Genomic DNA, 41,752 nt, shown 5'->3' on the forward strand with positions numbered 1-41,752 from the left:
TCGAGAGCAAGAAAGTCCCCTTCACCACCTGGGACGGCTGGTACCGCCTCGACGCCCACGAACGCAGCCTCGGCGAAACCGAAGGCCGCGAACGCGTCAAGGTCGTCGAACGTGACCAGATGGTGGCAGCGTCGCAAGTTTAACGACAGCGTGACGTTCAACTATGAAAGACCTTCGAATAGCATTGTCTTTCTTGGATATTCAATGCACCCAAGCTCAGCGACACCCTTCTTACCGAATCAGCCGGCAGTGCCGTCATTGGAGAGTCAATAGTGCGTGAGTTCTCAGTTCCTCAGTCGTTCTCGATTCCGGCCGACGTGTCGATGGCCGACTCCGTGTTCCGCCATGCTGAGGAAGACCCCACATTCACGCCGTTCAAGCGGCGGTCGAACAGTGGATGGATCGACGTCACCGCAGCTCAATTCGCGAAGCAAGTGTCCGCAACCGCAAAGGGTCTGATTGCGTCGGGGCTGAAGCTCGGCGACCGCGTCGCCATCCTCTCTTCGACCCGCTACGAGTGGGTCGTTTTGGACTATGCCATCTGGACTGCCGGCGGATGCACTGTCTCGATTTACGAGACATCTTCGCCCGATCAGGCGCAGTGGATCCTCGAGGATTCCGCGACGACGCTTCTCGTGGTCGAAACGACCAAGCATGCGGAGATCCACCAGGAAGTCACCGACGGCGCCGACGCCCTCCGCGAGGTTCTGGTCATCGAATCGGGTGCGATCGACGAGCTCGCCAACCGCGGCTCCACAATCACCGACGAAGAACTGCACTCTCGTCGTCACCAGGTCACTGCAGCCTCACCCGCGACCCTGATCTATACCTCCGGCACAACAGGACGCCCCAAGGGTGTCCAGCTGACGCATGCCAACTTCTATGCGCAAGCGGCCGTTTGCCAGCTGGCGCTTCCGGATTCGATGATCCCGGGCAAGAAGACCCTGATGTTCCTGCCGCTCGCCCATGCGTTCGCGCGAGCGATCTCATTCGGCGCGTTCGAGTCGAAAGTAACCGTTGCCCACACCTCGGATTTGACGACGCTCCTCGACCAGTTCGCCGATTTCAAGCCCACCTTCATCCTCTCGGTGCCCCGCGTATTCGAGAAGGTCTACAACTCGGCGCGCCAAAAGGCCGTGGACAACGGCAAGGCCGGTGTCTTCGACAGAGCAACAGCAACGGCAATCGAATACAGCGAATCCCTCGAAAAGGGCGGCCCAGGAATAGCACTCAGGCTCAAGCACGCCATATTCGACAAGCTCGTCTATTCGAAACTGCGCTCAGCTCTCGGTGGCGAGTGCAAGCAAGCATTCTCCGGTGGCGCCGCGCTCGGCGCACGCCTAGGTCACTACTTCCGCGGCGTCGGCATCCCGATCTATGAGGGATACGGACTCACCGAATCGAGCGCCGCCTTCAGCATCAACACTTCCAATGCGCAGCGCATCGGCACGGTAGGCAAACCGGTCGACGGCCACACCGCGCGTATCGCCGACGATGGCGAACTTCTCCTTCGCGGTCCGGTCGTATTTGCCGGCTACTGGAAGAACGAGAAGGCAACTGCCGAATCGATCATCGACGGTTGGTTCCACACCGGTGACCTCGGCTCGATCGACCATGAGGGATTCGTCTCGATCACCGGTCGTAAGAAGGAAATCATCGTCACCGCGGGTGGCAAGAACGTCGCACCGGCGGGCCTGGAAGATTCGATGCGCGCACACCCACTGATCAGCCAGTGCATCGTGGTCGGTGACGCCCAGCCGTTCATCGGCGCACTGATCACACTCGACCCGGAAACCTTGCCCGCTTGGGTCGAGCGGAACGGCCTTCCTCCCACCACGACAACCTCCGAGCTGGTGACCAATGCCGATTTGATCGCTGAAATCGACTCAGCCGTGGCGGAGGCGAACAAGAAAGTGTCCAACCCCGAAAAGATCAAGAAGTACACGATCCTCGAACGCGACTTCACCCAGGAGAGCGGCGAACTGACTCCGACACTCAAGCTCAAGCGCAACATAATCCACGAAGTTCACCGAGCCGACATCAGCGACCTGTATTCCTGACCCGTCGAGTCTGCCCAGTCGAATCCGAATCGCACCTGCGGCCTTCTGTCAGGTCGCCATCCTTGCGTGCCTCACTGCTTCCTAGCTGCTGCCTATTCAGTGACGGTTGTGCACCCGGCGTCGTAGGCGCATAACACCACTACCGAGGACTGCGATCAGAAAGCCTACGATCGCGGCTAGAAGTAGTGAAACGCCCTGGGCGACATCGAGGTTCAACCCGAGAAATTCGACGTGCGCCTTTTCTGTGTTTTGCAACACGAATATCACCAACGCGATCGCCAAAAATACAGCGGCAACTCCGGTGAGGATTCGCGTTGCGCTATGAGAGGAACGCGCCGCAGGTTGCGTAGAAGTTGTTGTGGTGGTCTCGGGCTGCTGAGGCCGTTCGTTCATCGTGGCTCCTTGTCGAGGTGTCGATAGGTAGCTACCCGGCGGATGTAGAGGCGAAACCGACGCCTTTCACTTGAATGCGTTTCGGTGGACCGCTTCGATTCGGCGTCGAGCGTTATCGACTCAACACGCTCAACGACATCGACATGTAGATGACCATGGAGACCAACAAGGCCCACCCGGCTCCCTGCCAAATCGGCCAAGTGCCACCTTTGCGCCACACCCGATACGTCTGTACGAACGCGAACAACCCGCCGACCAGCAACAGAGCGGACGGAACAACGAGAAGAATCGTTCGCTCGGGCTCGGCGCACACCGCAAACGCCGCGTCGCGACACTGACCCGAGTGCGGTCCCCAGACCGCCCACATGATGCATCCGACCATCACCACCAGCGCACTGACGATGACCGAGACGGTGAACAGGGCGGCACGGCGGACACCGCCAGACCCCCCGGGGTCATTCCATCGCTTTTCCACATCATCGGTCATACTTCCCAACCTAATCTCCCTGCTCGGTGGCGAGGTCGGGTTCGTGGATCAGATCTTCGTCAACGCGCTGCCCTTGTGCATCGCAACGTGGTCGGTCTTGTCGCTCTTGATTTCGTACTGGGGTTCGTCCGGCTGCAGCGGCGGGTATGTCCCTTGTAATCGACGTCTTCGGTGTGGACCCGCGTGATCGTGCCTTGCACGTACCCGGCTTCGGAGTTCCAACGCACGTGGTCGCCTACCGAGAACGTGGTTGCCATAAACTCTCCCCCTCTTCAATGGGCGGGCGAGCACGCAACGGATCTCGGCTCGTCGCGCGCGGATATTCGTCGTCGTCGAGTGGTTCGTCTCGATGTTGTTCGATCACATCGGTTGTCAAGCACTCCGGTGCCCCCGAGCCGAGGACCGAAAGCCACCACTCGTCACGATCCGGATTGCCCGGCCACAGCGCTGTTTCCATCACAGATCACCTCGTTTCCGTAAACGGCGCGGTGCCGAATGTCCCTCAGGTGGAGTGAGTTTCGATCGATCGCTGCGATTCACCGCAGGCGATGTCGATCTTACGGGGCTTTGCGCGTTCGGCGAGAGGAATCATCACCGACAGGACGCCGTTATCGTAGGTTGCCGAGATATTTTCAACATCGATTCCCTCACCCAGGGAAACCTGACGGCGGAACGTACCGGCAAACCTGTCGGAGGAAATCCATTGCACACCATCGGATTCCGGCACAGTGCGATGCGCGGTGAGAGTAAGCGTGCCGCGGTCCACATCGACGTCGATCGAGCCAGGATCGACACCGGGTAGGTCAGCGCTCAGAATGTAGCGATCGTCGACCTTGTACAGGTCCATGGGCATGAACCGTGGAACACGGCCCGAGCCGCTCGATGCTCCGAGCAACATGCTGTACGACAGCGCAGCCGAGAGTTCAGCGCGAGTAGTCCACCGAAGACAACGAACCCGAGAATCTACGACCGCATGACTCCCGTCGAGCAGGATTGCAGTGCAGCCAGCAGTTCTTCGCGGTCGTCGAACGGCAGGACAGTGTCGCCGAATACTTGTTCGGTATCGCATCCACGCCCGGCCACGACAATCACGTCACCGGGCTGCGCGTTGGCTACGGCCAGATCGAAAGCGCGTCGACGGTCGGGTTCGACGACGACCATGGCGGACTGCGCTGCGACGGCGCCGGCGGCGACCTCGTTACGAATGCCTGCTGCGTCTTCGGAGTAGGAGCTTTCGTCACTGACGATCACCAGGTCGGCCAGCTCAGCGGCAGTTGCGCCGAGTGGGAACCGTTTGCTTGGGTCTCGGTCATCGGTGGCGCCGACGACCACGATCACGCGTCCGGTGGTCAGGGTTCGCAAATACGGTAGTAGCTGGCGTTGACCTGCCGTGTTGTGCATGTAGTCGACAAGAGCGAGGAACGGTTGCCCGGCATCGATGCGTTCGAGCCGGCCCGGCACCGACGACACCCGTTCGAAACCGAGGACTGCCGACCCGAGATCTTTACCGTTCGCCGCGAGCAAAGACATGGCTGCCAGCGCGTTGTGAACCTGATGCGGACCGAGCAGGGGAAGACGAATGTCGAAGCTACCGTGAGGCGTTCGTGCGGTGAACGAAGTCCCCGATACCGTGCACTCGATGGCGTCGCCGAAGATCTCGGCTCGAGTATCGGTGGCGGACCAAGTCCAGCAGGGTATTTCGATGGTGGCTGCGAGTCGACGGCCGTAGTCGTCATCGATCCCGATCGCCGCCGCCGCCGCTCGCTGCGGTGTGAACAGTTCCGATTTCACCGCAAAGTACTTCTCCATGGAGCCGTGGAAATCAAGGTGGTCGGAAGACAGATTGGTAAAGCCCACAGCAGCGAATCGGGTGCCGTCGATCCGCCGATGCGCAACAGCGTGCGAGGACACTTCCATCACTGCGGCAGTTGCGCCTTCGTCACGAAAACGTGCGAGTGTTTTCTGCAGCAGAGCCGCCTCCGGCGTGGTCCGGGTCGCCGGGAAAACACCACCCGGACCGGAGATCGAGATACCCGTAAGAGTCCCGACCTTCTCGCCTGCAGCGATGAGGGCCGCGTTCAGCAGGTAGGTCGTGCTCGTTTTGCCGTTGGTGCCGGTGACTCCGTAGACGTCCATTGCCTGCGACGGATAGGAGTGGATACGTGCGCTGACCGGTCCTGCGCATCGTCGCGGATCATGGACGACGACCGTAGGCAAGATCGCGCCGGCACGATCGGAGACCGCCGCGACGGCGCCGCGGGCACATGCTTGGGCTTCGAAATCGAGCCCATGTGCATGTGCGCCGGGTAGCGCCAAATACAGATCTCCCGGTTCCGCGGCACGTGAATCGGTGCAGACTCCGGTAAAAGTGACAGCCGCACTAGAGGGGACCGAGGCGTCGAGCCACTCGGCCAATTCGACGAGAGTGAAGGCCGGTTGGGCCGACATCAGGTCGGGAAGGGGCCGCGGGGTACCGCTGCACGACATCGTCACTCTTTACCCCCTCTATAACATGCGCAAACAATCCGGAAGCACCCCGTCAGGAACGAATCTCCAGCACGGTGAAGTTCCAGATGCGGTGGTGTCCTACGCGCCATGGGCGTAGGTTGGACACATATCGCTTAAGCCGTCAGGCGTATTGACCGTGCAGATACCGCAGTCAATCAGTAACTCGAATTCGCTGCGGCACTTCTCGATTAACTGATGCAGCGGAGGGTCGTTGATGGAACCGATCGTGTGGCCGAGAACAGATTCGATGGACGACTGGTGGAAGGGCGTGATGGCCCACGAGGACGTCGGGCATGCGCCCACTCGCAGCTACCCGCCGGACTCGGCCATGGACGCCACTCACCCTCAGGCACACCCGATGGCAAGTACCCACCCCAAACCCCGTCGAGCAAGTTGACCGCGTAACGGACGAATATAGCCACCCGCGCTACTGTCGGGACGATGACGGACGCATCGTGGGACGGGTACGTGCGCGTTCGCGGCGCTACCGAGCACAACCTGGCAGCAGTAGATGTCGATATCCCCCGCAACGCGTTCGTCGCGTTCACTGGCGTGTCGGGATCAGGCAAGTCCTCGTTGGCGTTCAGCACCTTGTATGCCGAAGCTCAACGACGCTACTTCGAGTCGGTGGCCCGTACCGCCCGTCGGCTCCTGCAGCAGGTGGGCGCACAGCACGTTGCTTCGATCACCGGACTACCCCTGCCGTAACGCTGCAGCAACGCCGAGGCGCGCCCAGTTCACGCTCCAGCGTCGGCACGATCACCACTTTGTCGAACCTGCTGCGGATGCTTTACTCCCGAGCCGGTACCTACCCGGATGGGGCGTCACGTCTCGAGGCGGAATCGTTCTCCCCCAACACCGTCGCCGGAGTATGCCCGCGATGCGGCGGGCTCGGCGTCTTCCGCGACGTGACAACGGAGCTGCTGGTTCCCGACCCTTCGCTGAGCATCCGTGGACGAACTGTCCGCCGGCCTGCATCCGGCCGACGCCGAACCGCTGCTCGACGTGTTGGATCGGCTGAAGAAATCCGGCAACTCACTGTTCGTCGTCGAGCACGATATGGATGTGGTCCGACGGGCCGACTGGGTGGTCGATATCGGACCTGCTGCAGGTGAAGGCGGTGGCCGGTTGCTGTACAGCGGCCCGGTGGCCGGGCTCGAGCAGATCGAGGAGTCGGTTACCGGGCACCATCTGTTCGGGCGTGCAGAGTCCCCTCGTCGTCAGGCGCGACCGACCCGAGGCTGGCTCACTCTGGCCGGCGTCACCCGCCATAACCTGCGCGGGTTGTCCTTGCAATTCCCCTCGGCGGTGCTGACCGCGGTGACCGGCGTGTCGGGGTCTGGGAAGTCGACACTCGTCATCCAAGTCTTGTTCGAGGTGGCGCGTCATCGACTCGATACCGCTACGGATGAGGACGACGCGCGGATCGAGATCGACGTGGCCGACGTCGACGGGTTCGAGGAGTTCAACCGGTGGTCCGCGTGGATCAGCGCCCCATCGGCCGTACACCCCGCTCGACACTGGCCACCTACGTCGGAATGTTCGACATCGTCCGCAAACTGTTCGCCGACACCGACGAGGCAAAGGCCCGCGGCTGGGCGCCCGGCCGGTTCTCCTTCAACGTCCCCGAAGGACGCTGCCCGACCTCATGCGCCAGCTCCACCGCCTGGTCGACGCAGGCAATACCGTCGCGATGGTGGAACACGACCTGGACGCCATTGCCTCTGCCGACTGGGTCATCGACCTCGGACCCGGCGGTGGGGACAAGGGCGGCACCGTGGTCGCAACGGGGACACCGACCGAGGTGGCCGCGTCTACGGACAGCATCACGGGCCCTTACTTGGCTCGACGGCTGCACTCCTGATCCGGAGAAAACGCGGCCTGACATGATCGGCTACATGATCGAATCCCCGTCCGTCGAGCAATTCCGCCGGTTGGCTCAGTCGTCGCCGTGGCGCTGGACGACAGTCGAGTTCGAATTCGTCCCTCCCCGTCAAACTTCCGCCGTGCACGCCTGGATTCGACGCCCCGGATCTCTGCGGGTGGAGACCGCCGACGGCGAGATCGACGAACTCTGCTGTGCAACAGATCCTTTCGCAGGAACGACGACAGTGTACTCGGACGGGATATCGCGGCAGCCCGAGACGAAGTGGGCCGCGGACGTGACTCCGGTGTTCGACGTCGACGGACTGGTATCGGCGCTGCCATCCGTGACAGATTCGTGGCTGGTGGACTGGGATGACCCGTTCTACCAGAACTATCGGTGGATCGCGATGCTCAACCCGATCGAGCTCACCCGATCGGCCCACGACCATGAGTCCACGACGACGGTCACGGAACTGTCCGACGCGCAGATCGTGGACCACCACGGCCGACCGGCTTGGCAGGTGATCGCCCGCACCACGGACGAATACGACGCCCGATGCGAATGCTGCCCCCTACTGAACGGGCACTTCGACTACGAGACCGATCATTGGGTTTCGGGACCTCCGGTGACCGTGCGCCTCGACGCCCAAACCGGCATCTGCGTCTACGTCGGCCCAGCGCCGGAAAATCCTACATACGAGTGCGATCTCGATCTGAAGATCATCGCCGTCGACGCTCGAATGGACGACGACCTGTTCGTCCGAGCAGGCCGCTAGTGGATCAGTTCGAGTGATGTACCCGTGCCCCAGCTTCAGCAGCGGTGAATGTGCGTACCCGCGTCGACGATTGCTGCGTGATGCTCGGACGGGTCGGTTGCTCGAACCTGCTCGAGGAATGCGTCGAGATCGATCGGCTTGCCACCCACCCAGGTCCCCTCCACCGCGACGTCGGTAGTCAGCCGGGAGGCCTCTACTTCGTAGGGGTCGCGCGAAAGCACGGTGAAGTCCGCGAGCTTTCCGACCTCGATCGAGCCGATCTCGTGGTCTCGATGCAGGACGTGCGCCGCGTTGATCGTCTGCGCTTTGATGGCGTCATCCAGACTGATGACCTGCTCCGGGCCATGTAGCTGTCCAGACGGAGTCCTCCGCGTGATCACGGTCTGAATGTTCAGCAGCACATCGGGCGGGCTGACCATTCCGTCATTGTGAAATGCCACGACAGCACCTGCACGGAACGCGTCTCCGATCCGTTGCCACTGCGCCCCGATCGAGCTGTCGAAGATCTCGCCGTCCAGCAAGTCTCCCCAGTAGATCAGCTGGTAAGGCCCCATCGACAACACGATGCCAAGATTCGCAGCGCGCACGAACTGATCTCCCCTGCAGGCACCGAGGTGTTCCACCCGCCACCGGTGATCTGTACCGGTCAGATTGTTGAGCGCCAGCGCGCGCTCGTAGGCATCGAGAACAATGTCGAGTCCGACGTCGCCGTTGACATGGAACGCGAACTGAAATCCTTTGTCGGCGTGGGAAGCAAGAGCCGCGTCCAGTTCGGCTCGCGAGTAGTTCATCTTTGTCTCGTAGGTCGCGCCGGGAGCGATCTGCGCATTACGAGTGGTTGGGGTATCCAGGTATGGGAAGGAAATCGCAATTGTTCCGACCCACGGGGCACCGTCCGCCCACAGTTTGATGCCTTGTTTGCGCAGCATGCTGTCCGGGACCGGCGAGCTGAACGGCTCGCCACAGGTCGACTCGGTCGATACGTGATAAAGCGAGACCCGAATCGGGCAATCCGACGTCGAGGCCAACGCCTCGAAGATCGGCTTGCTGTCATCGGAGTACGAGTGATCCGAAGTCGCGGTCACTCCGTGGCGAGCCATGAGCGCGTACCACTGCGCGCACGAGTGCAGCGGATGACCGACGATCTTCGGCAACATCGGCATCAGGACCTGTGCGATTGCCGTACTTTCGTAAGCGAGTCCGTTCGAGGTGCCGTCCTCGTTGCGACCGAACGACGCGCCGGCAGGATCCGCTGGGGGTGTGCCGTTCGGCCATCCCAGCGCGGCGATCACGCCCGAGTTGAAGTACACCTCGTGGCCCGAGTTGTCGAAGACGATCACCGCTCGATCAGGGAAATAGGCGTCGAGCTTCACCCGGTCGAGCTCCGGAGCTCCTTGAAGCATTCGATCGAGACCGTTGAACAACAGTGGCTGACCGGCAAGCTCCTCTGCGTTGGCCTTGTGGAAGAGCGCCTCGACGTCGGCAAACGATGGGTAGCCGACGTAGGGAGCAATCCAATAGGCCGGTGCCTGCGTGACAAGCCCGGAGAGTCCTGGGTGATTGTGCGAGTCGATGAAACCAGGCAGCAGAACGCTGGACCCCAGGTCGGTGACCGTCGCATCGGGAGAGGCACCTTGACAGTCAGCCAAGGTGCCTACCGCAATGATCACACCGGTCTCGGTGTCCACCGCAACTGCTTCCGCGCGCGGACGCTCGGCGTCGACGGTGATCACTGTCGATGCCTTGACGATGACGTGAGACATCGGTTGCTCCTCAGATCGTGCGAAAGATCACCCTATAGCCGAGCAGACCGGACAGCTGGGACCTATCACTCCTACGGAAGCTCTGGTTCGTCCCTTGCCGGGACCGTCAGCTCTTGCTCTTCGCCTCGACGCGGCCGACGAAATGATCCATTGTGTTGTTGACGCCGAGCTGATTCATGAGTTTGTCGAACCAGCGAACCGGGAGCACGCGAGCCGGTGACAACAGGTTCACGAATCGGGGCATGATCAACTCGTGCCGGCCCTTCTCGATCGCTGTCAAAGTCTTCTCCGCCACGAACTCGGGCGTGAGGATCGGCAGGAGGAGTGGGTATTTCGTCTGCACACCCTTGAACATCCCGGTGCTGACGAAGTACGGACACACAACCAACGAGTTGACACCTGCGTTGGCTTTCGAGAGTTCCACACGGAGTGATTCAGCGAAACCGAAGGCTGCGAACTTGCTCGCGGAGTAGTCGGTTTGCTTGGCGACCCCCACAAGTCCAGCAGCGCTGGAGACGGTGACAACGGTACCGCGACGGTTCTCGATCATGTTGCCGAGGAAGGCCCGGGTGACCCAGAAGAGGGAAAGCGTGTTCACGCGGATCGTTCGCTCGATGGCGTCGTCGGAGGCGTCGAGGAGGTTCTTGCCGGTGACGATCCCCGCGTTGTTGATCAGGACGTCGACAGGCCCAGTTAGCTTCGCGGCGGCCTGGACAGAATCGCGATCGGATACATCGACGGTGTAGGCCTCGGCGGAGTGACCCGCGGCAACGATCTCCCGGCTGACGTTCCTGCCGGCTTCGTCGGAAAGATCCCACACGATGACCCGGGCTCCGCGTTCAGCAGCGCCCAAGGCGAGAAGTCGGCCGATACCACTGCCGCCGCCGGTGACCAAGACGCTTTGGTTCCTCAGGGAATGAGACACAGTTCTTCTCCTAGCAGTCGAAATCGATGAAGCAACATCCATACCGCAAGTATTGACCAACTGGTCAATGACTGCAATGTGAGCCTCGACAACGTCATATCTGCTGGTCGTATCGCTGGACAGGTCTAGGCTCTCGAAAGTGGCCGGAGCAAAGAAGTCAGAACTCGAGCGGCGGAGCGACATACTCGCCGCCGCAAAACTGGTGGCCCTCGATGGCGGACTGGAAACAGTCACCGCCAGGACTGTCGCTGCTGAAGCTGATCTCTCCAGCGGCCTCGTCTACTTCTACTACCAAACCAAAAACGGACTGCTTCACGCTCTGCTCGCGCGATTGCTCGAGACAACCCTGGACGGGCCTAAAGACGGCTTCGGCAAGGACCTTCCCGCAGATGTCGCCCTCCGCGAGATGATCACCACAGAACTGGAAGGCCTCCACACTCAGCGTGATGAAGTCGACCTACTTTTCCAGTTCTACTTCTTTCGAAGAAGCATCGACTTTCGTGACCAGATCAACACGGGCCTCCGGTTGTATACCGACGCGATTCACCCAGTCACCGACCGATTCGCTCGGGAACACGATCTCGATCCCGACGCGTTCCGATCCACACTTGTCGCTCTCATCCAAGGAGCTGCGATAGACGTCGTACGTCGGCCCGAAAGCTTCAGTGCGGCAAATCTTCTCCAGGTGGTTGCTGCCCTCGCAACGTCGACGCATCGCCACCCCGAGAGCGCAACCTAGGGGGCTTCTCATCCAATGTGGCAGCACTATCCTTGCAGCTGCTGATCAGCGGCTTCGTGATGGTGGAACGGCGTGCATCGGAGCGGGAGCCTGCAGGCTGGGTAGCGCCCGTAGTAGCTGAGCGGCCGACTGGCCGGTCAGAGTCTCCAACCCCGCCAGTACGGGTGGGTTCAAGATGATGTCGTGGCGCTCGAGCGCCTGGTGGACAGCAACATTCCGTGGCTCCAGGATCGAGGCTTGGTGGCACCGTGCACCGCAGTCGACGAGGTTCTAGGTCGTTCCGGACCGCCGCCCCGTCAGCGCACGCTCGCGTCCTGTTCGCCACCGATTGCATCTGCGTACAGGTGGAACAGCGACGGTAGTTTGTCGGCGTCGCCCACCTGTACCAGCAGCGTCCAGCACTGTGCCGTGACGGAGCGCGCCCGCTTGCCGATCCAGTTGGTAGGCAGTAATTCCGGCGGCAAGAGCGGATCCGGTTCCATGGCTCGCGTGAATTCCGCCGCGAGCTCGATGGTCATCGTGACGGCATCGGCGTCCGGGGAGTTCTGCAGTGTGTGCAGGCGAGCGGTCGCTACGTCGAGCAGCCGTTCGTATCTGTCTGCGATCTCGTCCAGTGCCCACAACTGCGCGGCAATCGTCGAGGGGTCTTCGAGGGTGCCCACTTTCAGATCACGAGTGGTGAGCAGGGACAGATGCTGTTCGACGTCGAGTTCGGCGGCCGCATCGAGAACGTACGGTTCCCAGGCGTGCGGCGAGGCGTACAGGCCGCTCTGGACGAGCGCGCCGCCGAGGTAGACCACCCTGGTGCGCAGTGCATCTCGCGCTTTCCGTGACGACTCCGGAATTGCGAATCCAACCAGATGCCAGCACTCGTCCCATGGCGTAGTGGTGCCGCGATCTTGTCGATAGGCCAGCCGGACGAATTCGACGTCGGGCTCCATCTCCCGTATGGCTTTCGGCGTGGCTCGTAGCGTGGCCTGCCGCCCGCGCCCCTCCTGAGTGAATTTTCCCTCGGCGACCAAACGCTTGATGCACAGTCGAACCTGTTGATCTGTTTTGTCGAGTGCGTCGGCGGTGGCATAGAGGGTGTGCCCGTCGACAGTTCCGTCTGTGCGCATCAGTCCCTCGATCAAAATCCTCGTGGGTACATCGATGTCTCTGTCGGTCATCGCCCTGCCCTTTCCTCGCGTCTCGACATCTTCGCCTATAACTGTACTATCGAAATCAATACGATCGTTTCTAATTCGTACGTGAAGGTGGGAAGATGGCAGTGCAATCGGTGAGTGGATGGAAGGGCAATCCTCGTTTACTCAGGTGGGTGGTTACTTCCCTGACGGTGGTCGTTGTGCTGATCGTTGGACTTGTGGGATGGACGCTGTACCAGAACACCTATGACATCCGTGAGGAAAAGGTGAGGATCACCGGGGGATCGGTGCCACTTCAGGGAGTCCTTGCACTGCCCGAACACGGTGACGGCCCCTTCGGGCTCGTGGTTTTCGTCCACGGAGACGGACCGGTCGATGCAACACACGAGACGTTTTACAGGCCGGTCTGGGAGGCGTTTGCAAAGGCTGGATACGCCTCACTCTCCTGGGACAAGCCGGGGGTCAACGGGGCGCCGGGCAATTGGCTCGATCAGAGCATGGACGATCGGGCTACGGAGACAGAAGCGGCAATCGACTGGGCACGGGGCCGCTCGGATATCGATTCGTCTCGTATCGGCCTGTGGGGTGCAAGCCAGGCAGGATGGGTGATACCCAAGGTGGTAAACCTCGACCCGGACGTCGCGTTCGCCATTGCCGTGGGTCCAGCCGTCAACTGGCTTCAACAAGGTGAATTCAATACCCTTGCAGAACTTTCCGAGAGAAATGCGCCAGCCGGCGAATTCGAGAAAGCGCGTGTCGACCGCGCGAAGAACTTGGAACTGTTGGCCCGTGATGCATCGTTCGATGATCTCGTTGCCTCCGGCGAGGCGGACGGTCTCACCGAAGATCGATGGAACTTCATTCGAAAGAACTACCGATCGGACGCGCGAGCCGATCTCGAAACCGTGAAGGCTCCGGTGCTCTTGATTATCGGCGGACAAGACGTCAACGTGGACGTGGTCAATACGGAAAGGATATATCGCGACTTGCTCGACTCGCCAGGGCAATTGGTGGTCAAGAAGTATCCCGATGCAACACACTCGATTGTGGAGAAGGACCTCGAAGACTCGGAGGTGATGTCGGCTCTGGTGGCTGTCCTTGCGCCCCGTTGCATCTTCGCCCCCGGGTATCTAGCAGATCAGACTGCATTTTTGGAGGGAATTCATGGCTGACGGAATCAAAGTCGTTGCTCTGGGCGGTGCCGGCGCCGTGGGATCGGCCGCCGTTCGTCTGGCTGCGACATTGCCGGGTATCGGTAAGGTGGTAATCGCTGATCGTGATATCGATGCTGCGAAGCGACTTTCAGTTGATCTGGCCCGAGCATCTGCGGAAGTAGAGGCTCGCAGTATCGACGTCACGGACAGTCGCCCGCTACGTGAATTGCTCGACGACGCAGACGTCATTGTCAACACCGTTGGCCCGTTCTTTCAATTCGGCGTCGGCATTCTCCACGCAGCGATCGAGACCGGAACGCACTATCTCGACATCTGCGACGACTGGGAACCGGCAATCGACATGCTGGAATGGGATTGCGCTGCGCGAGAAGCCGGAATCTTGGCAGTGGTCGGCATGGGCGCAAGTCCGGGGATGAGTAACCTCCTGGCCGCGATGGCAGTCTCGCGATTGGACATTGTCGACGACCTGTACACGGCCTGGCCGGTTGATGTCGACGGCGAGGACAAGTCGGTGGAGACGGTCAGTGCCGCCGCCGTTCACTGGATGCAGCAGATCAGCGGCAAGGTGCCTGTAGTTCGTGAGGGACGGATCGTCACAGAAGCACCGCTGCGTTCCATCGCACTGGAACTGCCCGGCGGACGCCGCGGAAATGCTTACGTGGTCGGGCATCCGGGGCCGGTGATGTTTCATCGGACCTTCAGTCTCTCAGGCCATTCGGCTAATCTCATGGTGATCACACCGGAAACTGTGGCGTTTCTCGACGTACTCCGTGCAGATATCGACAAGAGGACAATCGATCTCGACGCGGCCGCTGAAGAATTGGGCAAGCCCTCGCTCCGGCGGATGATCCGTGCTGCACCTCGAATGCTCATGCGTGCCGACCACGGATCCTTGCCGTTGTTCTTCGCCTCAGCGACAGGGACGCTCGACGGAAGAGCGATGCGCGTAGTGGCCCGGATTGTAGACGATTCACCGGTGTCGGGGTTGCTGTCGGACATGGCCCGTGCGACGGGAATCCCCTTAACGCTGGGCCTGGCTCAGGTCGTATCCCGGCTGGCCGAGGGAACCATTTCGGATCGGTTCGGCGTGCACTCACCTGAGAGTGTCATCGATCCGGAAGTTCTGTTCACAGCGCTGGCGCGGTTGTTCGATCGAACCGATTGGAGGGAGATCGTCACCGTTGAATCCGAGTTCCGCTAGCCAGTTTGCGGCGTGGATCCGCCCAGACCGGGCAACGTCGATATGGCACTCGCCATCGGACGATCAGGACGCGGGCGCTTCCATGACACCACACCGCTGAAAGGCCCAACCACACCGACGACGACGGAAAGTGTGGATCGTCCGATGGCAAGTTGTTCAGGCCGCGCTCGGAGATTACGTCCCACCTCTGATTGTCGATCGGTGCAGGGCCCGTCCACTCCTCGACAGTGACTTTACTGGTCCGTACGTTGAGCTGGTAGCGACGTGTATTACCCCGTCCCACATGTCTGTCAGGGCGTTCGAGGTCGATCGCCACGGATCCTCGTTGTTGTGTCCGGTCGGATCCGAAATTGCCGCTCCGCGGTCTGGACAACTGCCGACCGGTCACGAGCCGCCGTCGATATGTAATCCCTACCTCACCAAGATGACTGTCCGTCCTTGATAGCAACCAATCCAAATTTGTCGCCATCCAGAGATGCGTTGACTGGTGTAGTAAGAAGACATGATGCCGCCCTGCGAACTGTTGGACCGCTGGTCATTCTCATCGTGACGACTTTGATCCTCGCGCTGCTGTTGGGCGCTGGCCGTGTTCGGAGGTGCCATCAGCTTCGTCACCTCACAGCATACTTCCGGGCCTACGGCAGCACCGGCGGACGGCGTCGACGAAAGCCAACACCGAAGCTGGCTGGACAAACAGACAGACGTGGTCCTCGCGGAAGCATCTGCGTACGGACAGGTGACCCCCCGAAAGGCTGTCTCGTCACTGATCGACACTGCAGTGAACCGGGTAGCGCAGCGCATGAAAATCACGCCGCGCCGACTGGATTACTCGGCGCCAATCCTTCCGATACTCGTAATCGAAAGTTTCACATCGAATCGCGGCCTCGACGCACTGTCTGTGTTTTCCAAATCCGTCAGCGGGCTCTGTCGCTGGCGGATGCCAGCGCGGTGAGCACTTAATTTGCTGCGCGGTAAGTAGAGTCGGCGCGGGTTCGGGCTAGACACAACAAGAAGCCCCGAACCGCATCGCTGCAGTCCGGGGCAATTTATCTTGTGCGCCCGAAGGGATTCGAACCCCTAACCTCCTGATCCGTAGTCAGGTGCTCTATCCGTTGAGCTACGGGCGCATGTTCAATTGTGTTGATCCTTACGAATCAACGGTCCTGCGTCAAACTGGCTGGTCCTTGCGGATCAGCTTGGCGGAGGCGAGAGGATTTGAACCTCCGGACCCGGTGAAGGGTCAAGTCATTAGCAGTGACTCCCATTCGGCCGCTCTGGCACGCCTCCTAGGCTGCCGGCCCTCTCGGACCGCCGAGGAACGAGATTACACACGGTTGAGAGGAGAACGCAAAACGCCAGGTCAAATCCCATTCACCTGAGGAACGAGTCGAACCAATCGAAAATTCTGGCCTGAGCTTCGATCAGGGCCGCCGCCGCCGGATCGCTGTCTTCGGTACTGCCGGGTGACGGCTGCGGTTCGTCGGCACGGTGGCGCAGTCCGCTGTAGCTGACGACGTTGGTGGCTACGGATGACCGTGTGGCTGCGTCACGGAGGCCCTCGATGTGCTCCGGTGGGGTCCTGGGGTCATTCTCGCCGTACAGGCCCAACCAGGGCGCCTGGAGCGAGGGCGCGGCGTCGATCAACGCGATGGCGTCGGCGTTCAGTGGTTCGACGATGCCCGCCGCCGCGACGCTGACCGCGGCACCGATCGGTCGGTTCGTTGCGACGATCAGCGCCGCAGTTCCGGCGTCGTCGAATCCGATGACGCCGACGCAGTCCGGGTAGACACCCCGGGAAGTGAGCCAGTCGAAGGTCGCATCGAAGTCGGAGAACAGATTGTCGCCGAAGACCTCTTCGCCCTCAGTTCCTCGATGGAACAGGTTCGGGGCGACGGCCAGCCATCCTTCGAGCGCGAGCGCACGCAGCAGGTCGAGTAACGATTCCGGTAGTTCGCGGGATTCGTGCAGCACCACGATCCCGCCTCGGACGTGCCCTTCCGGGGAGATGGCCGTCAAGGGCACCTTGTGCTGCACAGGCGGATGCTCATCGTCTTCCACATCGATTCGAAGCACTGCCACATCCGTGAAGATTCCCGACATGACACCAAAATAGTGCGACCGGCCGCGCCCCGCTGGATTACCGGCGGACGCACAGGAAATGATCAGCCCCACCTGGCGCATAATGTGAGCCGTGACCGCCCGCATCCGCACCGACCTCGACGCAATCCCCGCTTACGTACCCGGACGCAACTTCCCGGGCGCGATCAAGCTGGCCAGCAACGAGACGACGCAGGGCCCGCTCCCGGGCGTCCGCGAGAAGATCGCCGAGTCGGTCAGCACCGTCAACCGCTACCCCGACATCCGTGCCACTGCCCTCGTGGACGCCGTCGCCGCGCACGTGAAGGTCGGCCCGGCCAACGTCGCAGTCGGCAACGGCTCGGTGGCACTGTGCCAGGAAGTCGTTCAGATCATGTGCAGCCCCGGTGACGAAGTGGTGTATGCGTGGCGGTCCTTCGAGGCATACCCGATCATTGCGCGCGTAGCCGGTGCGACGCCGGTTGAGGTCCCCTTGAACGAGGACCACGTGCACGACCTCGACGCCATGCTCGCCGCGATCACCGAGCGCACCCGCGTCGTATTCGTCTGCAACCCGAACAATCCTTCCGGCACCGTCGTGGCCAGATCAGCCCTCGAGCGGTTCCTGGATGCGGTGCCCGCGCATGTCCTCGTGGTACTGGACGAGGCCTATTTCGAGTACGCCCGCGAAAATCCGGAGGGTGAGTACACCGACGGTGTCGAGCTGGCCCGCGACCGTCGCAACGTTCTCGTTCTCCGCACCTTCTCCAAGGCGTACGGGTTGGCCGGGCTACGCGTGGGATATGCCATCGGCGATCCGGCGGTGATCACCGCGATGAGCAAAGTTCGCATCGCTTTCGCGGTGAGCTCCGTCGCGCAGCAGGCAGCTCTGGCGTCACTCGAGGCAAAGGACGAGCTCCTCGCCCGTACCGATACTCTTGTCGCAGAACGCGAACGGATTCGATCGGCACTGATCGAGCTGGGATACGACGTCGCGCATTCGGAGGCGAACTTCGTGTTCCTACCACTCGGTACCCTCTCCGGCCCCTACACCGAAGCCGCGGCAGAAGCCGGAATACTGTTGCGCGCCTACGGAAACGACGGGGTTCGTATCACAATCGGCGACCCACACGAGAACGACACCTTCCTGAAATACGCAGCTACCGCCGCTCATTGATGACCCGCGCCTGCCGAGGGCTCATCCCGAACTCCTCACGGAACACCGCATTGAAGGTACTGACCGAGCCGAAACCCGACTGATGGGCGATCTCGGCGACCGTCCGGTGACACTGAGCGGGGTCGTCGAGCCGAGCACGCGCCCGAACGAGCCGGCTGGTCCGAATCATCTCCGAAGGGTTGGTGCCCACCGACTGCGTGACGGCCTGCACATGTCGCAGCGACCAACCGAGCCGTCGAGCAAGGGTTTTCGGCGTAAGAGTCGGGTCATCGGACTGCGTTTTCACGAGCGCCGACGCGGCCTGCGCGACATCCGGCCACCGGGACACATCGGATGCGACACCGACCAGCATCCTGGTGAGTGCATCGGATACCTCACGAAAACTGTTCGCCGAGAGCGTATCTCGTTGTACCGATAGCTGCTCGGTCATTACAGCTGCGACGGCGCCCATACCCGAGGCAAGGTCGAGAACCCGCGGCTTCACAGGAACGACCGAACGTGGCCAGGCCGATTCCGGGACGCTCACCACCCATGCTCGCGCGCCCGGGCCGTGCTCGATGGAGAAGGGAGCCGCCATCGACATCGCGACCGCGGCGCCCGGGCCCACGATCACGCGATCGTCACCGTGCGAAAATCGGAACGTGCCAGCCCGAGGGACCACGACTCGCAGGGTCCGGTCGTCGTCGGAGCGAGCAGCTGCGGCGCTTCGCGAGTAGACGATCGCATCCGAACTGAACTCCACCAGTTGAAATTCTTCGGACCGCTGCACGACGGTCTTCCCGCTGAAACCCATCGTTTCGTCGAAGGCGAAATCGAGACCACCATGGTTGAAGCGAACGTGCTCACGCCAGAAGCCCGGCCGATCCGTGGCAGGCAACAGTGTGGTGTCGATGGTCGACACCACATAATCCGCTGTGGCAGTCATAAGTTGTACCTTTCGCGCCTGAATCCGTGCGCCCGGCCGTCGATTCCGTGCGCGTCACCGGCAGACCCGTCGCATACATGCGCCTTACCGTGCAGAGAGTACACGTGTCCTCCATCACAGCGGAGGGGTCACAGCGGCGGCAAGAATCTGTCAGGAGTCCGACATGAACACGATCCAGGTCAACGGCGCGACGCTGTCTTACGAGGTATCTGGACCGGAGGACGGCACCCCCGTCGTCCTCAGTCATTCACTGTTCTTCGATCATCGAATGTTCGACGCGCTGGCCGAGCTCTTGGCTTCCGCAGGGCACCGCGTCTTCGCCTACGACCACCGCAACCACGGCGAGAGCTCGACGCATTCGCGCGCCGAGGTGACCGTAGACATCCTGACCGAGGACGCTGCTGCGTTCATCGAAGAACTGCAACTGGGTCGAGTACATTTTCTGGGAAACTCGCTCGGCGGATTCGTCGCGCTTCGATTGGCGGCAAGGCGCCCCGAGTTGCTGCTGTCCGCAGTCGCAATGGGCTCTTCGGCGGAGGAGGAGCACCAGCTGGAGGTGTTTGCTCCCCTCGTGGAGCAACTGGCCGACATCGGGGGACGCGAGAATATCGACATCGTTTTGTACATCATGTTCGGAGACACCAGCTTGTCCGCAGGCACACCCGCCGTCGAGGAGTGGCGTGGCCGGATCGCGGAGCTGAAGCCCAGCATCGGCGACTCTGCCTACCAGGTGATTCACCGGTCGCGAATCGTCGAGGAATTGAACGGCTGCACGGTGCCGGTGCTCGCAATCTCCGGCACGGAAGATCACGCGTACCCGCCGCCCATCTCGGACGTCAACATCGCCGAGGCATCCGGCGGGACACACTGCAGCGTCGACGCTGCGGGCCACTCGGTGTCGCTCGAGCAACCCGCAGCCGTTGCCGAGCACGTGCTCGCGCACTTCTCGGCGATCTGACCCCGTCGCGCGAGTCCTAGATGTTCAGAGCGTCGCGGAGCGTCGGCCAGGACTCGCGCAGATCGTCTTGCCAATAAGGCCACTGGTGGATGCCGTAAGGCCGATAGACGAACTTGGCCGGGATGCGAATAGATCGAAGTTTCGTATCGAACAATGTTGTGCAGTAGAGCGCGGCAGCTTCGAGCGGTCCGCCCATGGCGGCCGACTCGATGCCCGTGCCACCCGGTCCCAGTTCGTACGGGCCGGGCAAACCGGTGCCGACAGAAACATAGATGTCCTTGCCGCGCAAGGCTTCTGCGTTGCGCGACGGGTCATGCTCGACCCACTTCGGATCGTCGTTCTCACCCCACATGTTGCTCGCATTGCCACCATTTGTTGCGACGGTGGCGCGCACGGCATCTTTCAGGTTCGGCTGCGAGTTGTCATAGCAGCCACTCAGGCCTGCCACGCCGGTATAGAGATCGGGGTGACGGGTGATCAGATCCATTGCGCCTTGAGCACCCATGGAGACGCCGGCAATCGCGTTGGTACCGTTGCCGGAGAACCGAGCATCGATCAGCGGGGGAAGCTCCGAGGTCAGGAACGTCTCCCACATGTTGACGCCGAGAATTGGATCCGGAACATTCCAGTTGGTGTAATAACTACTCGAACCGCCTACCGGAAGAACGACGTTGACGTCCTTGTCCGCGAAGAAGTCCACGATGTCGGTCTTCTGCGTCCACGTGCTCTCGGCGTAGTCGGATTCTTTGCCGGCACTGACGCCGTCGAGCATGTAGAGGGTAGGGCGCGGACCGCCCCTTGCAGGCAGCAACACCTGAACCTGAATGATCTTGTTCATCGACGGCGACTGCACGAACACAGCAGCACGACGGGGTGTGATCATCTCGATACGGTCGATACGAGCCGAAGAGGACTGTGCGGACTCGCCGAACGGCGCCGCAGGCCCATCGGAGCTTCCGGTCCCGGGCAGCGGTTGAGCAGACACCACACCGGTCCCCAGTATCGACAGCGCAATGCTGGTTCCTAGCGCTGCCAGAACACGACGGTGCATTCGACTGATCAATCCTCCTCCGCCGCACCCCTTCGGGCGCAACACGAACAACGTTTGATTCAAAGTGACCCACCAGTAGGTACGCCTACTGCGGCCCGCGGTTCCGCCCAGAGTAGCCCTGATAGAGGTTGTACAAAAGTTCTGTCGATTCTTTGGGACATATCCAAGTAGGCCGCATGAGCAGGGCCGCAGCAGTCGGATTCGAACTGCTGCGACCCTGATGTACTACTTGCGCTCGCCCCAGCTAGCCGCGGCCGGTCTCACCTTGCAATTTGTCGATCATTTCCGACGCCTGTGCCTTGGTCAGATCGTCCGGTATCTCTTCGCCCGCTTCCTGCGCCAGAGTGCTCAAGTAACTTTTCTGCGGACCGGTGATCGGCTCGTCACCGGTCACCCAGTCCTCGGGATCCTTCTCGGGGTTCTGATTCACTCCACTGTCTTCGCTCATACGTTCGGAATACGCAGGTAGCTGGACTTTCAAACACGTCGTTCGATCGAATGACTTCGTTGACTGTTCAAACTCCTTAGCTAAAAGATCGACGCTGACAACCCCCTCTCTCAGGAGCTATGAATGACAAGCAAGACCCTCTTCGCCCGAATTGGATTCGGTGGCTTCGTACTCGCCGCAGCGATGATGACGACTCCGGCCGTTGCCGCAGCAGATCCGATCACCGACTTCTTGTGCGGCACCGGCTCGGCACAGTTCTGCCCGCCGCCGCTCGCACCGTTCCTCCCGCCACCACCAGCGCCGGCTCCTCAGAGTGCACCGCCCGCGCACGCTCCCAGCACGTTTCAGTACAAAAACTGCACCGAGGCACGTGACGCCGGTGCGGCGCCCGTCTATCGCGACGAATATGGATACGGTCCTCATCTGGATCGCGACAACGACGGCATCGGCTGCGAGTAGAAGACTGTCGGCGGCACCGGTCGTGCTTGCGCGAGCAAACACGACCGGTTCCCGCTCATCGATCAGCTGGGCCGCTGATCGGAATGCCGATCACGCTCGGACTTCACCAGTTCCTTGGTTCGCACCAGGCGTAAGGCGGTGACCAGCCCGACGCCGCCGATGATGTTGAAGCCGACCGTGTATCCGAACCAGTCGATCCACGCTCGGTAACCGATGTCCGCGCCCGCGTGGATGGCCCCGAAAATCAGCAGGGAGTCCAGGATCGAGTGGAAGAGTTGCAATCCGGCGAGCAGGAATGCAGCCGACATCGCCGCGATGATCTTCGCGACATCGGAATTGGTTCCCTGCTGCATGCGGGTCAGCAGGGTCATCGTGCTGCCGCCGAGGATGGCCAGGCAGATCGACTGCAGGTTCAGCGGGGCATCGACGAAGTGGTGCGCGGATTCCGACAGAACAGAAAGCCACTGAGGGAAGGCCTGCGCGACCAGCCACATCACACACCATCCACCCACCAGGTTCGACAACAATGTCCCGATCCACAGCTTCGCCAACTGCGCAGGTGTGCCGTTACGGGAAACCATCGCCGCGATCGGCATGAGGAAGTCCTCGGTGAACAATTCGCCGTGTGCCAGGAAGATCGCCACCAGACCGATCCCGAACGCAAGCCCCGCCAGTAGATGATTGTCGGTCTCGTACAGCACCGCCAGGTAGGCCATGACACCCAGCCCAACTTCGAGACCGCCGAAAAGTCCTGTGATCAGCACCGTGCGCACGGTTCGATGCAGACGCTCACCGCCTTCGGAGACGACGGCATCGAAGCTCTCCTCGAGTTCCTCTTCGAGCGGACCGTCGTTGTCTCCGTCGTTACGTCGCGCTTCTTCGCTCATTCGCAGGTAGTACCCGCTAGTCACCATTCGATACCTGCTCGTCGGCGCAGTGCTACATGCGGCCGAATTCGGTTCGTCGAAGCGCTCGAGTCTCCAGCACTCGATACCCAATTTGCTTGGTAAACAGGGCACAGGTCGCTTAAACCTAGTTTTTAAAGACTGCAAACCTGATAAATCGACATCATTCTGTTACGGTTCAAATCGATTTCGCTCGACCGCGCTCAGTCGGGGAAGTCAATCAATGCCCAACGGGGGATAACGGACTTGAATGGCAGACGCGAAGAGGCATTGGACCGCATGAAACACGATGCACAGACAACCTCGTGGTGGTCGATCGGCGAATGGCGCCTCGGCTGGAAGGTGATAGCGGTCTTCGCGGTTCCGATGCTCGTCGCCGTTCTGTTCGGTGGCCTCCGGATCCAGAGCGAACTGACCGACGCAGCAGACCTCAATACATCGGCCGAACGTGCATTCGCTGTTCCTGCGGCACTTCGGATGGAACAGGCTCTCAAGGCAGTGACAGTTGCGGCTGCTTCCGGCGCCGACACCGCCACAGCTACCGAACAAGCGACCAGCGCGCTGCAGGATTTCAGTGTTGCCGCGAACGTGTTCCGAACCGACGCAAAGCTCAGTGACCTGGTCGACAAGTCCCTGCAGAACAGCCGGGCACTCATCGACGAGGTTCCGACCAGCTCTGAACGGCCGATCCAGCTGGTCGCTCGCTACAGTCAGGTGTCGACCGAGCTCTGGATCCCGTTCTCCGATCTCCTGTCCAAATCCGAGCTACCCCTTTTGCGTGAGCGTGGTGCCGAGTTGGCGCCTTTGTGGGGCGCTCGTCGAACATTGGCCAATCAGCACATTCTATTCGGTAACGGCGACGTCGATCCACAATCGCGCACCATCCTTATTTCCACCGCTGGTGCAGAACTTGGCAGTCTCGGTGGTCTCATGCCACTAGCTACGCCCGGTGGAGTACTTCCGCCAGTCGAGGCGGACCCCTCGCAGGACCCCTTGGCCGCGCTGAACTCTCTACGCGCATCCACGCAGAGCCGCCTGGGCGCAATCGCGGCCACACCCCCAGGATCCCCTTTGAGCAGGGAGATCGGCCTCGGACTCCAAGCCAGTAGCGATCAGTACGACGCCATCGCCGATGCCGCAATCGCGCGGTTCGTCCCCACCGCGAACTCCGAAACCGGCGCCGCCCAATCCGCAGCGCTTCGAGACGCCGCGCTGGTCGTCGGCACCGTACTCGCAGCCCTCGTCCTCGCGCTCGTCATCAGCCGCTCGCTGGTCGAGCCTATCCAGCGCCTACGTTTTGCCGCGCTCACAGCAGCACGCCATGGACTCCCCGAGGCGATCGAGAGAATCCGCGCCGGCGAGCGAATAGTCGACCTCGAGATACCTCGTGTACCTGTAGAGACACACGAGGAGATCGGGCAACTTGCACGCGCGGTCGACGACATGCACGGGCAGGCAATCACATTGGCCGGCGAGCAGGCAACTCTCCGCCGCCAGGTCAATGACATGTTCGAGACCCTTTCCCGTCGGAACAAGTCCCTCGTCGAGCAACAGCTCGTGCTCATCGAGCAACTCGAAAAAGACGAAGACGACCCGAATCGCCTCGAGAATCTCTTCCGCCTCGATCACATCGCCGCACGAATGCGACGCAACAGCGATAATCTCCTCATCCTCTCCGGCAACGAGGGAAGACGCGTACGAACCGCACCGATCGCTCTTGCCGACGCTCTGCGCGCCTCAGCTTCCGGAGTCGAGGACTATCTGCGTGTAGAGCTCGGACAGATTCTGTCTGCTGTCGTCAGTGGCAAGGCCAGTGCAGACGTAGTGCACCTCGTCACCGAACTGCTCGACAACGCCCTGCGCTACTCACCGCCCGAAACTACAGTGACGATCGACGCTGCACGCACCAACGACGGTTCCGTGCTCGTAGAGATTACCGATCTGGGTATCGGAATGTCACCGGACGACTTGATCGACGCCAACAGACGCCTCTCTTCCGGAGGCGAGATGAGCCCCGACACCGCCCGCCACATGGGGCTGTTCGTGGTCAGCCGTATCAGCCTTCGCTACGGTATTTCAGTACGTCTGCGCCCGTCCGCGGGCACATCCGATCGCGGTGGCATCACTGCGATGGTTCATCTGCCGATTGCACTTCTCGAGGCGTCACGCGACACGGCGATCAGAACGTCGACGGCTGCACTTGCCACTCAGGCTCGCGCAACGTCGCCGGTTCACTCCGTTGCAGTGGGTACACCTACATCGAGTCAAGGCACCGCCGCATACCCGGTAGCAGGCGCCCATAATCCCGATTCTTCGGTGGCATCACGGAACTGGCTACCCCATCGTCAATCACACCCTGCTGCTGCCACTGTGCAGCCGGCTGTTTCGGGTCCGCCCTCTGCGTTTGCTTCGCAGACCAACTCCAGCGCCCCTCCGATGGCGAGCGGACTTCCACGCCGCACCCCGGGGAGCAGTGGGGTACCCGGTACCGCCAATGCCATCTCGACCCAACCGATAGCTCCGCCGCCACCCAAGGCGGAAATTGTTGTCGACCAACCGGATACAGGTGAGTTCCCCGCCGCTCGACCTGCACCCAGAGCCCCGTTCGGCGCCCCTAACCCGAACGTCACAGCGGCGTTCTTCTCGTCCCGGCCTCGCGACTCGACACCACGTCGCATCCCGACCCCACCGCGCGAAACCACACCACCTCGCGACTGGACGGCGCCTCGAGACCTGACCCCGCCGCGCGAAACCACACCACCTCGCGACTGGACTCCACCCCGAGACCTGACCCCACCGCGCGAAACCACACCACCTCGCGACTGGACTCCACCCCGAGACCCGACCCCACCGTCCGCGATCGTCTTCAGCGCGAACGATCCCGAGGCCGACTCTGATATTCCACCGGTTGCATCGCCGATCTTTGCCGGAATGGTGTCCGAGTGGCTGATCGACCCCACGGACGACGAGTCCGGTGCCACGAACGGAAGCATCTGGACAACCGAAGCTGACGAGGGATGGGTTGCCGCTCATGCGTCGACGGACATGCCCTCCAGCAAGATGGCCGATTCGGGACTCCCGATCCGGGACCGCGGTGCGCGGTTGGTTCCCGGAACTGTCAGGCCCACCAATAGCTCTGCCCGTTCAGGATCCCACCGTCAACGCGTCGACCCCGAAACGATCAGACGCGGGTGGAGTGACTACCAATCCGGCCTCAGCCGGGGACGCCGACACGTTAGCAGCGAGAACAACACAGCGTTGCACTCGATAACACATGTGCAGAAAGACGAAGGAGAACAGTGAATTCTGTCGGAGCCCCAGAAACTCCTCGCGCACTCGACTGGTTGGTGTCGGGTTTTGCACGCGACGTTCCGGGAGTAAGCCACGCCATCATCGTCTCTGCCGATGGATTGCTGAGCGCGGCGAGTTCGCACCTTCCTCTGGATCGTGCGGACCAGTTGGCCGCCGTCACATCCGGACTCGCCAGTCTCTCTGCCGGCGCGTCTCGACTGTTCGACGGCGGCGCAGTTCTGCAATCGGTGGTCGAGATGGAAAACGGCTACCTGCTCCTCATGGGCGTCGGCAGTGGCGCCTATCTTGCTGCGCTTGCCGTGGCGGGATGCGACATCGGTCAGATCGGTTTCGAAATGGTCACTCTGGTCGATCGAGTCGGAACGACCATGGACATCGCTCCCAGATCAGGTCGGGATACCTGACGCCGATGCCCCCAAACTACTCCGAGCACGCTGATCCCGAACCGAGTCTCGTTCGCTCGTACGCCATCACCGAAGGTAGGACGAAGCCGTCCATCGACCTTCCGCTCGAAGCGATCGTCGCAACGGTAGAGGATGTCATCGCCAGCGGCCTGGCGCCCGAAGACATTCGCGCGTCGATTGTCGCGCTTTGCGGGCAGCGCATCTCGATCGCGGAAATCGGGGCATACCTCGGTGTACCGATCGGGGTGGCTCGGGTTCTGGTGGCCGATCTTGTTGTCAGCGGGGCATTGAAAGTGCAAGCCACTCTGCGAAGCGACGCGACTGCGGTCGAGCGTCGCGAATTGATCGAAAGGACCCTCCGTGGACTTCGGCAACTCTGACGCGCCGTCACGCGTAACGTCGACAAAGATCGTGATCGCCGGAGGATTCGGCGTCGGTAAGACCACCCTTGTCGGGACGGTCTCCGAGATCGTCCCCTTGCGCACCGAAGCGATGGTGACCGACGCCAGTGACGGCATCGATCACCTCAGCTCGACACCGAACAAAGAGACGACAACAGTCGCAATGGATTTCGGCCGCATCTCGCTCGCCGACGACCTGGTTCTCTACCTGTTCGGCACACCCGGTCAGCGGCGATTCTGGTTCATGTGGGACGACCTCATCACGGGCGCGATCGGCGCGGTCATCCTTGTCGACACGCGCCGTCTCGAAGACAGCTTTGCTGCTGTCGACTTCTTCGAAGCCCGTGGTTTGCCGTTCATCGTGGCAGTCAACCGTTTCGACGATGCTCCGGTGCATGCAACGAATGACCTTCGTCAGGCTCTCGCGCTGTCCGACCACGTACCGATGATCGACGTCGACGCGCGTAACCGAGAATCGTCGAAGCAGGCCTTGATCACGATCACCGAGTACGCGCTCGAACGTATCGCGGCGACAGCGCCCTGCTGACACCCGGACAACAACGAATCTAAGGAACTGGCATGTCGGAAGAAATGAACCATTTCTCCATGGGGCTCTGGCTGCTTGGGTTGGCGTTCGCGGTTGCAGTCTCGGGATCGGTCATCGGGTTGGCGTGTGCCCGACATGGCATGGCGGCACGTCACCCTGCGGCGCGAATGCGCTGGTTTCTCATGGGCGCATTGTCCATCGGTGGTGTAGGTATCTGGTTGATGCACTTCGTCGCAATGCTCGGGTTTGCGTTACCCGGCAGTCCCCTTCGCTACAGTCTGACCTGGACGATCATCTCCGGTCTAATTGCCGTGATCGCGGTCTTCGCCGCGTTGTACATGCTCGGAAACGAGTTCAGTTGGTCGCGGCTCCTGGCCTCCGGCTCGCTCGTCGGCATGGGGATCACCGTCATGCATTACACGGGCATGCAGGCCGTGCAATTTCAGGGCCAGATCAACTACAACACGCTATTGATTGCACTCTCACTCGTGATCGCTGTCGTTGGCGCCACAGCCGCATTATGGTTCATGATGGCGATGGGGTCCACCACGCTGCGATTCATCGCCGGTCCGATCCTGGGGATCGCCATAGTCGGTATGCATTACACCGGAATGGCCGCGGTGGAAATTGTCCGCGACACGTCCGCACCCGCACCCGTCGGACTCGCGTTGTTCCCGTTCATCTTTCCAGTCTTCGTCCTCGGGCTTCTCGCATTGGCCGTGCCGATCGTTGCCATCATGACAGTTCGCGACCGCGAGATCGCCCGCATGGACGCCACTTCAGACGATCTCGCTCACGAAGCACGAGAGTTCGCTGACCGGTAGATCACAATTCCGTGGCTGGGCAATGACGGCGGGCAGCGACAGAGCCACTCCTCGAATCCACCGTCCGCTCTGCCAGAGTTCGAGCTGTCGAGCGTCGTCGAGCGCCGACCTGGATCCTCGCTGCCCAAGAATCGCTCGATCAGGTGACTGAACACGCCTCGTGTCGTCTATCTACGCGCGAACGCTCGCGAGACCAGCCAACCCTGGACCATGCCGGCCAGGAAGATGCCGGCGGCGGGCGCGTACCTACGCATCGGCTCCGGTATCAGAGACAGTGCATCGAGTTCACTCGACGCAGGACTCGATATCGAATCTGTCGCGCGCGCGACAGCGGGAGCTCCTGATGCGGCCGTAACCGAAGCCGCCCCACCACTCAGGAGTGCACCCAGATTGACTGCAAACTGCTGCAACACTTTGTTGGACACTGCGACGATGGCCCCTTTGCCGAACGAGACGATCTTGCCGCTGATGACGAGGTCGGTCTTCAGCGTGAGCCGCGTTCGATCGCCGACCGATTCGACGACCAGGTCGACCTGCGCTTCAGCGTCACCGTTTCCGTGCGAATCCGCGCCTTTGGCTTCGAGTTTGAGCGTTCTGGTCTCGGCGTCGACCTCGATGAAGCGAATGGTCCCCGCGTACGACGCGCTGATCGGGCCCACCTTGATCTTCACGCCACCGAGGAAGGTCTCGCCGTCCTTGCCGGTGATGGCTGCTCCGGGTACGCAGGTGGCCACCTTTTCGACGTCGTTGATCAGCCGGAAAACGTCGTCGGCGGACGCGTCGATGTCGAGGGTATTGGTCAGTATCACTGGAAAACTCCGTTCACTTCACGCAACCAGCGCAGCGACGCTGCTCGGCGCATGAGTCGATGGCCTCGACGATGGTTTGGTATCCGGTGCATCGGCAGTAGTTCGACGCCACGATCTCGCGGATCTCGTCCTTGGTGGCATCGGGGTTCTCGGCGAGGTACCCCTCGGCGAGCATCAGAAATCCCGGCGTGCAGAACCCGCATTGCAGACCGTGGTTGTCCGCGAACGCCTGCTGCAGATCGTTCAATTCACCGTCTATGCCAAGTGATTCGACCGTACGGATGTCGGCGTTCTCGACCTGAACCGCGAAGGTCAGACACGCGCGAGCCGGTGTGCCGTCGATCAGGACGGTGCAGGCCCCACACACTCCGTGCTCGCACCCCACATGGGTGCCGGTCAAACGCAGGTCGTGGCGTAATACGTCCACAAGGGTGCGGCGCGGCTCGGTGATCACCTCGTATTCGGTGCCGTTCACGTTGAGTTCGATCAAATGCTTGCTCATGCATGTCCCTTCGCCAGTGCAGCCTGTACGGCAACGGGTGTGATCGGCGTGTTGTTCAATTCGATTCCGCTCGGTCGCAATCCGTCGTTGACCGCGTTGAGGACCGCTGCAGGGGCACCGATAGTCCCGCCCTCCCCTGCACCCTTCGCACCGGATTCGGTGAACAGGCAGGGCGTTTCGAGGTGCGCGATACCGATGTCGGGAATCTCGGACGCCGTCGGAACCTTGTAGTCGATGAAACTGGCGCACAACGGGTTACCGTTCTCGTCATACGCGACGTGCTCGAATAATGCGCCGGCGATGCCCTGGGCGATCCCGCCGCGGCATTGTCCTTCCACGATCTTCGGATTGATGGCGACACCGCAATCCTCGACGCAGAAGTAGCGCAGGATCTCGACCTTCCCCGTGCCCTCGTGGAGTTCCACCACGACACCGTGCGTCGCGTTGGAGAACGTGCCGTCGTTGAACACGTCGAAACTCGCCGTCGCCGACAGCCCTGGTTCCACACCCTTCGGCATCAGCTGCGCCTTGAGATACGCGACGTCAGCGATGTCCTTGTACGTGACGTACTTCGAATGGTCGTCACGCTGCCGAACGAGACCCGAACCCAGCTCGACGTTGTCGTCACGGGTTTCCATCATGTGCGCCGCGATCTCACACAGTTTGTCGCCCAGCTTGTTCGACGCCACCGCGACCGCGCTGCCACCGATGGTGATCGAGCGTGAAGCGAAAGACCCGAAACCGTAGGTGATTCGATCGGTGTCGCCCTGCACGATCTTGACCTGTTCCACCTCGATGCCGAGCCGGTCGGCGACAATCTGCGCCATCGTCGTCTCGTGACTCTGACCGTGGCTCATCGTGCCCGTCGTCGCGACGACCGTGCCGGAGGTGTCCATCTTGACCTCCGAGATGTCGAACCCGGGCACCACGTTCATCTTGCGCGCGGCGAAGGCGCTGCTGCCGTAGCCCGTTCGCTCGCTGAAGCAGGAGTACCCGATGCCGATGTGTCGACCGTCAGCGATCGCCCGTTCCTTGAAGTCGTACCAGCCTTCGTCGCGAAGTGTCTTCTCGCAGAGGTTCAGTGCCTCGAGGTACGAGCCGGGGTCGTAGGTGATGTTGTTGACCCCTGTGTACGGGAACGCGGTGATCACGTTTCGCCGTCGGATCTCCACGGCGTCCAGGCTCAGCTCCCGCGCCGCGCGTTCGAACAAGCGCTCCATCACCATCACGTACTGCGGTCGCGAGACGCCCCGATAGGGCGCGGTCGGTGTCTTGTTGCTGAAGATCGACCGACCGCGGACGCGGTACGCCGGAACCTGATAAACGCCAGGCATTTCGGCCGACGCCATCAGTGGTTCGATGCCTGCGGTGAACGGGTAACACGAGTAGGCACCCATGTCGCAGATGACGTCGGCGTCGAGTCCGAGAATGTGTCCTTCGGAGTCGAACGCTGCCCTGACGTCGTACTGCTGTTCGCGGGCCAGGAACGACGCCGTCAGCGCGTCCTTGCGATCCTCGATCCACTTGACCGGGCGACGTAGCCTGAAAGCCGCTGCGGCGACTGCAATCTCCTCGCGGCCGACGACGCACTTCTGGCCGAAACCGCCACCCATGTCGGGCACGACGACCCGCACCTGGCGCTCGTCGAGTCCGAGGCTCAGGGCTGTGACCGTCCGAACCTGATGTGGTACCTGCGTGCAGATGTAGATGATCAATTGCTCGTCGCGGTCGTCCCAGTGCGCAACGCATCCACGAGTTTCGAGTGGCAACGCGTTCTGGCGGCCGGTGCGCGACTGGACCGTGACGACGGTGTGTGCATCGTCGAAGATCTCGTCGATGCCTTCGGTGGCGAACATCTGCACGTCGACAACGGTGTTGTTCGGAACGCCCTCGTGCACCAGTGGCACGCCGTCGCTCATCGCTTGATCGGCAGAGGTGATCGCTGTGACCGTCGAGTAGGCAACCCGCGCCGCTTCGAGACCGTCCTCGACGGTGTACGCATCGTCGGCGACGACCACCGCGAGCGGCTCGCCGACGTAGCGAACCACGTCACTGCTGAGCACCGGCATGTCTGTCGGCACGAATTCGCTGAGCGGACGGCTCAATTCTGCACGAATCGGTTTCAGATCCAGGTCGGCAGCTGTGAAGACCGCGTGGACGCCGTCGACATCGGTGACGCCGGTGACGTCGAGGGCCGTCACCGTTCCGGCGGCAACGGTGCTCCGGACGAACTGCGCGTGAAGCATGCCCGGCAGGACGATGTCGTCGACGAAACGGCCACGTCCGGTCAGCAATCGGGGATCTTCACGCCGGGCCACCGACGTTCCGACGAACTTGGGGGGCGGTACTTCGGCGCTGTTCATGAACTAACTTTCTCTGCAACCAATGCGTCAGCACATGCATCCGCAACCAACGTGCGGACGAGGGTGCGACGGTACTCGACGGTGAACATGCCTTCGTCTTCGAGTTCGAGCGAATCGGCTGCCGCATCGGCGCAGTCGGCGAACGTTCCGCCTGTGGCGAGCACTGCTTCGCCGGCCGAAGACCGAACCGGGGTCGCGCCGACGCCTGCGAGGGCAACACTGCCCCCGACTACCTCGACGCCCTCCATGTCCAGCGACACCGCTGCAGCGACGATGGCGAAGTCGCCCTGTCTCTCGGCGAACTCGGTTACCGCAGCATGCGGCGCCCGGTTCGGAAAAACGATTTCGACGATCATCTCGTCGAAAGCGAGATCGGTTGCGTAGTAGCCGAAGAAGAAAGAACCGGCCTCGATCGTTCGACGTCCACGCACGCTCTCGACCACGATTCGAGCGTCGAGCAGGATGGCCAGCAACGCCCACTCGGCGGTCGCGTCGGCGTGGGCGACGCTTCCGCCCACGGTGCCACGCGTGCGGATCGGATAGTGCCCGACCCAGCGCATCGCATCGCGGAGCACCGCGAAATCCGGTCCGAGATTCGCGGTCTCTACTGCATGATGCGTCGCCAGGGCGCCGATGTGCAGACCGTCGGCCTCCCGCTGGATGTACTGAAGCGAATGCAGACCGCCCACGTCGACGAGGTGCCCGGGCCGGGCGAGGCGGAAGTTCATCATGGCGACCAGGGACTGGCCTCCCGCAATGATCTTCGCGTCCTCGCCCAGCTCGTTGAGCAGTCGCACTGCGCCCTGTACGTCGCGAGCGCGGTGGTAGTCGAACTGTGCGGGCTTCATCAGACCCGTGCCTCGCCCACGATGACCTCGGTGTCGTCGACCAGGGTGTCGAGCTCGCGGCCCTTGGTCTCCGGCGCGAAGTACGCCATCCAGATGACGGCGAACAGAACGAACGCGGTGACGATGCCGAACGTCAACGGCAGACCCAGGATCGGCCACATGACCGAGCCGAAGAGCAGCGGGGCGAAGCCGGTGGCGACGCGGCTGACCGAGGACGCGTATCCGAAGCCCGACGCTCTTATGTTGGTCGGGTACAGCTCGGAGACGTAGCAGTACAGCACCGGAATCGTGAGCTGGATGACGAATCCGAAGATGCCGAGCCAGATCAACGCTGCGGACTGAATGTCGAGCATGACTGCGAACATCACGAGCGCACAGCCTGCGATCGGCCCGGACAACCCGATGACCCACTTGCGGCCGAAGATCTCGACGATCAGGGCGGAAGTGAGTACACCGACGATGCCGACGCCGGTCATGAGCGTCGTACCTGCGAAGGCTGCGAACTCGCCGTAGCCCTCGGCACGCAGGATCGACGGCATCCAGCTCAGGGCTGCGTAGTACAGCAACATGATCGAGACGAACAACATCCACGCCGCCGCCGTGATTCGCGGACTGTAAGCCCAGACCGACTTCAGCTGCGTCAGAGCAGCCCTCATGCCGCCAGGACCCTTCGGTGTGGTGTCGGCGACGATCTTGTACTCGATGGGCTCCGAACCGGTCCGCGCCACCATGTCGTCGATGACGGCGCGAGCTTCTGCCTCGCGGCCGACCTTGGCGAGATAGATCGGTGATTCGGGAATTCCGCGTCGCACCCAGAAGAGCAGTAGCGCAGGCAACACCATGAACAACAGCATGTAGCGCCAGCGGACGTCACCATCGATCGGGACGAGAAGCGTTGCGACGACACCACACATGGTGGCGCCGATCGGCCACCAGACGTCCATCGCCGACAGAATCTTGCCGCGAATACGACGCGGCGAGAATTCACTGACCAGCGCGTAGTCGACGGGTATACAGCCACCGAGACCGAACCCTGCCAGGAAGCGCAGGATGATGAAGATCTCGAAGCTCGGAGCGAAGGCACCGAGAACGGAGAAGAGCGCAAAGATCAGCAGCGTCAACGAGAATGCGCGTTTTCGTCCGACCCGGTCGGCGATCGTGCCCCACACGACAGCGCCCACGGCCATACCGATCAGGTTGCCTGTCGCGACGAGTCCGCGCTCGGACTGCGACAAATCCCAATAGCTTCCGAGCAACGGCGTCAAGAAGCCGTTGAGCGCAACATCCCAGGCGTCGAACATGTAACCCAGTCCGCCGATGATGAAGATCTTTCCCTGCACACCCCATTTCCAAGGGAGTTCTTGTACTACCTGATCACCAGTCTTGGTCGCAGCAGTCGTCATCGCAGCCTCCGCGCGGTGTAGTCGTCCGGGGTAGTCATCGGACGAACGAGTAATGGAATTTCTCGTCGTCACTGTCGTCGAGCGGGGTACCACTCCACAGCCAGTCGTACGAGATGTCGGATTCCCCATCGAACGACGCCAGTGTCGCGTCCCGCTTCTCCTGCTCGGGTCCATCAGGTATGTGGTAAAAAGTCTTGTTCTGCAGGCTCGCGTCCTGCACCATCCGGGCATGCCGCGCGCGTCGAGACACGTAGCGCTGCAACGCTTCGTCGATGCCGGCAGTGGTCACCTTGGCCAGTTCCTCGGCCAAGACGGCAGCGTCCTCCATGGCCTGCGATGCGCCTTGCGCCTGGTAGGGCAGCATGGCGTGGCATGCGTCGCCCAGCAGTGCGACGCGGCCATCGGTCCACCGCGGATCCGGCCTGCGGTAATACAGCGCCTGGCACAACACGTTCTCGTCGGCCTTCGACAGCATCGCGTGTGCCCGGTCGTCCCAGTCCGGAAACGTCGCCATCAGCTCCTCGGGCCCGACGACCCGTGGTCCGCCGTCACGAACCTCGTCGGTACACGGCGCCAGCGCAACGATATTGAGGTATTCGCCGTTGCGGATCATGTAGTGCACGAGGTGGCGGTCTGGTCCGTACCAGATGGTGCTCTGGTAGCGGTCGACGAGCCAGCGCGTCGCCGGATCCTTGACGATGCGATCGCCGGGAATCAATGCGCGGTAAGCCATCTCGCCGGAGAAGACCAGGGTGTCCGGCAATCCGATGAGATCGCGAACCGTGGACCGGATGCCGTCGGCACCGATCAGCAGGTCCGATTCGTACCGCTTCCCGTCCGAGCTCACCGCAACCGGCCGTACCGGGTTCGTGCGGTCTACTTCGACCACCTTCGCCCCGGTCTCGAACACGACCACCGGCCCCGGGCCGTCGGGATCGAGGCATTTCGCGTGAATGGCGGAGTGCAGGTCGGCACGGTGGTAGTGCCAGTACGGCGCGTTGAACGTCTTCTTGCAGTACTCGCCGAGGGGCGTCAATGCGATGACCTTGCCGTTCGACCAGCGACGGCGAACCTGGTCCATCGGTTCGGTCTTGATCTCTTCGAGTTGCTTACGCATGCCGAGAGCAATCAGGATCCGACTGGCGTTCGGTGCAGTTTGAATCCCGGCGCCGACTTCACCCAGTTCGGATGCGGCTTCGAGCACGGTGACGCTGATACCGCGGTGCCGCAACGACAGTGCTGCCGTCAGACCGCCGAGGCCACCGCCTGCGATGACTACGTGAATCGGTGCCATGTCAGGCCTCCACCAGTCGGCCCTCGGTGACGACGTCGACGCCGTCGATGGACACGGTGCACGAGCGCATACCGATGTCGAGGTGCGCGTAGGAATCTCGTCCGAGTACGGGGTGCGGACCTGTCGACCACAGGAAGCTGCCTGCGAACGCGCGGGCATCCATTCCCATGATGTCGTCCTTGCCGTACATCGCCGCGGCGAACCAGTCACCGGTCTTCATCAGGCCCCAGCCCATGTGCGAGAGGTAGCGGGCCCATTTGTCGTTGGAGTCGGCGAAGAACATATCGAGCAAGGCAGCTTCACCGCCGCCGGTCACCTCGTCGATGTGGCCGTTGGTGATGGTCAGCGTCGTCTTGTCACGGACGTACTCCTTGAACGGCAGCAAGATGTCGCCCTCGGACAATACGATCTGTCCGTTCGAGATCTCGGGCCAGCACAGCACCATCGTCGACGGCCAGTGGTCCCAGCGGCCCTTGTCGTCGGCGAAACCTACCTGGAACTCGGGCTGTGAGTTGCTCAGCTGCACGGTCAGATCGGTTCCGGCCTCGTTGGTGATCCGCATGATCGAACCGTTGCGAACGAGGTCGACGCCCGCCTGCACGCGTTCCTTGTCGCCGTCCTGAGGCATGTTGCGGATCAACACGTCCGGTGCGTCGCAGACGAAGATTATGCGCGTTCCGGCGGCGAGGATCTCCTGCTGGATCGGCGCGTGGATGAAGCCCTCGCTGGTCAGGTCGACGACGAGATCCGCGCCCTTGAGCAGATCCTGCGCCACCGAGCTGTTCATGACCGAGACGAGCCCGGGGCCTGCACCGGTGTGGGTGCTGGGCATCGGTGCCGGACTTCCACCCGGCACGGTGGCCGAGAGCACCTGTGCACCGAGGCTCTGCGCTGCACCGAACGCCGCAGAGATATAGTCGCCGCGGCTCGACGGTTCGGCGAGGATCACCACCTGCTCACCGGGCTGGACTTTGCACAGCTCTAGTTGACGGGTGAAGGCGCGCAGTAGATCAGCGGATCGCAGGTCGAACATCTCGGTCCCTCTCATTGGTGTCCTGGGTGACGTCGTTTTCGGTGTGGTTGTCGATACCGCCCAGCCGGGCTAGATCTTTCAGATATGGCACCGCGTCACGTGCATCGAGTACCGAACGACGAGTGACGACGGCCGCTACAGCCCCCACGCTCTCGTCCATCTCGACGATCGTGCGGCCCTGCGGGTCAACGATCACGCTGTGGCCGGCGAAGCGTGGGCCGTCGCCGCTCCGCCCGGTGAGGCCTGCTGCCGCGACGACGACGCCGTTCTCCAGTGCACGTGAGCGGGTGAGCAGTTTCCACACGTGCAGGCGAACGTGACCGAACGCCGACGGGACGGCGATGACGTCCGCCCCTCGCTGCGCGAGATCACGGACCGCCTCGGGAAATCCGGCCTCGTAACAGATCACGACGCCGATCGTGCCGAACGGAGTCGGGACGACGAGTCCGCTTTCCGGGCCCGGGGTGAACACCGACTTCTCCCCGCCCCAGAGAAAGCGTTTGTGCCCCAACGCGAACGAGCCGTCCGGACTCACCACCAGCGAACTGTCCGAAAGTCCGCCGTCGGGTAGCCGAAACACTATCGCCGTGACGAGCACCGTATCGGTCTCGACAGCCAACGCGCTCAATGCTTCCGACGTCCGACCTGGCACGGACTCTGCCAGAGCATCCATGTCGGTATCGAGGTCGTAGCCGGTGGCGAACAGCTCCGGCAGCACGATGATCTTGGAACCGCTCGCAGCGAGAGCCCGGACCTGTTCGGCGGCGCTGTCGATGTTGGCCTGCCACGCGCCTGTCGTCGAATTGGTCTGCACGACCGCAACATCGAACGTTGCCGGCGCGGTCACTGGGCAACCCGGTTCATCGCAGTCGTGTAGAAGGGTCCGGCCAGTCGGCCGAGAAAGTGGTGTTCGCGGGTGTCGACGTGCAAGTCCTCGCTCAGCAACCCCGCCCTGCTGGTGACCGACAGGACCGATCCCAGCACGAGGGTGTCAGTACCGAGTTTCACCTCCTGCAACAATTCACACTCGAGGGAAACCAGCGACTGCAGAACCGACGGCGCCGCAACCGAATGCGAGGTTACAGGCGTCATTCCGCTCAGCTCGAATTCGTCGACGTCCGCGTGCACCGTCGCGAAACTGGAGGTCACTGCCTCGACCGTCTCCGCCGACGGGATGTTCACGACAAAATTTCCCGTCTCACGGATGTTGACGAGCGTGTCCTTCGGCTCGCCTGGAAACCCGATTCGCTCGCCGATGGAGATCATCAACGTCGCGGGGTTTCGGGAGGCGACGTTGAAGAAGCTGAACGGCGCCAGGTTGTTGACCCCCGCGGCCGAGACCGTCGAGATCCACGCGATCGGCCGCGGTTGAACTGCGCACGACAACAGCTTGTAGACATCGCCCTCACTCATGGTGTGAATGTCGTGACGCGTCCGATCCATTGCCTCCTGAGGTGTGATCTCCTGAGGTGCGCCGACCTGGGTATCCATACTCCGAATGCCTTCTTCCATTGACCTGCAACTGATTGTGCAATCGGTTGCGTTGCTACGACAATAGAACGGACTCGGCGCAGATGTATAGCTTTGGGCGAGAAAACTCGAACCAATTAATGACACCGTTACACGGTGCCGTTCGCGTCACTTTCCGCGCAGACCACCCCGGGCCGAGTCGATCGAGCTCGCGGGATCGCGCGGCGCGCCGTAGCCCTCCGTGGTGCCGTCGAAGATCTGCACGTCGTCCTCCCACGGCACCCGGTATGTTCCTGCGACTAGATCCCGCATGAACGTGTACGGGCAGTCGGTTGCACCGCCCTCGAGCGCGGTGTACCCGCGGTGCCCGAGTTGATAGATGTTGTTCTCCACTCCCCATTCGCGTCGGGCAGCGTCGGCGCGTGCCGGCTCGATGGACACCGTCACGACCCGGTCGGGTGTGGAATCACCCCGCTCGATGATCGTGCCCTCGAAGTCACACACCATCGCCTCGCCCATCGACGGGATGCCGTTCCCGTCGTGGCCCGCCAGGCACACCGACGCGGTATAGGCGAGATTCTGAAAGGCATTTGCCTCGTTGGTGATTCGCCACGACTGCTTCAGCGGAAATTTGTATCCGGCCGTCCGTAGCAGCACGTTGGCACCGCGATAGCTCGCCTCACGTGCCATTTCGGGGAACATGCCGTCGTGGCAGATCAGCAGGGACAACACCGACCCCTTCGGACCTGCACAGACGGGAACGCCCAGGTCACCCGGTTCCCACGGCTCCTTGGGTGTCCACGGGTGAAGTTTACGGACGTACAGGGTGATCTCGCCGTCAGTGTCGACGATGATCCCGGAATTGAACGGCGCTCCGTTCGGATTGCGTTCCATGACACTGAAACACCCCCACACCTTCGACTCTCGACAGGCCTCCCGCAGTCGGGCCACCTGCGGACCGTCGATGTCGCACATGACGTCGTCACGCGCCCAGGACGACTTCCTGAGTCCGTGCAACGAGTACTCGGGAAAGACGAGGAGGTCGAGCGATCCGAGCCCGGCCTTCGCCTCGCGCACGGTGCGGCACACTCGATCGGTCGTCGCGTCCACGTCCGCCATGTCACCGATCAACGGCACCCGCTGCTGGACGAGACCCAGCGTCAGTGACGTCGAGGATGGGTTCAGTCCGCCGAGACCAGTCATCGCACTTCCCTTTTTCTCTTCAGCAACTTGTTGCGCAAACGCTTGCACGCAGTGCTAGCTTAGGGGCCGACAGGGGTTGAGGCAGCGCGAACGACCGATCGGGGGAGAAACACCGTGGAAAGCACCGTCACGTTGAAAACCGTTGCGCAGGCGGCGGGAGTGCATATTTCGACCGTCTCGAGGGCGCTGCGCCGAGTCGCCGTCGACCATCGCGGCGCCAGCGTCGGCGACCTGAAGTTGTTTCAGCTCGCGCAGGACATGGGCTACGTTCCGAATCCGAACGCGGCCAGCCTGACCACCAAGAAATCGACCGCATTCGGTGTTCTGGTGCCTCGACTGACCGACGTCGTGCTGTCCGCGATGTACGACGCGATCGAGGAGACCGCCAACCGAGCCGGGTACGAGACGTTCGTCGCGAACACGCACGACGATCCCGTTCAACAGCGGCGGCGCATCGACCTCCTCCTGGGGCGGAACGTCGACGGGCTCATCTTCGGCGACGCTCGCCTCGACAGCGCCAACCTCGACGATCTCGCGCGCCGCGGAGTCAAGTTCGTGCTGATCAGCCGTCGGTACCCCGGCATGATCTCGGCAACGTGCGACGACTTCCGCGGCGGATGGCTCGCCGGTGAGCACCTCGCCCGGCTCGGCCACACCCGCGTCGGGATCGTATCGGGGCCTTCGTGGGCGAGTACCGGCATCGACCGACTGCAAGGGTGCGTCGCGGCCCTCGTCGACGCCGGGGTAGACGTACCGGACGAGTACATCCGGGAGGAAGGGTTCGACCCGGCCGCGGGACGACGTGGAGCCGAGGCGTTGCTGGCGCTTCCGGAGCCGCCGACGGCAATCTTCGCTACCAACGACTTCAGTGCGATCGGTGTACTCGGCGTACTGCGCGAGCATTCGCTGCTCCCCGGACGTGACATCGGTGTGGTCGGCTACAACGACATTTCGATCTGCGCCGAACTCACCGTCCCGCTCACGACGATCCGTAGCCCGCACCGTGAGATCGGCGTCCGGGCCACCGAGATGCTTCTCGCTGTGACACATGGGCTTCCGGTCTCGTCCGTGGCACTGTCCCCTGACCTGATCGTGCGGCAGTCGACGAGCTGCTAGTTCCGGTGAAGTTCCCACCACTGCGCCGCGTGCAGTGTGCAGTGGAGGTGTTCGGCGAGGGCGGGAACGATTCGGGCAGTTCCTCGCACCACCCGACGGGCGTCAGCTCTCGCAGCACATCCTCGTTCATGTCAGCCCCCCGTGGCTGCATCCAACCCTGGGACGGCGCTGCCGGTCCGGCTTCGACAACGCTGCGCACGTCTATCGGAAACTTTTTCTACGCCGGGCGATACTGCGCAGCCTCCGCACTGATCTGCGGAAACTGAGCACCCATCGCCTCGGACAAGGCCTTCGCCGCGGACAGTGGGCGGACCATCACCACGAAATCATCGATCAAGCCATCCTCGTCGAGGTGGAGGAAATCGCATCCGTTGATCTTCTTGCCGTCGACCGTCGCTTCGAAAACCAGCGCTTGGTCGCGTCCGTCCACGCTCTCGATTGTCTTCGTGTAACGAAAATTCTCGAATACGCGGAGGACGCCACGCAGGATCGCCGACGTAATCGCCTTACCGTCATAGGGTTTGAACGCAACGGGGCTGGTGAATCGAACGTTATCGGCGAGGAGTGCCTCCACCGCGCTGTGATCGCCGGCCTCGACGGCATCTGTGAACTTCCGCATGATGAATAGACGACGTCAGTTGACGGTCAGCTTTCCGACGTTCGTCGTGCAGTAGATCGGAACGGCAATGTTGATCAACGTGCGGGACTGGGCGTCGTCGAGTCCGGTCGTCTCCGCAATCTTGACCCTGGTGGCGTCGAGGCTCGTGTCACCGGACAGCTCGTCGCAGGCGGTGCGAGCCGCCGCGACCCGATCTTCGGTGCTCCCGAAGCTGATGTTCTGGCTTTCGAGCGCCTGAAGGTACGCGGTGTCCTGGACGTTACCCACCGCAGCCGACGCGGTGGCCTTGACACTGCTGGCCGCGGCCGAGGCACTGCCCTGCACCTCGCTCGCGACACTGGACGCAATCTCGCGGGTGCTACTCGCAGATGTGTCGGTAGAGTTCGCGTTCTCGGTGTCGGTGTCGCTGCACGCCCCTGCGAACAATACGAGTCCGCAGAGTGAGGTTCCCCCCGAAAAGTGGACAGTGGTCACGCGGCCATGATGGGCGCGATAAGTGACTGTTCGTAACTGTGAGGGCTGAGCATCCCGATCGTTGAGTGCCTACGGCGAGTGTTGTAGAAATTC

39 protein-coding genes, 2 tRNA genes and 2 pseudogenes are annotated in these 41,752 nt (G+C 61.9%); 16 read left to right on the top strand and 27 right to left on the bottom strand.

Annotation, left to right across the window (positions count from 1 at the left end):
• Positions 1 to 272: 272 nt before the first annotated feature.
• Positions 273 to 2,060, top strand: a complete 1,788-nt coding sequence (locus O1W68_RS20910; protein ID WP_269306853.1) for an AMP-dependent synthetase/ligase — start codon at positions 273 to 275, stop codon at positions 2,058 to 2,060.
• Positions 2,061 to 2,156: 96 nt separating this feature from the next.
• On the opposite strand, the gene O1W68_RS20915 is transcribed toward O1W68_RS20910, so the two are convergent.
• From O1W68_RS20915 to O1W68_RS20935, 5 genes and pseudogenes are all read right to left on the bottom strand, one after another.
• Positions 2,157 to 2,453 carry a lipopolysaccharide assembly protein LapA domain-containing protein gene (locus O1W68_RS20915; protein ID WP_269306855.1) on the bottom strand — a complete coding sequence of 99 codons (297 nt, stop codon included), beginning with the start codon at positions 2,451 to 2,453 and terminating at the stop codon, positions 2,157 to 2,159.
• A gap of 112 nt (positions 2,454 to 2,565) precedes the next feature.
• Positions 2,566 to 2,940 (bottom strand): hypothetical protein, encoded by a 375-nt coding sequence (locus O1W68_RS20920; protein WP_269306856.1) that lies wholly within the window; start codon positions 2,938 to 2,940, stop codon positions 2,566 to 2,568.
• A gap of 48 nt (positions 2,941 to 2,988) precedes the next feature.
• Positions 2,989 to 3,197: pseudogene (locus O1W68_RS20925) on the bottom strand (DUF2945 domain-containing protein).
• A gap of 245 nt (positions 3,198 to 3,442) precedes the next feature.
• Entirely contained in the window at positions 3,443 to 3,838 is a 396-nt protein-coding gene (locus O1W68_RS20930; protein WP_269306858.1) for an Hsp20/alpha crystallin family protein, read from the bottom strand.
• Positions 3,839 to 3,903: 65 nt separating this feature from the next.
• On the bottom strand, positions 3,904 to 5,427 hold the full coding sequence (locus O1W68_RS20935; RefSeq protein WP_269306859.1) for a Mur ligase family protein: 1,524 nt from the start codon (positions 5,425 to 5,427) through the stop codon (positions 3,904 to 3,906).
• 235 nt (positions 5,428 to 5,662) lie between these two features.
• On the opposite strand from O1W68_RS20935, the gene O1W68_RS20940 reads away from it, so the two are divergent.
• The 3 genes and pseudogenes from O1W68_RS20940 to O1W68_RS20950 all read left to right on the top strand — a co-directional run bounded on the left by O1W68_RS20940 (position 5,663) and on the right by O1W68_RS20950 (position 8,090).
• Positions 5,663 to 5,845, top strand: a complete 183-nt coding sequence (locus O1W68_RS20940; protein WP_269306861.1) for a hypothetical protein — start codon at positions 5,663 to 5,665, stop codon at positions 5,843 to 5,845.
• A gap of 44 nt (positions 5,846 to 5,889) precedes the next feature.
• Positions 5,890 to 7,312, top strand: a pseudogene (locus O1W68_RS20945) (hypothetical protein).
• A gap of 34 nt (positions 7,313 to 7,346) precedes the next feature.
• On the top strand, positions 7,347 to 8,090 hold the full coding sequence (locus O1W68_RS20950; RefSeq protein ID WP_269306863.1) for a hypothetical protein: 744 nt from the start codon (positions 7,347 to 7,349) through the stop codon (positions 8,088 to 8,090).
• A gap of 35 nt (positions 8,091 to 8,125) precedes the next feature.
• Here the strand turns inward: O1W68_RS20950 and O1W68_RS20955 are convergent, their stop codons facing one another.
• Positions 8,126 to 9,853, bottom strand: a complete 1,728-nt coding sequence (locus O1W68_RS20955; protein ID WP_269306864.1) for an amidohydrolase — start codon at positions 9,851 to 9,853, stop codon at positions 8,126 to 8,128.
• Between the two features lie 106 nt (positions 9,854 to 9,959).
• Positions 9,960 to 10,778 (bottom strand): SDR family oxidoreductase, encoded by an 819-nt coding sequence (locus O1W68_RS20960; RefSeq protein WP_269306865.1) that lies wholly within the window; start codon positions 10,776 to 10,778, stop codon positions 9,960 to 9,962.
• Positions 10,779 to 10,917: 139 nt separating this feature from the next.
• On the opposite strand from O1W68_RS20960, the gene O1W68_RS20965 reads away from it, so the two are divergent.
• The gene (locus O1W68_RS20965; RefSeq protein WP_269306866.1) at positions 10,918 to 11,517 is read left to right on the top strand and encodes a TetR/AcrR family transcriptional regulator; all 600 of its coding nucleotides are present in this window, start codon (positions 10,918 to 10,920) and stop codon (positions 11,515 to 11,517) included.
• A 296-nt stretch (positions 11,518 to 11,813) separates the two neighbouring features.
• On the opposite strand, the gene O1W68_RS20970 is transcribed toward O1W68_RS20965, so the two are convergent.
• Positions 11,814 to 12,686: a PaaX family transcriptional regulator C-terminal domain-containing protein gene (locus O1W68_RS20970; RefSeq protein WP_269306868.1), complete on the bottom strand. Its 873-nt coding sequence runs from the start codon at positions 12,684 to 12,686 to the stop codon at positions 11,814 to 11,816.
• Between the two features lie 149 nt (positions 12,687 to 12,835).
• Between O1W68_RS20970 and O1W68_RS20975 the strand changes: the two genes are divergently transcribed.
• The gene (locus tag O1W68_RS20975; RefSeq protein ID WP_442972427.1) at positions 12,836 to 13,834 is read left to right on the top strand and encodes an alpha/beta hydrolase family protein; all 999 of its coding nucleotides are present in this window, start codon (positions 12,836 to 12,838) and stop codon (positions 13,832 to 13,834) included.
• A complete protein-coding gene (locus O1W68_RS20980) occupies positions 13,827 to 15,038 on the top strand; it encodes a saccharopine dehydrogenase family protein (protein WP_269306871.1) in 1,212 nt (403 codons plus the stop codon). Before O1W68_RS20975 ends, O1W68_RS20980 begins: the two co-directional genes overlap by 8 nt.
• Positions 15,039 to 16,092: 1,054 nt before the next feature.
• Here the strand turns inward: O1W68_RS20980 and O1W68_RS20985 are convergent.
• The 3 genes from O1W68_RS20985 to O1W68_RS20995 form a co-directional block, all read right to left on the bottom strand.
• A tRNA-Arg gene (locus O1W68_RS20985) sits at positions 16,093 to 16,165 on the bottom strand.
• A gap of 70 nt (positions 16,166 to 16,235) precedes the next feature.
• Positions 16,236 to 16,325 (bottom strand) — tRNA-Ser (locus O1W68_RS20990).
• Positions 16,326 to 16,409: 84 nt separating this feature from the next.
• On the bottom strand, positions 16,410 to 17,138 hold the full coding sequence (locus tag O1W68_RS20995) for a dienelactone hydrolase family protein (protein ID WP_269306873.1): 729 nt from the start codon (positions 17,136 to 17,138) through the stop codon (positions 16,410 to 16,412).
• Positions 17,139 to 17,229: 91 nt separating this feature from the next.
• On the opposite strand from O1W68_RS20995, the gene hisC reads away from it, so the two are divergent.
• The gene (gene hisC / locus O1W68_RS21000) at positions 17,230 to 18,291 is read left to right on the top strand and encodes a histidinol-phosphate transaminase (protein ID WP_269306875.1); all 1,062 of its coding nucleotides are present in this window, start codon (positions 17,230 to 17,232) and stop codon (positions 18,289 to 18,291) included.
• Here hisC and O1W68_RS21005 read toward each other — a convergent pair.
• Positions 18,275 to 19,216, bottom strand: a complete 942-nt coding sequence (locus O1W68_RS21005) for an AraC family transcriptional regulator (protein ID WP_269306878.1) — start codon at positions 19,214 to 19,216, stop codon at positions 18,275 to 18,277. The genes hisC and O1W68_RS21005 overlap by 17 nt on opposite strands.
• Positions 19,217 to 19,379: 163 nt before the next feature.
• Here O1W68_RS21005 and O1W68_RS21010 point away from each other — a divergent pair, with 163 nt between their 5' ends.
• Positions 19,380 to 20,174: an alpha/beta fold hydrolase gene (locus O1W68_RS21010; RefSeq protein WP_269306880.1), complete on the top strand. Its 795-nt coding sequence runs from the start codon at positions 19,380 to 19,382 to the stop codon at positions 20,172 to 20,174.
• A gap of 16 nt (positions 20,175 to 20,190) precedes the next feature.
• Here O1W68_RS21010 and O1W68_RS21015 read toward each other — a convergent pair whose 3' ends face one another.
• Together O1W68_RS21015 and O1W68_RS21020 are read right to left on the bottom strand one after the other, a co-directional pair.
• Positions 20,191 to 21,225 (bottom strand): alpha/beta hydrolase, encoded by a 1,035-nt coding sequence (locus O1W68_RS21015; RefSeq protein WP_269306882.1) that lies wholly within the window; start codon positions 21,223 to 21,225, stop codon positions 20,191 to 20,193.
• A gap of 244 nt (positions 21,226 to 21,469) precedes the next feature.
• On the bottom strand, positions 21,470 to 21,673 hold the full coding sequence (locus tag O1W68_RS21020; protein ID WP_269306884.1) for a DUF3072 domain-containing protein: 204 nt from the start codon (positions 21,671 to 21,673) through the stop codon (positions 21,470 to 21,472).
• Positions 21,674 to 21,796: 123 nt separating this feature from the next.
• On the opposite strand from O1W68_RS21020, the gene O1W68_RS21025 reads away from it, so the two are divergent.
• Entirely contained in the window at positions 21,797 to 22,132 is a 336-nt protein-coding gene (locus tag O1W68_RS21025) for an excalibur calcium-binding domain-containing protein (protein WP_269306886.1), read from the top strand.
• A gap of 62 nt (positions 22,133 to 22,194) precedes the next feature.
• On the opposite strand, the gene O1W68_RS21030 is transcribed toward O1W68_RS21025, so the two are convergent.
• A complete protein-coding gene (locus O1W68_RS21030; protein ID WP_269306888.1) occupies positions 22,195 to 23,019 on the bottom strand; it encodes a formate/nitrite transporter family protein in 825 nt (274 codons plus the stop codon).
• A gap of 297 nt (positions 23,020 to 23,316) precedes the next feature.
• On the opposite strand from O1W68_RS21030, the gene O1W68_RS21035 reads away from it, so the two are divergent.
• From O1W68_RS21035 to O1W68_RS21055, 5 genes are read left to right on the top strand one after another with little or no spacing between them, the layout of a single operon-like run.
• Positions 23,317 to 26,340, top strand: coding sequence for a HAMP domain-containing sensor histidine kinase (locus tag O1W68_RS21035; protein WP_269306890.1), 3,024 nt, complete (start codon positions 23,317 to 23,319; stop codon positions 26,338 to 26,340).
• Positions 26,337 to 26,753 (top strand): roadblock/LC7 domain-containing protein, encoded by a 417-nt coding sequence (locus O1W68_RS21040; RefSeq protein WP_136170428.1) that lies wholly within the window; start codon positions 26,337 to 26,339, stop codon positions 26,751 to 26,753. The genes O1W68_RS21035 and O1W68_RS21040 overlap by 4 nt, the downstream gene beginning before the upstream one ends.
• A gap of 5 nt (positions 26,754 to 26,758) precedes the next feature.
• A complete protein-coding gene (locus O1W68_RS21045) occupies positions 26,759 to 27,133 on the top strand; it encodes a DUF742 domain-containing protein (RefSeq protein WP_269306893.1) in 375 nt (124 codons plus the stop codon).
• Positions 27,114 to 27,701, top strand: a complete 588-nt coding sequence (locus tag O1W68_RS21050; protein WP_088941995.1) for a GTP-binding protein — start codon at positions 27,114 to 27,116, stop codon at positions 27,699 to 27,701. Before O1W68_RS21045 ends, O1W68_RS21050 begins: the two co-directional genes overlap by 20 nt.
• Positions 27,702 to 27,733: 32 nt before the next feature.
• Positions 27,734 to 28,525, top strand: coding sequence for an MHYT domain-containing protein (locus O1W68_RS21055; RefSeq protein ID WP_269306897.1), 792 nt, complete (start codon positions 27,734 to 27,736; stop codon positions 28,523 to 28,525).
• A 167-nt stretch (positions 28,526 to 28,692) separates the two neighbouring features.
• Here the strand turns inward: O1W68_RS21055 and O1W68_RS21060 are convergent, their stop codons facing one another.
• The 10 genes from O1W68_RS21060 to O1W68_RS21105 form a co-directional block, all read right to left on the bottom strand.
• Positions 28,693 to 29,334, bottom strand: coding sequence for an SRPBCC family protein (locus O1W68_RS21060; RefSeq protein ID WP_269306899.1), 642 nt, complete (start codon positions 29,332 to 29,334; stop codon positions 28,693 to 28,695).
• A gap of 13 nt (positions 29,335 to 29,347) precedes the next feature.
• Positions 29,348 to 29,836, bottom strand: coding sequence for a (2Fe-2S)-binding protein (locus tag O1W68_RS21065; protein WP_269306901.1), 489 nt, complete (start codon positions 29,834 to 29,836; stop codon positions 29,348 to 29,350).
• Entirely contained in the window at positions 29,833 to 32,199 is a 2,367-nt protein-coding gene (locus O1W68_RS21070) for a xanthine dehydrogenase family protein molybdopterin-binding subunit (RefSeq protein WP_269306903.1), read from the bottom strand. Before O1W68_RS21070 ends, O1W68_RS21065 begins: the two co-directional genes overlap by 4 nt.
• On the bottom strand, positions 32,196 to 33,047 hold the full coding sequence (locus O1W68_RS21075) for an FAD binding domain-containing protein (protein ID WP_269306905.1): 852 nt from the start codon (positions 33,045 to 33,047) through the stop codon (positions 32,196 to 32,198). The genes O1W68_RS21070 and O1W68_RS21075 overlap by 4 nt, the downstream gene beginning before the upstream one ends.
• The gene (locus tag O1W68_RS21080) at positions 33,047 to 34,450 is read right to left on the bottom strand and encodes an MFS transporter (protein WP_269306907.1); all 1,404 of its coding nucleotides are present in this window, start codon (positions 34,448 to 34,450) and stop codon (positions 33,047 to 33,049) included. The genes O1W68_RS21075 and O1W68_RS21080 overlap by 1 nt, the downstream gene beginning before the upstream one ends.
• A 34-nt stretch (positions 34,451 to 34,484) precedes the next feature.
• The gene (locus O1W68_RS21085) at positions 34,485 to 35,744 is read right to left on the bottom strand and encodes an FAD-dependent monooxygenase (RefSeq protein ID WP_269306910.1); all 1,260 of its coding nucleotides are present in this window, start codon (positions 35,742 to 35,744) and stop codon (positions 34,485 to 34,487) included.
• A 1-nt stretch (position 35,745) separates the two neighbouring features.
• Entirely contained in the window at positions 35,746 to 36,792 is a 1,047-nt protein-coding gene (locus tag O1W68_RS21090; protein WP_269306912.1) for a hypothetical protein, read from the bottom strand.
• Entirely contained in the window at positions 36,755 to 37,624 is an 870-nt protein-coding gene (locus O1W68_RS21095) for a carbon-nitrogen hydrolase family protein (protein ID WP_269306913.1), read from the bottom strand. The genes O1W68_RS21090 and O1W68_RS21095 overlap by 38 nt, the downstream gene beginning before the upstream one ends.
• Complete coding sequence (locus O1W68_RS21100) at positions 37,621 to 38,268, bottom strand: flavin reductase family protein (RefSeq protein WP_269306914.1); 648 nt, start codon at positions 38,266 to 38,268, stop codon at positions 37,621 to 37,623. Before O1W68_RS21100 ends, O1W68_RS21095 begins: the two co-directional genes overlap by 4 nt.
• A 147-nt stretch (positions 38,269 to 38,415) precedes the next feature.
• Complete coding sequence (locus O1W68_RS21105; protein WP_269306915.1) at positions 38,416 to 39,450, bottom strand: formamidase; 1,035 nt, start codon at positions 39,448 to 39,450, stop codon at positions 38,416 to 38,418.
• A 114-nt stretch (positions 39,451 to 39,564) separates the two neighbouring features.
• Between O1W68_RS21105 and O1W68_RS21110 the strand changes: the two genes are divergently transcribed.
• Complete coding sequence (locus O1W68_RS21110; protein WP_269306916.1) at positions 39,565 to 40,566, top strand: LacI family DNA-binding transcriptional regulator; 1,002 nt, start codon at positions 39,565 to 39,567, stop codon at positions 40,564 to 40,566.
• 217 nt (positions 40,567 to 40,783) lie between these two features.
• Here O1W68_RS21110 and O1W68_RS21115 read toward each other — a convergent pair whose 3' ends face one another.
• Both O1W68_RS21115 and O1W68_RS21120 read right to left on the bottom strand, forming a co-directional pair.
• Positions 40,784 to 41,185: a nuclear transport factor 2 family protein gene (locus O1W68_RS21115; protein ID WP_269306917.1), complete on the bottom strand. Its 402-nt coding sequence runs from the start codon at positions 41,183 to 41,185 to the stop codon at positions 40,784 to 40,786.
• A 15-nt stretch (positions 41,186 to 41,200) separates the two neighbouring features.
• The gene (locus O1W68_RS21120; protein WP_269306918.1) at positions 41,201 to 41,659 is read right to left on the bottom strand and encodes a DUF732 domain-containing protein; all 459 of its coding nucleotides are present in this window, start codon (positions 41,657 to 41,659) and stop codon (positions 41,201 to 41,203) included.
• Positions 41,660 to 41,752 lie beyond the last annotated feature (93 nt).

This window comes from Rhodococcus sp. H36-A4 (genome assembly GCF_027158005.1).
Lineage (GTDB): Bacteria > Actinomycetota > Actinomycetes > Mycobacteriales > Mycobacteriaceae > Rhodococcoides.

Bases quoted from the DNA above. Each gene is read 5' to 3' on its own strand.
- O1W68_RS20915 (WP_269306855.1), bottom strand. From the start codon at position 2,453: ATGAACGAACGGCCTCAGCAGCCCGAGACCACCACAACAACTTCTACG.
- O1W68_RS20920 (WP_269306856.1), bottom strand. From the start codon at position 2,940: ATGACCGATGATGTGGAAAAGCGATGGAATGACCCCGGGGGGTCTGGC.
- O1W68_RS20930 (WP_269306858.1), bottom strand. From the start codon at position 3,838: ATGTTGCTCGGAGCATCGAGCGGCTCGGGCCGTGTTCCACGGTTCATG.
- O1W68_RS20935 (WP_269306859.1), bottom strand. From the start codon at position 5,427: ATGTCGTGCAGCGGTACCCCGCGGCCCCTTCCCGACCTGATGTCGGCC.
- O1W68_RS20940 (WP_269306861.1), top strand. From the start codon at position 5,663: ATGGAACCGATCGTGTGGCCGAGAACAGATTCGATGGACGACTGGTGG.
- O1W68_RS20950 (WP_269306863.1), top strand. From the start codon at position 7,347: ATGATCGAATCCCCGTCCGTCGAGCAATTCCGCCGGTTGGCTCAGTCG.
- O1W68_RS20955 (WP_269306864.1), bottom strand. From the start codon at position 9,853: ATGTCTCACGTCATCGTCAAGGCATCGACAGTGATCACCGTCGACGCC.
- O1W68_RS20970 (WP_269306868.1), bottom strand. From the start codon at position 12,686: ATGACCGACAGAGACATCGATGTACCCACGAGGATTTTGATCGAGGGA.
- O1W68_RS20980 (WP_269306871.1), top strand. From the start codon at position 13,827: ATGGCTGACGGAATCAAAGTCGTTGCTCTGGGCGGTGCCGGCGCCGTG.
- O1W68_RS20995 (WP_269306873.1), bottom strand. From the start codon at position 17,138: ATGTCGGGAATCTTCACGGATGTGGCAGTGCTTCGAATCGATGTGGAA.
- O1W68_RS21005 (WP_269306878.1), bottom strand. From the start codon at position 19,216: ATGACTGCCACAGCGGATTATGTGGTGTCGACCATCGACACCACACTG.
- O1W68_RS21010 (WP_269306880.1), top strand. From the start codon at position 19,380: ATGAACACGATCCAGGTCAACGGCGCGACGCTGTCTTACGAGGTATCT.
- O1W68_RS21015 (WP_269306882.1), bottom strand. From the start codon at position 21,225: ATGCACCGTCGTGTTCTGGCAGCGCTAGGAACCAGCATTGCGCTGTCG.
- O1W68_RS21020 (WP_269306884.1), bottom strand. From the start codon at position 21,673: ATGAGCGAAGACAGTGGAGTGAATCAGAACCCCGAGAAGGATCCCGAG.
- O1W68_RS21025 (WP_269306886.1), top strand. From the start codon at position 21,797: ATGACAAGCAAGACCCTCTTCGCCCGAATTGGATTCGGTGGCTTCGTA.
- O1W68_RS21030 (WP_269306888.1), bottom strand. From the start codon at position 23,019: ATGAGCGAAGAAGCGCGACGTAACGACGGAGACAACGACGGTCCGCTC.
- O1W68_RS21035 (WP_269306890.1), top strand. From the start codon at position 23,317: ATGAAACACGATGCACAGACAACCTCGTGGTGGTCGATCGGCGAATGG.
- O1W68_RS21045 (WP_269306893.1), top strand. From the start codon at position 26,759: ATGCCCCCAAACTACTCCGAGCACGCTGATCCCGAACCGAGTCTCGTT.
- O1W68_RS21055 (WP_269306897.1), top strand. From the start codon at position 27,734: ATGTCGGAAGAAATGAACCATTTCTCCATGGGGCTCTGGCTGCTTGGG.
- O1W68_RS21065 (WP_269306901.1), bottom strand. From the start codon at position 29,836: ATGAGCAAGCATTTGATCGAACTCAACGTGAACGGCACCGAATACGAG.
- O1W68_RS21070 (WP_269306903.1), bottom strand. From the start codon at position 32,199: ATGAACAGCGCCGAAGTACCGCCCCCCAAGTTCGTCGGAACGTCGGTG.
- O1W68_RS21075 (WP_269306905.1), bottom strand. From the start codon at position 33,047: ATGAAGCCCGCACAGTTCGACTACCACCGCGCTCGCGACGTACAGGGC.
- O1W68_RS21080 (WP_269306907.1), bottom strand. From the start codon at position 34,450: ATGACGACTGCTGCGACCAAGACTGGTGATCAGGTAGTACAAGAACTC.
- O1W68_RS21085 (WP_269306910.1), bottom strand. From the start codon at position 35,744: ATGGCACCGATTCACGTAGTCATCGCAGGCGGTGGCCTCGGCGGTCTG.
- O1W68_RS21090 (WP_269306912.1), bottom strand. From the start codon at position 36,792: ATGAGAGGGACCGAGATGTTCGACCTGCGATCCGCTGATCTACTGCGC.
- O1W68_RS21100 (WP_269306914.1), bottom strand. From the start codon at position 38,268: ATGGATACCCAGGTCGGCGCACCTCAGGAGATCACACCTCAGGAGGCA.
- O1W68_RS21105 (WP_269306915.1), bottom strand. From the start codon at position 39,450: ATGACTGGTCTCGGCGGACTGAACCCATCCTCGACGTCACTGACGCTG.
- O1W68_RS21115 (WP_269306917.1), bottom strand. From the start codon at position 41,185: ATGCGGAAGTTCACAGATGCCGTCGAGGCCGGCGATCACAGCGCGGTG.